General features: G+C 66.7%; 59 protein-coding genes and 1 tRNA gene (2 of these 60 cut by a window edge). 23 read left to right on the top strand and 37 right to left on the bottom strand.

What is annotated here, in order from left to right; translation table 11 throughout:
* Positions 1-124 carry the beginning of a TetR/AcrR family transcriptional regulator gene (locus tag ACSION_RS08560; protein WP_435305633.1) on the bottom strand. It extends 572 nt beyond the left edge of the window, so the window shows 124 of its 696 coding nt (coding positions 1-124); the start codon lies at positions 122-124; its stop codon lies off the left edge, out of view.
* 128 nt (positions 125-252) lie between these two features.
* Positions 253-657, bottom strand: a complete 405-nt coding sequence (locus ACSION_RS08565) for a GFA family protein (protein ID WP_435305634.1) — start codon at positions 655-657, stop codon at positions 253-255.
* A 102-nt stretch (positions 658-759) separates the two neighbouring features.
* On the opposite strand from ACSION_RS08565, the gene ACSION_RS08570 reads away from it, so the two are divergent.
* The gene (locus tag ACSION_RS08570; RefSeq protein WP_435305635.1) at positions 760-1995 is read left to right on the top strand and encodes an HD-GYP domain-containing protein; all 1236 of its coding nucleotides are present in this window, start codon (positions 760-762) and stop codon (positions 1993-1995) included.
* Positions 1996-2192: 197 nt separating this feature from the next.
* On the top strand, positions 2193-2624 hold the full coding sequence (locus ACSION_RS08575; protein ID WP_435305636.1) for a nuclear transport factor 2 family protein: 432 nt from the start codon (positions 2193-2195) through the stop codon (positions 2622-2624).
* A 15-nt stretch (positions 2625-2639) separates the two neighbouring features.
* On the opposite strand, the gene ACSION_RS08580 is transcribed toward ACSION_RS08575, so the two are convergent.
* The 6 genes from ACSION_RS08580 to ACSION_RS08605 all read right to left on the bottom strand — a co-directional run bounded on the left by ACSION_RS08580 (position 2640) and on the right by ACSION_RS08605 (position 8353).
* The gene (locus tag ACSION_RS08580; RefSeq protein WP_435305637.1) at positions 2640-3197 is read right to left on the bottom strand and encodes a hypothetical protein; all 558 of its coding nucleotides are present in this window, start codon (positions 3195-3197) and stop codon (positions 2640-2642) included.
* A gap of 123 nt (positions 3198-3320) precedes the next feature.
* The gene (locus ACSION_RS08585) at positions 3321-3854 is read right to left on the bottom strand and encodes a nuclear transport factor 2 family protein (RefSeq protein WP_435305638.1); all 534 of its coding nucleotides are present in this window, start codon (positions 3852-3854) and stop codon (positions 3321-3323) included.
* Entirely contained in the window at positions 3851-4075 is a 225-nt protein-coding gene (locus ACSION_RS08590) for a hypothetical protein (protein ID WP_435305639.1), read from the bottom strand. Before ACSION_RS08590 ends, ACSION_RS08585 begins: the two co-directional genes overlap by 4 nt.
* 155 nt (positions 4076-4230) lie before the next feature.
* Entirely contained in the window at positions 4231-6468 is a 2238-nt protein-coding gene (locus tag ACSION_RS08595; RefSeq protein WP_435305640.1) for a CocE/NonD family hydrolase, read from the bottom strand.
* A 111-nt stretch (positions 6469-6579) separates the two neighbouring features.
* Positions 6580-7509, bottom strand: a complete 930-nt coding sequence (locus tag ACSION_RS08600) for an alpha/beta fold hydrolase (RefSeq protein ID WP_435305641.1) — start codon at positions 7507-7509, stop codon at positions 6580-6582.
* A 94-nt stretch (positions 7510-7603) separates the two neighbouring features.
* Positions 7604-8353 (bottom strand): SDR family oxidoreductase, encoded by a 750-nt coding sequence (locus ACSION_RS08605; protein WP_435305642.1) that lies wholly within the window; start codon positions 8351-8353, stop codon positions 7604-7606.
* A 104-nt stretch (positions 8354-8457) separates the two neighbouring features.
* Here ACSION_RS08605 and ACSION_RS08610 point away from each other — a divergent pair, with 104 nt between their 5' ends.
* Positions 8458-9381: a LysR family transcriptional regulator gene (locus ACSION_RS08610; RefSeq protein WP_435305643.1), complete on the top strand. Its 924-nt coding sequence runs from the start codon at positions 8458-8460 to the stop codon at positions 9379-9381.
* A 33-nt stretch (positions 9382-9414) separates the two neighbouring features.
* Here ACSION_RS08610 and ACSION_RS08615 read toward each other — a convergent pair whose 3' ends face one another.
* From ACSION_RS08615 to ACSION_RS08640, 6 genes are all read right to left on the bottom strand, one after another.
* On the bottom strand, positions 9415-9678 hold the full coding sequence (locus ACSION_RS08615) for a hypothetical protein (RefSeq protein WP_435305644.1): 264 nt from the start codon (positions 9676-9678) through the stop codon (positions 9415-9417).
* A gap of 160 nt (positions 9679-9838) precedes the next feature.
* Positions 9839-10573: a methanethiol S-methyltransferase gene (mddA, locus tag ACSION_RS08620; RefSeq protein ID WP_435305645.1), complete on the bottom strand. Its 735-nt coding sequence runs from the start codon at positions 10571-10573 to the stop codon at positions 9839-9841.
* Between the two features lie 14 nt (positions 10574-10587).
* On the bottom strand, positions 10588-10860 hold the full coding sequence (locus tag ACSION_RS08625; protein ID WP_093490666.1) for a DUF4242 domain-containing protein: 273 nt from the start codon (positions 10858-10860) through the stop codon (positions 10588-10590).
* Positions 10861-10920: 60 nt separating this feature from the next.
* Positions 10921-11286 carry a DUF4242 domain-containing protein gene (locus ACSION_RS08630; protein ID WP_435305646.1) on the bottom strand — a complete coding sequence of 122 codons (366 nt, stop codon included), beginning with the start codon at positions 11284-11286 and terminating at the stop codon, positions 10921-10923.
* A 101-nt stretch (positions 11287-11387) separates the two neighbouring features.
* Complete coding sequence (locus ACSION_RS08635) at positions 11388-13976, bottom strand: ATP-binding protein (protein ID WP_435305647.1); 2589 nt, start codon at positions 13974-13976, stop codon at positions 11388-11390.
* A 144-nt stretch (positions 13977-14120) separates the two neighbouring features.
* On the bottom strand, positions 14121-14513 hold the full coding sequence (locus ACSION_RS08640) for a RidA family protein (RefSeq protein ID WP_435305648.1): 393 nt from the start codon (positions 14511-14513) through the stop codon (positions 14121-14123).
* A gap of 138 nt (positions 14514-14651) precedes the next feature.
* Here ACSION_RS08640 and ACSION_RS08645 point away from each other — a divergent pair, with 138 nt between their 5' ends.
* The 5 genes from ACSION_RS08645 to ACSION_RS08665 all read left to right on the top strand — a co-directional run bounded on the left by ACSION_RS08645 (position 14652) and on the right by ACSION_RS08665 (position 17336).
* Positions 14652-15575 carry a LysR substrate-binding domain-containing protein gene (locus tag ACSION_RS08645; protein WP_435305649.1) on the top strand — a complete coding sequence of 308 codons (924 nt, stop codon included), beginning with the start codon at positions 14652-14654 and terminating at the stop codon, positions 15573-15575.
* Between the two features lie 60 nt (positions 15576-15635).
* Positions 15636-15902: a hypothetical protein gene (locus ACSION_RS08650; protein WP_435305650.1), complete on the top strand. Its 267-nt coding sequence runs from the start codon at positions 15636-15638 to the stop codon at positions 15900-15902.
* Between the two features lie 26 nt (positions 15903-15928).
* Positions 15929-16231, top strand: a complete 303-nt coding sequence (locus ACSION_RS08655; protein WP_435305651.1) for a hypothetical protein — start codon at positions 15929-15931, stop codon at positions 16229-16231.
* Between the two features lie 91 nt (positions 16232-16322).
* A complete protein-coding gene (locus tag ACSION_RS08660; RefSeq protein WP_435305652.1) occupies positions 16323-16883 on the top strand; it encodes a dihydrofolate reductase family protein in 561 nt (186 codons plus the stop codon).
* 81 nt (positions 16884-16964) lie between these two features.
* Positions 16965-17336, top strand: coding sequence for a YciI family protein (locus tag ACSION_RS08665; RefSeq protein WP_435305653.1), 372 nt, complete (start codon positions 16965-16967; stop codon positions 17334-17336).
* Positions 17337-17342: 6 nt separating this feature from the next.
* On the opposite strand, the gene ACSION_RS08670 is transcribed toward ACSION_RS08665, so the two are convergent.
* Entirely contained in the window at positions 17343-18038 is a 696-nt protein-coding gene (locus ACSION_RS08670) for an aspartate/glutamate racemase family protein (RefSeq protein WP_435305654.1), read from the bottom strand.
* 247 nt (positions 18039-18285) lie between these two features.
* On the opposite strand from ACSION_RS08670, the gene ACSION_RS08675 reads away from it, so the two are divergent.
* The 9 genes from ACSION_RS08675 (at position 18286) to ACSION_RS08715 (ending at position 26092) form a co-directional block, all read left to right on the top strand.
* Positions 18286-19275, top strand: a complete 990-nt coding sequence (locus tag ACSION_RS08675; RefSeq protein WP_158253506.1) for a cyanophycinase — start codon at positions 18286-18288, stop codon at positions 19273-19275.
* 306 nt (positions 19276-19581) lie between these two features.
* Positions 19582-20004, top strand: a complete 423-nt coding sequence (locus tag ACSION_RS08680) for a GntR family transcriptional regulator (protein ID WP_435305655.1) — start codon at positions 19582-19584, stop codon at positions 20002-20004.
* Complete coding sequence (locus tag ACSION_RS08685; protein WP_435305656.1) at positions 20001-20885, top strand: ABC transporter ATP-binding protein; 885 nt, start codon at positions 20001-20003, stop codon at positions 20883-20885. The genes ACSION_RS08680 and ACSION_RS08685 overlap by 4 nt, the downstream gene beginning before the upstream one ends.
* On the top strand, positions 20882-21568 hold the full coding sequence (locus ACSION_RS08690) for an ABC-2 transporter permease (RefSeq protein WP_435305657.1): 687 nt from the start codon (positions 20882-20884) through the stop codon (positions 21566-21568). The genes ACSION_RS08685 and ACSION_RS08690 overlap by 4 nt, the downstream gene beginning before the upstream one ends.
* 9 nt (positions 21569-21577) lie before the next feature.
* Complete coding sequence (locus ACSION_RS08695) at positions 21578-22747, top strand: acyltransferase family protein (protein WP_435305658.1); 1170 nt, start codon at positions 21578-21580, stop codon at positions 22745-22747.
* A gap of 176 nt (positions 22748-22923) precedes the next feature.
* A complete protein-coding gene (locus ACSION_RS08700) occupies positions 22924-23193 on the top strand; it encodes a hypothetical protein (RefSeq protein WP_093490678.1) in 270 nt (89 codons plus the stop codon).
* Positions 23194-23350: 157 nt separating this feature from the next.
* Complete coding sequence (locus tag ACSION_RS08705) at positions 23351-24037, top strand: hypothetical protein (protein WP_435306684.1); 687 nt, start codon at positions 23351-23353, stop codon at positions 24035-24037.
* A 684-nt stretch (positions 24038-24721) separates the two neighbouring features.
* A complete protein-coding gene (locus ACSION_RS08710) occupies positions 24722-25219 on the top strand; it encodes a hypothetical protein (RefSeq protein ID WP_435305659.1) in 498 nt (165 codons plus the stop codon).
* A 327-nt stretch (positions 25220-25546) separates the two neighbouring features.
* On the top strand, positions 25547-26092 hold the full coding sequence (locus ACSION_RS08715; RefSeq protein ID WP_435305660.1) for a hypothetical protein: 546 nt from the start codon (positions 25547-25549) through the stop codon (positions 26090-26092).
* Here the strand turns inward: ACSION_RS08715 and ACSION_RS08720 are convergent.
* Entirely contained in the window at positions 26073-26441 is a 369-nt protein-coding gene (locus ACSION_RS08720; protein WP_435305661.1) for a hypothetical protein, read from the bottom strand. The genes ACSION_RS08715 and ACSION_RS08720 overlap by 20 nt on opposite strands.
* 512 nt (positions 26442-26953) lie before the next feature.
* Between ACSION_RS08720 and ACSION_RS08725 the strand changes: the two genes are divergently transcribed.
* Together ACSION_RS08725 and ACSION_RS08730 are read left to right on the top strand one after the other, a co-directional pair.
* Positions 26954-27400: a hypothetical protein gene (locus ACSION_RS08725; RefSeq protein ID WP_435305662.1), complete on the top strand. Its 447-nt coding sequence runs from the start codon at positions 26954-26956 to the stop codon at positions 27398-27400.
* 323 nt (positions 27401-27723) lie between these two features.
* Positions 27724-30147, top strand: coding sequence for an SIR2 family protein (locus ACSION_RS08730; RefSeq protein ID WP_435305663.1), 2424 nt, complete (start codon positions 27724-27726; stop codon positions 30145-30147).
* 163 nt (positions 30148-30310) lie between these two features.
* Here ACSION_RS08730 and ACSION_RS08735 read toward each other — a convergent pair.
* From ACSION_RS08735 to ACSION_RS08795, 13 genes are all read right to left on the bottom strand, one after another.
* Positions 30311-30396 (bottom strand) — tRNA-Leu (locus ACSION_RS08735).
* 59 nt (positions 30397-30455) lie between these two features.
* Positions 30456-31043: a cysteine dioxygenase family protein gene (locus ACSION_RS08740; protein WP_093490683.1), complete on the bottom strand. Its 588-nt coding sequence runs from the start codon at positions 31041-31043 to the stop codon at positions 30456-30458.
* Positions 31044-31141: 98 nt separating this feature from the next.
* Positions 31142-32254 carry a homoserine O-acetyltransferase MetX gene (metX, locus tag ACSION_RS08745; RefSeq protein ID WP_435305664.1) on the bottom strand — a complete coding sequence of 371 codons (1113 nt, stop codon included), beginning with the start codon at positions 32252-32254 and terminating at the stop codon, positions 31142-31144.
* A 66-nt stretch (positions 32255-32320) separates the two neighbouring features.
* The gene (locus ACSION_RS08750; protein WP_435305665.1) at positions 32321-33331 is read right to left on the bottom strand and encodes a tetratricopeptide repeat protein; all 1011 of its coding nucleotides are present in this window, start codon (positions 33329-33331) and stop codon (positions 32321-32323) included.
* Positions 33331-33789 (bottom strand): cytochrome c-type biogenesis protein, encoded by a 459-nt coding sequence (locus tag ACSION_RS08755; protein ID WP_435305666.1) that lies wholly within the window; start codon positions 33787-33789, stop codon positions 33331-33333. Before ACSION_RS08755 ends, ACSION_RS08750 begins: the two co-directional genes overlap by 1 nt.
* A complete protein-coding gene (locus ACSION_RS08760; RefSeq protein WP_435306685.1) occupies positions 33786-34286 on the bottom strand; it encodes a DsbE family thiol:disulfide interchange protein in 501 nt (166 codons plus the stop codon). Before ACSION_RS08760 ends, ACSION_RS08755 begins: the two co-directional genes overlap by 4 nt.
* Positions 34287-34378: 92 nt before the next feature.
* Positions 34379-36322: a heme lyase CcmF/NrfE family subunit gene (locus tag ACSION_RS08765; RefSeq protein WP_435305667.1), complete on the bottom strand. Its 1944-nt coding sequence runs from the start codon at positions 36320-36322 to the stop codon at positions 34379-34381.
* A 57-nt stretch (positions 36323-36379) separates the two neighbouring features.
* Positions 36380-36844: a cytochrome c maturation protein CcmE gene (gene ccmE / locus ACSION_RS08770; protein ID WP_093490689.1), complete on the bottom strand. Its 465-nt coding sequence runs from the start codon at positions 36842-36844 to the stop codon at positions 36380-36382.
* 4 nt (positions 36845-36848) lie between these two features.
* Complete coding sequence (locus ACSION_RS08775) at positions 36849-37016, bottom strand: heme exporter protein CcmD (protein ID WP_056880890.1); 168 nt, start codon at positions 37014-37016, stop codon at positions 36849-36851.
* The gene (locus ACSION_RS08780; protein ID WP_435305668.1) at positions 37013-37771 is read right to left on the bottom strand and encodes a heme ABC transporter permease; all 759 of its coding nucleotides are present in this window, start codon (positions 37769-37771) and stop codon (positions 37013-37015) included. Before ACSION_RS08780 ends, ACSION_RS08775 begins: the two co-directional genes overlap by 4 nt.
* A gap of 15 nt (positions 37772-37786) precedes the next feature.
* Positions 37787-38473 carry a heme exporter protein CcmB gene (gene ccmB / locus ACSION_RS08785; RefSeq protein ID WP_435305669.1) on the bottom strand — a complete coding sequence of 229 codons (687 nt, stop codon included), beginning with the start codon at positions 38471-38473 and terminating at the stop codon, positions 37787-37789.
* Positions 38470-39114, bottom strand: a complete 645-nt coding sequence (gene ccmA, locus ACSION_RS08790) for a heme ABC exporter ATP-binding protein CcmA (protein WP_435305670.1) — start codon at positions 39112-39114, stop codon at positions 38470-38472. Before ccmA ends, ccmB begins: the two co-directional genes overlap by 4 nt.
* A 117-nt stretch (positions 39115-39231) precedes the next feature.
* Entirely contained in the window at positions 39232-39738 is a 507-nt protein-coding gene (locus tag ACSION_RS08795) for a DUF3293 domain-containing protein (RefSeq protein WP_435305671.1), read from the bottom strand.
* 71 nt (positions 39739-39809) lie between these two features.
* Here ACSION_RS08795 and ACSION_RS08800 point away from each other — a divergent pair, with 71 nt between their 5' ends.
* The 3 genes from ACSION_RS08800 to ACSION_RS08810 are packed head-to-tail and all read left to right on the top strand — an operon-like array spanning position 39810 to position 42138.
* Positions 39810-40961: a pyridoxal phosphate-dependent aminotransferase gene (locus tag ACSION_RS08800; RefSeq protein ID WP_435305672.1), complete on the top strand. Its 1152-nt coding sequence runs from the start codon at positions 39810-39812 to the stop codon at positions 40959-40961.
* A gap of 34 nt (positions 40962-40995) precedes the next feature.
* Positions 40996-41310: a hypothetical protein gene (locus ACSION_RS08805; protein ID WP_435305673.1), complete on the top strand. Its 315-nt coding sequence runs from the start codon at positions 40996-40998 to the stop codon at positions 41308-41310.
* A 30-nt stretch (positions 41311-41340) separates the two neighbouring features.
* Positions 41341-42138: an amidohydrolase gene (locus ACSION_RS08810; RefSeq protein ID WP_093490696.1), complete on the top strand. Its 798-nt coding sequence runs from the start codon at positions 41341-41343 to the stop codon at positions 42136-42138.
* Between the two features lie 656 nt (positions 42139-42794).
* On the opposite strand, the gene ACSION_RS08815 is transcribed toward ACSION_RS08810, so the two are convergent.
* From ACSION_RS08815 to ACSION_RS08830, 4 genes are read right to left on the bottom strand one after another with little or no spacing between them, the layout of a single operon-like run.
* On the bottom strand, positions 42795-43241 hold the full coding sequence (locus ACSION_RS08815) for a PaaI family thioesterase (protein WP_435305674.1): 447 nt from the start codon (positions 43239-43241) through the stop codon (positions 42795-42797).
* Entirely contained in the window at positions 43238-43630 is a 393-nt protein-coding gene (locus ACSION_RS08820; RefSeq protein WP_435305675.1) for a hypothetical protein, read from the bottom strand. Before ACSION_RS08820 ends, ACSION_RS08815 begins: the two co-directional genes overlap by 4 nt.
* A 2-nt stretch (positions 43631-43632) precedes the next feature.
* The gene (locus tag ACSION_RS08825) at positions 43633-44838 is read right to left on the bottom strand and encodes a PQQ-dependent sugar dehydrogenase (RefSeq protein WP_435305676.1); all 1206 of its coding nucleotides are present in this window, start codon (positions 44836-44838) and stop codon (positions 43633-43635) included.
* A gap of 23 nt (positions 44839-44861) precedes the next feature.
* Positions 44862-46724: an ABC transporter ATP-binding protein gene (locus tag ACSION_RS08830; RefSeq protein ID WP_435305677.1), complete on the bottom strand. Its 1863-nt coding sequence runs from the start codon at positions 46722-46724 to the stop codon at positions 44862-44864.
* 67 nt (positions 46725-46791) lie between these two features.
* Here ACSION_RS08830 and ACSION_RS08835 point away from each other — a divergent pair, with 67 nt between their 5' ends.
* Positions 46792-48288: a S8 family peptidase gene (locus ACSION_RS08835; protein WP_435305678.1), complete on the top strand. Its 1497-nt coding sequence runs from the start codon at positions 46792-46794 to the stop codon at positions 48286-48288.
* Between the two features lie 8 nt (positions 48289-48296).
* On the opposite strand, the gene ACSION_RS08840 is transcribed toward ACSION_RS08835, so the two are convergent.
* From ACSION_RS08840 to ACSION_RS08855, 4 genes are all read right to left on the bottom strand, one after another.
* Positions 48297-49397: an efflux RND transporter periplasmic adaptor subunit gene (locus tag ACSION_RS08840; RefSeq protein ID WP_435305679.1), complete on the bottom strand. Its 1101-nt coding sequence runs from the start codon at positions 49395-49397 to the stop codon at positions 48297-48299.
* A gap of 21 nt (positions 49398-49418) precedes the next feature.
* Positions 49419-52505: an efflux RND transporter permease subunit gene (locus ACSION_RS08845; RefSeq protein WP_435305680.1), complete on the bottom strand. Its 3087-nt coding sequence runs from the start codon at positions 52503-52505 to the stop codon at positions 49419-49421.
* A 243-nt stretch (positions 52506-52748) separates the two neighbouring features.
* On the bottom strand, positions 52749-53597 hold the full coding sequence (locus ACSION_RS08850; RefSeq protein WP_435305681.1) for a LytR/AlgR family response regulator transcription factor: 849 nt from the start codon (positions 53595-53597) through the stop codon (positions 52749-52751).
* 3 nt (positions 53598-53600) lie between these two features.
* A protein-coding gene (locus ACSION_RS08855) for a sensor histidine kinase (protein ID WP_435305682.1) crosses the window boundary here: on the bottom strand, positions 53601-54362 show its 3' portion. Its footprint extends 324 nt past the window's final position; only the last 762 of its 1086 coding nucleotides appear in the window; its start codon lies off the right edge, out of view; it ends in the stop codon at positions 53601-53603.

The raw sequence follows: 54362 nt of genomic DNA on the forward strand, positions 1-54362 counted from the left end.
ATTTTTCCGCGCGGATCTCCCCGCGACGGCACAGTTCCACCTGGGGGCGTGGGCGCAGCGGCGATTCGCCGGCGGCGTGGGGGTCGCTGAAAACGTTTTCCAGAAAATCAGAGGAAATGCTCACGGAAAGTTCCTGCGTGCGACCGTTGGATGACGTTCGTCCAGCCTAGCAAAAGGGCGCGTGAGTGTGGCAATCACATGACGCCGTTCACGGCATCGGATGGGGGCTTTTCCGGCCGCAAGTGAGAGTCGCTACAGATAAGCGGTCAGCGCGGGGGCGTCCTGCCAGCGGTCGTGCGCGCCGTCCACATAGGTGATCGGCGCGGCCGCGAGTTCCTCGGGCGTCGCGTCCTCAAGGCACCCCAGATTCACCCCGTAGATCCGCTCGCCCTCCGGCACGTTGTTGCCGATACCGAAGGGCCTGACGCCGCAGGTTCGGCAGAAGTGGTGCGAATTGCGCAGGCTGTTGAATCGGTACTCGGCCAGCGCATCGGCGCCTGCCAGCAGACGGAACCGATCCGGCATGACGATCGCCGGCCAGAAACGGTTGCGCCGGCAGACCGAACAGTTGCAGCGGAAGGTGGGCTGGGTCAGGTCGATGTCCGCCTCGAAACGGACCGCGCCGCAATGGCAGCTGCCGGTGTAGGTCTTCAGCATGCGGCCTCCCGTGCCGATATCGATTCCGGGGTGTAGGGGTTCCCCCGCTGTTCCCGGTCGTCGCCAGGGAGAATACTGGACCCCAGCCCGCCGGAGCCATGCATGCTGAGGACCCTCGACGTTGCCGACCTGCGCACTGGGATGTTCGTCCAGAAGCTGGTCGGCCCGTGGATGCAGCATCCTTTCTGGCGGACTTCGTTCCTGCTGGACGAGGCGCGCCTGGCCGAATTGCAGGACAGCGGGGTCGAGCAGGTGGTCGTGGACCTGGCGCGCAGCGAGGTCGAGGACGATGCGGAGGCCGGGATGGACGCGGCCGAAGCCGCACCGGACATCGGTGGGGAACCCGCGTCGGAAGACGCCAGCGCTCCCGAGCGCCGCCGCGTCATCGTCCCCGACGGCAGTGCGAGCCTCGGCGCGGAACTGGCCCGTGCCCGCCGGATCTGCGACGACGGCCGCGAGGCGGTCGAGGCCATGTTCCGCGAAGTGCGGCTGGGGCGTGGCGTGGACGCCGGCCACGTGCTGCCGCTTCTGGATGAGATCACCGGTTCGGTCGATCGACATCCCACCGCGCTGGTCAGCGTGGCGAGGCTGAAGGACGCCGACAGCTACACCTACCTGCATTCGGTCGCCGTGGGTGCGCTGATGGCGATGCTGGCGCGCCAGTTGCAGTTGCCCGAAGACCAGGTGCGCGACGCCGCGCTCGGCGGTCTGCTGCACGACATGGGCAAGGCGCTGCTGCCGCAGGACGTGCTCAACAAGCCCGGGAAGCTGACCGACGAGGAGTTCGACATCGTCCGCCAGCACCCCGTGCATGGCGAGCGCCTGCTGCGCGACGGCGGCATCACCCAGGAAGCGATCCTCCACATCGCCCGCCACCATCACGAGAAGGTCAATGGCGCGGGGTATCCGCAGCGGCTGTCCGGCACCGAACTTCCGCTGCTGACGCGCATGAGCGCGATCTGCGATGTCTACGACGCGATCACGTCCAACCGGCCCTACAAGGCCGGTTGGGATCCGGCCGAATCCCTGCGCCGCATGGCGGGCTGGAAGGGCCACTTCGACGAAACGCTGCTGAAGGCCTTCGTGCGTAGCGTCGGCATCTATCCCATCGGGGCCTTGGTGCGGCTGTCCAGCGACCGTCTGGCGGTGGTGGTGGAACAGAACCCGGCCACCTTGCTGGCGCCGCGCGTACGCGTGTTCTACTCGGCCAAGTCGCGCACCCATCTGTTGATGACGGACATCGACCTGGCCACCGCCGGGGACCGCGAACGCATCGTCAGCGTGGAGTCCCCCGCCACGTGGGGTTTTCGCGAACTCGAGAAGCTCTGGCTGCCCTGAGGCGCTTGCGGCGCGGGGTCGCCGATCGGCAACTCCGACGGTGGCTGTCCGAGGACTAAAGAGAGCCCCCCACGGCCAACTTCCGGCACGTGGACGCGGCCTACGCATGCGCCAGCATGGCCCGCCCGTCGCGTCCTTCCCGTCTGATCGGGCAGGCCTGCAGGCCATTCCCCCGAACAGACGCGAAGGAGCCCTCGATGTCGTTGCTTTCCCTGGTCATGGCGGCAGCTGTCGCCACCACACCCGCCCCCACGGCAGATGCCGCCACCCTGGCCGCCATCGAGGCCACCTGCCTGGACTACATCGACGGCCAGCTCGAAGGCGACCCGGCGCGCGTGTCGCGCGCGCTGCATCCGGACCTGGCCAAGCGCGCCGTGGTGGGCGACACGCCGTACGAGCGCCTCGGCCTGCGCCGCATGTCGAAGGACGAACTGGTCGAGCTGACCCGGCAGGGTGTGCTGAAGACGCCGAAGGAACAGTGGAACCGCAGCTGCCGCGTGCTGGACGTCACCGCCGAGACCGCGGCCGTGCGTCTGGAGACGCCGTGGTTCGTCGACCATTTCCACATGGGCCGTTTCGATGGTCGCTGGGTCATCGTCAACGCGCTGTGGCACAGCAAGCCACGCTGACCCCGTACATCTTCGCTATCGCGGCGCCGTGTCGGCCGCCTTGTGGAACAGCGCCGCGCACAGCAGCCAGACCGCGACGTAGGCGGCGGTATAGCCCAGCAGGAACCCACGCGGTTCCTGTGCGCTCGCCGGCACCGCGATTCCTGCCGCGACGACCTGCAACACCGCCATCGCCACCAGGGTCGATGCCATGCCCCGCGGCCGCCGACGGCTGAGCAGGGCGCCGATGACGCCAGCCAAGGGAATGGCCATGAACGCCAGATTGGCCGGATGCGAAGGCTCGCCGACGATCCCGACCGCGAGGTTCGCCCACACCAGCAGGAAGGCCGCGCCCAGCGCGATCACGCTGGCCGCGAGATAGGCCGGTGCGCGTGCCGCGCTGGCCGCGAGCTCGAACGCCACGCAGCCGGCGAGCAGCATCGCGCCGAACACGGCGAAGTCCGATCCCGTCCATGCCACCTCGGACGTGAACCGCATCGCCACCCACGGCGTCAGCAGCAATGCCGCGGCGCCGCCCCACGCGAGCGGGCGCAGCCGGCGGATCCATCGGGTCGTGGTGGAAGGAAGCGGCATGCTCGCCATCGTCATGTTTCCCAAGCCTGCAGGAGCGCAGGCGTAGCGTCCATGCCGTGCATGGGCGGGCGAGGGTGCCTGTGTGAAGCGAGTGCGAAGTCGCCGATTAAGGGCGTGGCCGGTTCAGGGCGTGGCCGGTGCGGGGCGGTGACCGTAGCTCAGTACACGGGTGATCTGCCAACGGCCCTCCTGTTCGCGCCAGACCATGGTGAAGTCGGCCATGCCGCCGCAGTCGTCGCCACCGGTCGCGCAGAACGTGTGTTCGCCCTGGGCGATCGCCCCGTAGCCGCGGATCGGATAGACCTTCAGCGAGCCCGGGACCAGGCGCCGCTGGTACTTTCCGCATACGTTCTCGCGGGTGCGGCCGATCATCTCGTCGCGCGTCCAGGTGACGCCGCCGTTGTCGTGGTAGAACTCCACGCCCGCATCGAAGTACGCGGCATGGCGCGCGAGCTGTGCCGGATCGGCGCACTGGTTGAAGGCATCGAATACGGCGCCATCGAGCTCGGCCACGATCTGCGACAGATCCTGTGGCGTGCGGTCGGGCGATGGAGCTTGGGCTGCCGTGCGCCCGGCGAACGCGAACAGCCCCAGGCCCAGCAGGACCGGCACGAGCTTCTTCATCGGGTGCTGCCCCGGCAGGCGCACGGCGGTCATGCCGGCGTGGCCGAGGCGCGCGGACCCGCACCCAGCAGGCGCGCAGGCAGCATCAGCAGCGCATGCAGGAAGGCGAACAGCGCCGAGAAGGTCACGCCCACCAGGCGGAACGGCAGCGACAACAGCCAGACGACCGGCCACAGCACCAGCACCAGCAAGGCCAGCGGCCAGCACAGCACGAACAGGATGCACCAGGCGGCGAGCGCGACGAGGGTCTTCATGGAGGCTCCTAGGGGCAGGGCACCGGTCATCGGTACGTCGCCATCCTCGTGCTGCATCGGCGCTGCGGACAACCGGTTCGCGACGAAACGCCCCGGTCGGCGACGGAAGTGGACTCAGCCCGTCCGAAGCGATTGCATCGATGCACCCGTGTGCCTCATTCGCGCACGCCGAACGACAGGCAGCTGCTGCCCTGCCACTGGATCTCGAGCGGCTCGCCGGCATCGGCCAAGGTTTCTTCCGACGGGTCCTTGCCGCTACCGAGGTTGAGCTGGCGGTCGGGCTGCTTGCTCACGCCCACCGTCACCACCAGTCGGCTGCCGGCCGCCAACCTGCGGCCGATCAGGCGCGTGTCCTTCACGGCCAGGCGCTGCGCTACGCCGGGGTCGAGCAGGCGGCGCTCGCGGCGATCCGCGCCGTAGCTCGCGCGCTGCAACCACCAGGCGAGGTCGAAGAACTGGCCTTCGGCAGTGAGCTCGTACACGCCGATGGCGATGTCGACGTCGCGCTTGTTGAGGGTGAAATCGAGCATGCCATCGAACGGTCCCGCCAGTTCCGTGTCCCGCGCCAGCGCCTCGCCGGTGAAGACCAGGCCCGCGTGCGGATCCAATCGGGGATTGAGCACGTTCTGCGGCGGCGTCCAGTCGGCATCGCTGCGATCGCGGAAATCAACGCGCTGCCTGGCCACTACGCCAGGCTGCGGTTGCGGAGAGAGTGCGTAAGTACCTGCGGCCGCCCCCGACGCCAGGCAAAGCGATTGGCGCCGGGTCGCCATGGTCTCCAGCGTGTGCGCGTGGCGCCAGGCATCGGTTCCCATGGCTTGCCAGTTCACGCGGTCAGCCAACAGCGCAGGCTTCGGTGCGCCTTTGAGCACATGGTCGAACCACGCCAGCCGCAACGCCTGCAGGTTGATCCGCGCGGCGGCGTCCGGTGCATAGCCTTGCACGGTGGGCGGCACGCCGGTCTGCATCGTGATGTGTTCGTAGGGGCCGATCACCAGCGTGTGGTCGGCGTCCGGGCGGTGGCGCAGATGTTCGCGGAAGTAGTGCAATACGCCAGCCTGTGCACCATCGAAATACCCCGTCGTGGCCAGCACCGGGATGTCGATGCCGGCGAACTCGTCGCCTTGCGGGATCATCGCCTGCCAGTACGCGTCGTAGGCGGGGTGCTGCAGCCATTCGGCGAACAGCGGATTTGAACTGCCGTCGATCAGCGGCCGCTCACCGTAGGCACGACCGCTCGCATACGCGTCGCGATCGAGCTTCGCCCAGCGTGCACTGTCGCCGTAGCGCGCATCGTCCAGCCAGCGGCTGCTGGCGGTGTACAGCGGCCACGCATACATGAAATTGAGGAAGACATTGCCTTCCATCGGGATGTCGATGCCGGGTGCGGCAGACGCCGATGTCGCGATCGCCTTTAGCGCCGGCGGTCGCTGCTTCAGCGCGGACCACTGGGCGAAGCTGTTGTAGCTGCCGCCGAACATGCCCACGCGGCCGTCGCTCCAGGGCTGCGCTGCGATCCAATCGATGACGGCGGCCGCATCGACGCCGTCGTGCCGGAAGGGCGCATTGGCATCGGGACTACGGCCCTTGCCACGGCTGTAGGCCACGGCGCCCACGTAGCCATGCGCGGCCATCGTCTTGGCATCGCCCCAGGCCACGTCGTCGTTGGCGTAGACGGTGAACTGCAGCAGCGTAGGCAAGCGCGGTGCGTTCGCGGGACGCACGACCAGCGCGGCGATACCGACTCCTTCCGGCGTCCGCACCAGCACGTCGCGGTCGATCCGGTAGCGGCGCGCGTCGTCGTCCTTCAATGCCGCCGCGAACAACGGCTGGAACGCCGCGTACGCGGCATGCACCTGGTATGCACGGACCAGGTCGATGGCCTCGGGCAGCGGCAGCCGTGACCGGCCGGCCACCTTCGCCAGCGCTGCATCCAGGTCGCCTCGCACCCTGGCGAGCGAGGTGCCGAACGAGAACTCCGCTTGCAGGGCCGTCCGGTCGTCCAATGCGCCGAAACGCTCGGCGAAGGCCTGCCGCCATGCCGGGGCGTAGGCCATCCCGCGCTGCGTCTGCAGTGTCTTGGCGCGCGCATGGATCTCGTACTGCAGGAACACCGGCGGCTGCGACGGTGGATCCTTGCGCAAGCCGCGCAGTGTGTCGATGCTGTCGATCGCCTGCGTGTATCGGCCGGCGGCGAGCTGCAACCGGAATCGGGTCGCGAGGTCGCGCTGGGGATCTTCGTCGCGATAGACCGCCAGCGCCTCGCGTGCCACCGTGGTCATCGCCGCATCCACATGGCCGTCGCGCAGGCCCGCCGGGATAACGATGTCCTTCGTTTGCGCGAAGGAAGGGAAGGCGCACGCCGTCAGTAGAAGTCCCAGCAGCAGTCTCATGTCGGTCCGGGGCAGGGAGGGCCGCGGGAGCTTTGCACGTGGGACCGTAGCGGGGAAGTGCGATGCGACGAAACCGTGCCCGTCGCGACGAAACGGGCACGGGGCCTGATGCTATCGGTCCAGGAAGGCGACGAGTGCCGGAATCGTCTGCCCGGGCGCCTCTTCCATCAGCCAGTGGCCCGAGCCCTGGATGATGACGCCCTCGACGTTGTCGTCCACCATCCGGCCCTGGTCGATCAGGAACTGGCCGCCGGCCTTTTCGCCTGACAGCACCAGCATCGGCATCGTCAGTTTTGTCTGCGCGAAGCCCGCGAAATCCTTCGCGTCCTGCTCGAAGTTCCGGAAGTACTCGAAGCCGGCGCGCATGCCGCCCGGGCGTGCGTACTCTTTCGCGTAGAACTGACGGTCGGCCTCGGGAATCGAGCGGGTGCGATCGGCAGCGAAGTCGTTCCAGAAGTGCTCGAAGTAGGTGCGCTCGCGACCATCGACCAGCTTCAACGGCGTCTCGCCATAGAAATGGAAATGCCACAGGTCGCGCAGCAGCCAGACCTTGGTCCAGTCGCCGACGCCGGGGATGAAGGCATCCATCAGCACGATGCTCTCCACCTCGTCGGGATACTGCGCCGCGTAGGCATAGGCCACCATCAAGCCGATGTCGTGGCCGACGATCTTGACCTTGCGATAGCCCAGCGACGCCACCAGCGCATGGATGTCCTGCGCAAGCGTCTTCTTGTCGTAACCGCCGTCCGGTTTGGACGACGCGCCCGCGCCGCGCAAGTCGGGCGCGATGACCACATGGCGATCGGCGAGTTTCGGCATCAGCGGTCGCCACATGTGGCTGGTCTCGGCGTAACCGTGCAGCAATACCACCGGGGACGTGTCGCCTTCGCCGGCCTGCAGGTAGTGCAGGGTGACGCCGTTGACGGTCGCGGTGTGGTCGTGGATGGCCGTATTGCCTGCCGCTTGGGCGGGCAGGTGCAGGCCGAGGATCACCAGCAGCGCCGTGGTCGCGCGCTGGACGGTACGCAGCAAGCTGTTCATCACGATCTCCTTGGGGTGGGTGTCGCAAGGCCGGCGGATACCCGGTGGCAACGCGGGAACGCGTATCCGTCGGCCAGGACGGGGTGCGGGGTGCCTAGAGCTGGCTCATGCCGCCGTCGGCGATGATCTCGGTGCCGACGATGAACGCCGACTCGGGCGAGGACAGGTGCAGTACGGTCGAAGCGATCTCGTCGGGCGTGCCGAAGCGGCCCAGCGGGATCTGGTTCTGGATCTGCGCTGCCGTGGCTTCCAGCGAAGCGGCATCCAGACCCAGTTTGCCGTACAGCGGCGTCGCCACCGGGCCGGGACTCACCACGTTGACGCGGACGCCGCGCGGCAGCAGTTCGGCCGACAGGGTCTTCGCCAGTGAGATCAACGCGGCCTTACTGGCGGCGTACACCGAGCTGTTCGGCATGCCGATATGGGCGTTGATGGAGCCGTTGATGACGATCGACGCGCCCGGATTGAGCAGTGGGATGAGCGCCTGCACCTGGAAGTAGGGGCCCTTCGCGTTGGTGTCGAAGACGTGGTCCCACAGGGCTTCGTCCACGTCGGGGAACGCGGCGAACTTCGCCGTCCCGGCGTTGAGGAAGACGGCGTCCAGACGCAGGGCGGCGGCCACCAGCGCCGCGCCCAGTGCTTTCGCGTCGGCCAGGCGGCCGGCGTCGTTCACCAGCGCGAGCGTGTCGGGTCCGATCTGCGATTTCGCTTGGTCGAGCGACGCGGCGTCGCGGCCGGTGATGACGACGCGGGCGCCTTCCGATGCGAACGCCTTGGCGGCCGCCAGGCCGATGCCGCTGCTGCCACCGGTCACGAGAATGGTCTTGTTGTTGAAGCGGTTCATGGTGAAGTCCTTCGATGCCAGCCCAATGCTGTGAGCGCATATTGGCGGTGCCCTGGCGGCTTTCCGTGCCACAATCGCGATGGACTCGTTCGAAGGTATCGAACATGTTGTCAGCCGATGAATTGGCCCTGCTGGAAGCCATTCGCGAGAGTGGCAGCCTGTCCCGGGCGGCCGCCCGGCTCGGCAAGGCGCCATCCACCGTGTCCCATGCGGCAAGGCAGCTCGAAGCGCGCTTCGATGCGCTGCTGTTCGACCGTCGCCGCTATCGCCTGCAGCTGACGCCGGCAGGCCACCTGCTGGCACAGGAAGCCGCGCGCCTGATGCTGGATGTGTCGCGCCTGACCCAGCGGGTCAGGCAGATCGCGGGTGGATGGGAGGACCGCTTGTGGATCGTCACCGACGAGATCCTGGAGTTCGAGACGCTGCTGCCGGTGATCCGTGCGTTCGATGCCTTGAAGTCCGGCGTGACGCTGCGCATCACCCATGAAGTCCTCACCGGCACGTGGGACGCCTTGCGCGACGGGCGCGCCGACCTGGTGGTGGGGGCGACGAACGAACCACCGGTGATCCCCGGGCTGCGCTGGTTCGAACTGGGCGTGATGGACTGGGTGTTCGCGGTTTCCCCGCGCCATCCCTTGGCCAAGGTGCACGAACCCGTCGAACGTGCGGCCGTGCTCCAGCATCGAGCGGTCGTAGTGGCCGATACGTCGCGCAGGGTGGAGGTGCGCGGGTATGGCGTGCTGGGCGGTCAGCCGTCGCTGGCGGTCCCCAGCATGCGCGCCAAGATCCAGGCCCAATGCGAAGGTCTTGGTGTGGGCTGGCTGCCACGCGATCGTGTCGCCGGATTGCTCCAGCGTGGCGACCTGGTGGAAAAAAAGATGGTGGACCCGCGAGAACCCAACCTGCTCTATGTCGCCTGGCGCGGCGATCACCAGGGGCGTGCGCTGGAGTGGTGGCTGGCGCAATTGCAGAACAAGCGCCTGGCGTCGCGATTGGTGAAAGGCCTGGATGTGGCGACGCTCAAGTAATTGCCGACCGATGTGGGGCGCCATCACCGTCGCTCAGGCCGACGGCGCGAAGTCCGCCAGCACGCTGTCGCCGACCGCGATCAGTCGATCCAGGCGAATGCGTTCGCCGGTGCCGAGCTCGGCGTACTCGACGCCGTCCCGGGCGGAGAGGGTGACGATGCGCGTTTCGCGTTCCTGCGGCGTGCCATCGTCATCCAGGAACCGGATGATGGCCGCCGTCCTCCGTGTCGCGGTGGCCTCCAGTACGTCGTGGAACTCGCAGTTGATCGGCGTATAAGGATCGGACGAGTGGGGCATGGCGGGCTCCCAGGGACCTTGTGCAGGGCAGGGCCCCAGCCTAGCGCGACGCCACCGACGGGTCGCGCGCGAGACGAGGTACAGGCGTGCGCGATGGTGTGTCGTGATCGGAAAGCAGGGCCGCGGTTCTCTGCCACGGCCCTCCAAGGCACTTGCCAGGCTACGAACGCCTCCGCCCGGGCAGCAGCATCGGCACCTTGCGCTGGTAGTCGCGGTAGGTGTCGCCGTGCATCGCGACGAGGTCGCGTTCTTCCAGGAACTTCACCGCCACGAAGATGTAGCCCGTGACGACGGCGGTGAACAACAGGTGCCCGATGGTCATCGTCGGGGTCACCCAGAAGGCGATCAGGAAGCCCAGCATCAGCGGGTGCCGCACGATGCGGTACATCGCGCGGATGACGAAAGGCTCGTCCTTCGCCACGCGTCCCCGCGCATGCAGCCAGACCTGGCGCAGACCGAACAGTTCGAAGTGGTTGATCGTGAAGGAACTGGTCAATACCAGCAGCCAGCCGAACAACGACACACCCCACAGGACGCCACGCGCAAGGCCGGCATCCACCTGCCAGACCACCTGCGGCAGCGGGCGCCACAGCCAGAACAGCAGCGCCAGCACCGCACTGCTGACGAGGACGAACGTGCTGCGTTCGATCGCGGGCGGCACGAACCGCGTCCACCATCGCTTGAAGGCGGGTCGCGCCATGCCGCTGTGTTGCACGGCGAACAGCGCTAGCAGACCGATGTCGATGGCCAGCGCGGTCCACAACGGGGTCTGAGCCCCGTTGTCGATGTGCTTCGGCACGCCGAACCCGGCGACGAACGCGATGGCGTACAGGAACGTGGCGAGGAACGCGGTGTAGCAGGCGGCGCCGTACAGCACGGCCAGTGAGCGGTTCATGAGCGATCTCCGGCCTAGCGGTAGAAATAGGGCGCCAGCACGTTTACCTGCGTGATGCGCTCCAGCGGGAGGTTGTTGTCGCCGGCGGCGCGGCGGATCGCTTCCGGGTCCGGACCGTCGTAGACGCAAAAGGTCTTGGTCTTGTCGGCATTCACGTAGGAATGCACCCAGGTCACGCCCTCCTTGGCATTGGTGGCGACCACGCCGAGGCAGGCGCGCGCGCCCACGTCGGTCATGGGGATGTTGAGGCCGGTGGGGAAGGTGCGTTCGATCATGTAGCGGGGCATGGGAGTGTCTCCAGTGAGGGGTATCGGTTCGGCGCGACCTTGCGGTCGCGCACGTGGGGCTCAGTGCGCGTCGAGGGTGACCGGCACTTCGGTGATGGTGTCCACCGGCAGGTGGTTCGCCTTGGCGGCCTGGCGGATGGCGTCCTCGGTCGGGCCTTCGTAGATGCAGAAGGTCTTGGTCTTGTCGCCGTTGGCGAAGGACATCAGCCACTTCACGCCGAAGCGGGCGTTGGTCTGGTTGACCTTGGCCTTGGTGGCGGCGTCGAGGCCGTCCAGTGCGCCCTTGGGGAAGGAACGCTGGATGACGTAGCGGTGGTTGGCGCTGGACGCGGTGCCTGCGTCCTTGGCCATCGCGGCGCCACTCAGCGTCAGCGCGCACAGGGCGGCCACCGCCAGCGTGCGCAGGGGATGGAGGGAGATCTTCATATCGGGAGTCCGTCGTTGTCACAGCGGATTGCTGTGTGGGAAAGGCTACGGAGCCGTCTTCCTCGCCGCGTCGGCGGACTTGCCCAGATTGGGTGCCGCGATTACCTATTTCTCGGGCGGATGCCGAGCGCCAGCGCAGCGGCCATGGCCTCGGTGCGCGTGCCCACCCCGAGCTTGGCGAACACGGCCGCGATGTGGTGATCCACTGTGCGTACGGAGCGCGAGAGGCGCTCGGCGATCTGGGCATTGCGCAAGCCGCCGCAGAGCAACTCCAGGACTTCCACCTCGCGCGAGGTCAGGCCGCCAGGATTGGACTGGGTCGAGGCCCGCTGCCCGCGCGGCACGCCACGGACGCCGGCTTCGCGCAGCTCGCGGCGCAGGCGCATCACCATCGGGCCCGCGCCCAGGGCCTCGAACTGGGCCAGAGCGTCGCGTCGCGCGTCGTCGTCTCCGTCGGCGAGCGCGCGCGCGCGCTCATACGGGCAGCCAAGTGCGCGCCAGGCGTCTGCCGCTTCCTGCCAGCGCCCTTCGAGCTGCAAGGAGAAGGGCGATGTGCGCACGGGTGAAGCGCCGTCGGAACTCGGCACGTCGAGGTAAAGCGAGAGTTCGTCCACCATCCACTGGTGGAAGCGCGATCCCAGGTCGGCCGAAGCCAGCGCCGTGATCGCTTCGCCTGGAGACAGCGCCTCGCCCGCCAGCCAGGCGGCTTCGAGCCGCGCGGCGACGATCGGGGCGATACGCAGGAAGGATTGCGTAGGCAGCGCCAGCGTGAGCGCTTCCTCAAGCAACGGGGCCGCGTCCGGATCCCCGCGCCTTGCGCGCACATGGCCCAGCACGGTGAGCGCCATGATCCGGCTGATCGGCGCAAGGTGGGGCATGCGCAAGAGTCTCGTCGCTTGTTCGCTGGCGTCGTCCCAGTGACCGGATGCGAGCCACGCGCATGCCTGCATCGCCGCCAGGTAGCCGGCCCAGGCGTCGAGGTCGCGCGCTTCGCAGTAGGCCAGTCCCTCCACCAGCCACTGCCGGGCCTCCGGCAGCCGCCTGCAGACGACGGCGTCGTAGGCCAGGTTCACGTAAGCACGCGCCGCATGTTCTTCGAAACCGTGGGCCAATGCCGTGCGCAGGCTCTGCTCCATCGCCAGGGCGCCGGCATCGTCGCCGCCTTCCCGTTGCGCGGTGCCGATGTTGTTCAGCGCATGGGCTTCGATTTCCTTGTCGCCCAGTTCGACCGACAGATCCAGCGCGCGCGTTCCCCACGCGATGGCGTCCGCACGTTGTCCTTGCAGCATGTGGAGCTGCGCGAGGTTGCTGTACGCCATGGCGAGTTCGCTTCCCGCCGGCAGATCTTCCAGCAACCGGATGGCGTCTTCCGCATGCGCCCGTGACGCGGCGGTCTGGCCGTTGTACCAGCTCAGGCGCGAGAGCCAGCGCGTCGCGTCTCCCTGACGGAGGCGCTCGCCCAGGCTCGCCCAGAGATCACGCGCCGCGGTTCTCGCCGCGAGCGCATCCGTCAGTTGGTCGGTCAGGTAGCACTCGTAGGAGAGGCGTTCCAACAGCGCCGCGCGGATCGGGTCCGGCTGCGCGTCGGCGAACGACAGGGCCGTCCGCAGGTGCGCAGCCGCTTCGCGGTGCGCACCGCTGCGTCGCGCCTCTTCGGCGGCCGCCGGCGCCAGACGAAGCACCGCGTCGCCGTCATGGGCACGGGCGGCGTGATGCACGCGCCACGCCAGTGGCGCGCGTGCCTGGTGGGGGCCGTCGAGCACGGCAAGCACGCGTGCATGCAGCTGTTGCGCACGCGGGCCGGACAGCGATCGTTCCACCGCCACGCGCGCAAGTTCGTGCCGGTAGGCGAACGTCTCCCGCTGTGCGAGCAGCAGGCCGGCGTCCAGGCATTCCTCGATCGCCGCGACCGACGGTGCCAGCACCGCGTCCATCAACCAGCCCTGGAGGTGGCGGGGCACGATCGCGGTCAGCTGCGCGACGTCCCGCGCATCCGAACCCAGCCGGGCGAAGCGCGCCAGCACGAGATCTTCGACGCCATGCGGCACGGCTTCGCTGCCACGCCGCAGCATCTCGCTGACGAAGAACGGGTTGCCCTGGGTGACCTCGTACAGCCCTTCGTGCGCATGCAGCGCGCCGTGCGCCATCGTTTCCACCGCTTGTGCGGTCAGGCGGGGCACCTGCAGGCGGGTCACGTTGGCCCGGGGAAGATCGCCCATCAGCCGGCGTAGCGGATGATTCGCGGCGACCTCGTCGTCGCGATAGGTCACCACCAGCAGGCAGGGTACGTGCGCGAGCCGCCTGCCCAGGAACCGGAGCAGGTCGAGCGTGGCCTCGTCGGCCCAGTGCGCGTCTTCGACGACGAGCATCGTCGGCGACGCCTGCAGTTCGGTCAGGACCGCGCCGAACAGCGGCAACCGTCCCAGCGTGTCGATGTCGGTGCCGAAGCCGACGGCGTTGGCGCGGGCGATGTCGTGCAGTGGTGCAAGTGGATGCGGCGTCTGCAGTGCATCGCAGGCGCCCCACCACAGGTTCATCGTGCCGCGTCGCTCGCACAGCGCGGAGACCAGGCTCGTCTTGCCGATGCCCGCCTCGCCGCCGACCAGCACGACATTGCCGGTGCCGCCACGGGCCGCCTCAAGCAGGCCTTGCATGAGATCGAGCTGCGATTCGCGTTCGAGCAGGTTCATCGCGCGGGGCCGGGACCTTCGGTGCCAGGGGAGGATGTGGCCTGGCGCGTTGGAATCCGGTCAAGGCGGCGCGGGCTCTTCCACCAACGCGCAGCAAGCGTCTATCAGGACAGGAGGCGTGCGGATGCGTCCTCCCGCATCGCCTCAACCCGGAATCCGCGCGATCACCTTGATCTCGAAGTCGAAGCCCGCGAGCCAGTTCACCCCGATCGCCGTCCAGTTGGGATAGGGCGGCACGGGGAAAACCTCGCCCTTGACCTGCATGATCGTCTCGAACTGGCGCTCCGGGTCGGTGTGGAAGGTGGTCACGTCGACGATGTCGTCGAGCGCGCAGCCGCCGGCCTTCAGGGTCGCTTCCAGATTGGCGAATGCCAGGCGGACCTGGGCTTCGAAGTCCGGTTCGGGCGAACCATCGCTACGGCTGCCGACCTGGCCGGAGACGAACAGCAGGTCCCCCGAGCGGATCGCGGCGGAATAGGTGTGCAGGGCGTAAAGCTCGTGCCGACCGGCGGGAAAGACGGCGTCGCGGGATGCCATGGGAGTGCTCCTGTGGATGGGCCATGCGGCCCGGGTCATGGCGGAGACTCTAGGCAGCGCGGAGCGGGGGATAAACACGCCGATCCAGGGATCACTGTTTGTAGAATCCAAACAATCCCGGCTGCCCTTGGAAAGCGCATGGACCGTATCGACGCGATGCAGGCCTTCGTCCGTGTGGTCGAAACCGGCAGTTTCACCAAGGCTGCCGACACACTGCAGGCCAGCAAGACCCGCATCACCCAGCTGGTGCAGCAATTGGAGACGCACCTGCGGGTGAAGCTGCTCCACCGCACCACGCGCAAGGTCAACGTGACCGCCGACGGTGCGGCCTACTACGAGCGGGTCGTGCGGCTGCTGGCGGATCTGGACGATGCCGAAACCAGCCTGTCGGCGGCGTCCGCGTCACCGCGTGGCCGACTGCGCGTGGATGTGCCGGCGCCGCTGGCGAGCCACGTGTTGGTGCCTGCGCTGCCCGATTTCCATGCGCGCTATCCCGACATCCAACTCGACCTGGGCGTCAGCGATCGCAAGGTGGACCTGATCGACGAGAACGTGGACTGCGTGGTGCGCGGCGGGGCGCTCACGGATACATCGCTGCGCGCACGCCATATCGCCGACCTGGCGTTGGGCGTGTATGCCGCACCGGCCTATCTGGCGCGCGCGGGCGTGCCGGCGCACCCGCAGGTGCTGGAAGAGGCCGGGCACCGCATCGTCGGCTATCGCAGCGCACGTACCGGCAGCCCCTTGATGTCGCCGATGCGGCGTGGTGATGAAGAAGTGCGCGTACAGGGAAGGCATGTACTGTCGTTGGACGACGGCAATGCCTATCTGGCCGCGGGCCTCGCCGGCCTCGGCGTGCTGTGGCTACCCACCTACATGGCGCGTGAGTCGCTGGCGCGCGGCGAATTGGTCGCCCTGTTCGAAGAGTGGGAACTGGCGTCGATGCCGATGTACGTCGCATTTCCACCCAGCCGGCACGTAAGCCAGAAGCTTCGCGTGTTCATCGACTGGATCGTGGAACTGATGGCGCAGCATGCGCCGGCCATCCGGCCGCCAGACTAGCGCTTTGTATGGCGGCGTAATGGGATACCCTCGGATCTCCCAGCGGCCTCGGGGCCACGCATGACAGACCAACAAGAGTCGCTCGAAGACGCACTGGAGAACCGGGTCAGCCTGCATGACGCCTATCGGATCATGGAGCACTTTGTGGGCGCCTACCTCGCGCGCGGTGACACGACCGTATCCGACTTCCTGCACGCCTATGCGGGTTCGAACGGGCGCGCATGGACCACCGATCCGGCGGCTATCCACGACTTCGCCGAATCGGCGCGCATCGTGCTCGCACGATCCAACCAGAGCCCCGATATCCCTCGGGCGAGGGGCGGATGAGGACCCAGGGAGAAAAGATCCTGCTGGTGACGGGCATCCTGATGGCGGCCACGGCGGCGGCCATCCCTGTTCTGATTGTTCCGCACTTCCGGCAGATGTTCGCGTCTCTCGATGTCGAACTGCCCTTCATCACCCGGCTGTTCGTGTACTACAACGCCGTCTTCTGGCTTCTTCCTCTCCTTTCGCTGTGCGCGGGGTTCTATTGGCCGACGCCGCATCGCCGGGCCTGGGTGTCCTGCCTGATCGGCGGCATCAGTCTGGCCGTGATGATTCCCTTGCTGGTGGCCGCCGTATACCTGCCCATCTTCCAGATCGAAGCGCCGATCTAGGCGGTCCCGGCCCTGTCGATTCCCGTCTTCGGCATTCGTCGTCAAGGCATCCGTCCACGCAATCCGGCTCAAGCCGCGAGGTACTCGCCCCATGGGACTGCTGACCTTCAGCCTCAACCTCACCCTGGACGGTTGTGTCGACCACCGGGAGGGCATCGCCGACGAGGAGACGCATGCCTTTTTCACCCGCTTGATGGATGAGCACGGCGCGATGCTCTGGGGGCGGGTCACTTACGAAATGATGGAAGGCTATTGGCCGAGGGTGGCGTGCGGAGAAGTGGAAGCACCGCCCGCGACCCGTGAGTGGGCGGCCAAGCTGGAGGCGAAGCCGAAGTACGTGGTGTCGTCGACGCGCGAGGACTTCCCCTGGGCGCACAGCCATCGCATCGCCGGCGACCTGCGCGCGGGCGTGCAGCAGTTGAAGGATGCGACGCCGGCCGGCGTGCTGCTCGGTAGTGGCACGCTAGCCGCCGAGTTGGACCGGCTGGACCTGATCGACGAGTACCGCTTCCTCGTCCACGCCAGGATCGCCGGCCGCGGCCCGACGCTGTACCAGAGCGGGCTCCCCGGCACGCGACGGCTTGCACTGGTTTCCGCGACCCCGCTGCGCTGCGGTGCGGTCGCGATGCACTACCGGCGCTCAGACGACTGACGTTGGTGGCCACGCGCGGCGGCGTGTCGAATTCCGGCCTCCCGCTTCGTCGCCAAGACATCACTGCACGAAGGAATGCCCATGAAGTACCTCGGCCTCGCCTATTTCACTCCCGAGAAATTCGCCGCGATGCATCCGGACGACATCGAGGCACTGGTAAGCCAGTGTCCCGCCCTGGACGAGAAGATGCGCGCGACCGGCAAAGTGCGGGTTTCCGCCTCGCTGGGCGATCTGGAAGGCTGGCGGACGCTGCGCCCGGCCAACGGCAAGACCCAGGTCAGCGACGGGCCTTACACCGAGTCGAAGGAAGTGGTCGGCGGCCTCTTCATCATCGAGGCGGACAGCCACGACGAAGCGCTGCGCATCGCCTCGATGCACCCGGCCGCCACCCTGGGAGAAGAGGGCGGGTGGGCCGTCGAGCTGATCCCGATGGATTTCTACCTCGCCGGATAGGCGACGTCACTCCGCCAGCGCGGCGTCCACGGCGGCATTCGCATGCAGGGCCGTCGTGTCGAACAAGGGCACGCGGGCATCCTGCGCGCCCACCAGCAGGCCGATCTCGGTGCAGCCGAGGATGATGGCGTCGGCGCCGCTCGCCACCAGAGCGTCCATGATGCGGCGATAGGCCTCGCGCGAGCTGTCGCGCACCACGCCGCGGCATAGCTCGTCGTAGATCACGTCGTGGACGAGGCCGCGGTCGTCCGCGTCAGGCACGATGACCTGCAGGCCGTGCACTTCGCGCAGGCGTTCGCGGTAGAAGTCCTGTTCCATCGTGAAGCGCGTGCCGAGCAGGCCGACGGTGCGATGCCCGGCGGCCGTGATGGCGGCGCCGGTAGCGTCGGCGATATGCAGCAGTGGAATCGACACGGCCGCCTCCATCTGCGGCGCCACCTTGTGCATGGTGTTGGTACACAGCACCAGCAGGTCGGCACCGGCGGCCTGCACGCGACGCGCGGCATCGGCCAGCAGTTCGCCCGCGGCGTGCCAATCGCCCTCGCGCTGCAGTCGCTCGATCTCGTGGAAGTCGACGCTGTACAGCACCACCTGCGCCGAATGCAGGCCGCCCAGCCGCGCCTTGATGCCTTCGTTGACCAGACGGTAGTAGGGCACCGTCGATTCCCAGCTCATCCCGCCGATCAGGCCGATCGTCTTCATGCGTGTTCCGCCACCTGTGTACCGGAAACCGATTATGCGGGCTGGCACGCGGGCGAGGGTTGAGAGGTTTGGGGGGTGTGGCCCGGTTCCGTTGCAGGCGCCGTGACGCTATCGGCTTCGCGCGTCATGCCGCGATGAAGCCACCCCGTGCCCTGCGCGGATGACGTACACGCAGGGAGAGGGGGGCATGGGGGATCGGCACGACTGGATCGTCAGCGTTGTTGTCACCCCAACCCTGAGGTGTTCCATGCGTCGTCTGCTCGTGTTCCTCTTCGCTTCGGTCCTGGCCTCGTCCGCGATCGCCGCCAAGGCCCCGCCTTACACTTATGTCCGCGTCGGCAGTGCAAGCGATGTCTCACCCACGACGACGGCCGGCACCGTCCTGATGGGCGGCGGCACCGATGTCGACGCCGCTTTCCAATGGTTGTGCAACCGGGGTGGAAACGGGGATTTCCTGATCATCCGCGCCACCGGTGCCGATGCCTACAACCCGTACGTGCAAGGTCTGTGTCCGAACGTCAATTCGGTCGCCACCCTGATCATCCCGAGCACGGCGGCGGCGAACCATGCGGACGTCGCGGCGATCATCGCCAAGGCGGAAGTGGTATGGATCGCCGGCGGCGATCAGTCCAACTACATCAATTTCTGGAAAGGCACGCCGGTGCAGTCCACGCTCAATGCGCGCATCGCGCAAGGCGTACCGGTGGGTGGTACCAGTGCGGGTCTCAATGTACTGACCCAGTTCGTCTACAGCGCGAACGCCAGCCAGGGCGCGACCAGCAGCCAGGCGTTGGCCGATCCGTTCAACCGCTACCTGACCTTCGAACGCGACTTCGCTGCGGTGGCGCCGTTGCAGGGCGTCATCGGCGATCCCCACTTCGCCGCGCGCGACCGCATGGGTCGCAACCTCGCGTTCCTGTGCCGCGTGGCGGCCAGCGGCTGGCGTGCGGCGCCACGTGGCATCGCCGTCGACGAAGCGACCGCGTTGCTGGTGGCCAATGGTGGCTACGCAAGCGTGGTAGGCGAGGGCAAGGTGTATTTCCTGCAAGCGCCAGGCTTGCCGCAGGTGTGCGCGGCCAAACAACCGCTGACCTATCGCAACATCGGCGTGGCGCGCATCGCCGCCGGCGATGGCTTCGATCTCGTCACCTGGGCGCCGGTGGGCGGAACGACTTACACGGTCACGGCCGAAGTCGGCGTACTGAGTTCGACCCAGGCCGGCGGATCGGCTTACTGACAGACGATCGAAGCAGGGGTCGGAGTGGCTGTCCTTGATGCGTGGTCAACGCAGGACAGCGCTCTGACCCCCTCTACTTACTGAGCCGACTGCCAGGTCGGTGGCGCAGCGGGATCCAGGCGCCGGGGTCTTCCCGGCCTGGATTTCTCGCCCGTTGACGACTGTTAATCGCTGTGTATACTGACTATGCACAGACTGTGGTGCGTCAGGCCAACCGGCTATCAGGGCGGCTCAGGCGCTCAGGCCGCGGGTCGGTGCGAACACAAGCCTCTGCAACGCGGCTGAATCCCACCACCCAAGGGCTGCATGGATACCGATCTGCTGCTGTCGCCCCATTCGATCACGCCGATGTACGCGCAGATCATGGAGCAGGTGATCGCCAAGGTGATGGCGGGGGCGTGGAAGGCTGGTGCGCCTCTCCCCTCCATCCGCGAGCTGGCGGCGGGTAGCCGGGTCAGCGTGATCACGGTCAAGCGCGCGTACCTGGAGCTTGAACGCGCCGGCGTGATCGTCACGCGCCAGGGCAAGGGCTCGTTCGTTGCCGAGACCCTGGACGCGACACAGACGCTGGCCGCGCAGGAATTCCAATCCCAACTGGCCGGCTTGCTGGAGGCGGCCAGGAAGCTGGGGCTCGACGGGCGACAGGTCCTCGATCGCGTCGAGCAAGCGCTGTCCAGCGAGCCTGCCATGCCGAAGCCCACGAATCCCGACCGAAGGACACCCGAATGACACCCGCCATCGCGCTCGAAGGCGTGCGCAAGCAGTACGACGCATTCGCCCTGCACGATATCGATCTCGAACTTCCCGAGGGCCAGGTCATGGGCCTCGTGGGCGTCAATGGCGCCGGAAAATCCACCCTGCTGCGCATGCTGATGGGACTGGTCCGTGCCGATGGCGGCAGGGTCGAGGTGCTCGGCCAGTCGATGCCGCAGGCTCAGGTCGCGGTGAAGCGCGATATCGGCTACGCCTCCGACGACATGCGTCTGTATCGCGGGCAGACGCTGCGCTGGCACATGGATTTCGTCCGCAGCATCTATCCCGATTGGGACGAGGCCTACGCGCAGGACCTGCTGACGCGTTTCGACCTGCGGCCGCAGCAGGCGCTGGGCGGCTTTTCGCACGGGCAGCGGGTCAAGGCGCTGCTGTTGCTGATCTTCGCGCGCCATCCGCGCTTGCTGTTGCTGGACGAGCCGACCACCGGCCTGGACCCGGTCGCGCGCGGCGAGGTGCTGGACGCGCTGGCCGACGTGCTGCGCGATGAGGCGCGTTCGATCCTGTTCTCCTCGCACAACACCGCCGACATCGAGCAGATCGCCGATTCCATCACCTTCCTGCATGGCGGGCGGGTCGTTGCCTCGCGCGACAAGGAATCCTTCCTCGATGGCTGGCGACGGATCCTGTGCCGCGGCGAAGGGACGGATGCGATCCGCCGGCTGCCGGGCGTGGCCTCGGTCCGCGACAGCGCGCCGCTGGTCGAAGTGAAGACCGGCGCGTTCGATGCCGGCACGGTGCCCGCGCTGCAGTCGCTCGGGTTCGCCATCGAATCGGTCGAGCCGATGGCGCTGGAAGACATCTTCGTCACCACCGTCCGCGGAGGGAACAACGCATGAACTGGCTCGCATCCGATGGCGCGATGGTCCGCAAGCTGATCGTCAAGGACTGGCAGGTCTACCAGAAGCAACTCGCCGGCTTTCTCGGCGGCATGCTGCTGGCGCTGGGTCTGGTGGGCATGGGCACGCCGCTGCTGGCGTCGGCCGGTGCGCTGTTGCTGCTGGTGCTGCTGCTCGTGGTCGGGTCCTATGCCATCCAGTCCTCGGTGATGGCCGAGCGCAAGGAGCAGACGCAGCCCTTCATCATGAGCCTGCCGGTCACGCCGATGGACGTGTTCTGGGGCAAATTGCTAGCCAACCTGACGATCTTCCTGGTGCCGTTCCTGCTGGTCTGCGGCGGCCTGCTGGCGCTGGTGCTTGGCACGCCGCGCGCCGACGGCACGGTGCCGTGGCTGGTGGTGGTGGGGTTGTTCATGCTGGCCAATTTCTGCGTGTCGCTGTGCGTGGTGATCGCGGTGGATTCCGAAGGCTGGAACGTCTTCGCGATGCTGGCGCTGATGACGCTGATCGGTCCGTTCCTCTACTGGGTCAGCACCCTGCACGGCATCCGCGAACACCTGCAGGGCGACGCCATCGTCTGGAGTCCGCAGGTGCTGGCCCTGATCGGGGGCGAACTCGCCGTGATCGCGATCGCCATCCTTGCGGCCGGCTGGGTGCACGCGCGCAAGCGCTCCTTCCTCTAGGGCAACGATGTGGAAGGCGGCGATCGCGTTCACTCCCTGGACAACCTCCGCGCCCTGGCCATGCTGGCCGGCGTGGTCTTCCACGCGGCGCTCGCGTACAGCCCGGTGATGCGGCCGATCTGGCCCGCTGCGGATGCGGGCGGGTCGACGGTCGTCGATGCGGTGGCGTGGTTCATGCACGTGTTCCGCATGCCGCTGTTCTTCGCGCTCGCGGGGTACTTCGCGGCTCTGTTGGTGGCGCGTCGCGGCATGGCGGGCCTGTTCCGCAACCGTTGCGCGCGCGTGCTGTTGCCGCTGGTGGTGTTCGCCTGGCCAGTCCTCGCCAGCATGCGTTGGCTGACGGAACGGGCGGCGGAAACCGCACTCCAGCCATCGCCGGCCCTGGCGTGGATCCGCACCTACCTCGACCAGCATGGCGCCATGCCCTCGCTGCCGAGTTGGGGGCACCTGTGGTTCCTGTTCTACCTGATGCTGTTCACGCTGCTGGTGTGGATCACGTCGACCCTTGGCATGGGGCGGATCGGGCGCAGGCTCGCCGCAATGCCCGTGGCGGCATGGATCGTGGGGTTCCCGGTGCTGTCGGCACCCGCACTGGCGCTGGTCGGCGTGCCGTGGCCCGCACCGGAGTTCTTCGTGCCGGCGCTCTGGGCCCTGGTGTTCTTCGGGTTGTACTTCGCGTTCGGTTACCAGCTCTTCCACCACGACAGCCTGCTTGATCGCCTGCGGCCGCTGGCTCCCTTCCTGTTGGCGGGTGCGGTGGTTGCGTACGCCGCGTTGTTCCTGTGGACGCAGGGCTTCCTCGACGTGCCACCGTCCGCCGTACTGCGCGGCGTGCAAGCCTGGCTGGAAGCCTGCGCCGGTTTCTGGATGACGCTCTGGTGCCTGCTCGCTGCGCGGCGATGGCTGGGTTCGCGCAGCGCCACGATGCGCTGGTTCTCCGACAGCGCCTACTGGGTTTACCTCGTCCACCTGCCGGTCTTGCTCGCCGTCCAGTACCGGTTGTTGGATATGCCGCTGCACTGGATTGTTAAGTTCATGTCTTCAATCGTCATCACGCTGCTGGTGTCGTTCGTCAGCTACCAACTGCTGGTCCGGCACACGGTGATCGGCAGGTTGTTGAATGGAAAGGGGCGACCGTCCGTCAGTCGCGTTGCGATCAGCGGCACGGATACGGTGTGATCGCCGATCACGTCCAGCGATTCCAAGTGGTTGAATCGATGGATTCGCATGGGAATACGCAAATATTCCCGCAATTTCACGCTGCCTCCACGTACGCCAATCTTGGCTGAAGGTACGTTGCAGCACCGGCCGGAAACACGTCTATATTCCCAGCTCCCAGACGAAGGAGGATTGGAATGTTTACCAACAAGCGATTCATGACGACGGCGCGTGTGCTCGGTGTGGCGATGGTGGCAGGCGTGGCGCTCAGCGGCTGCGCCACCTATGACGACGAGTTCGCAGGCATCAACTCGCGCCTCGATCAGCTCGACACGAAGGTGCAGGGTGCGGCGCAGAGCGCCGATGCGGCGAATCAGTCGGCGCAGCAGGCCAACCAGCGCCTGGACCAGATCGAAGGCCGCGTGCGCCAGCTGGAATCGGCCCCGCGTCGCGTGCCGCGCGGCTGATCGCGCTTGCACGGTTCGTGAGGAATCGTGAGACCCAGACCCCGGCGGCCGCTTCTGGCCGCCGGGCTCTCTTCTGATAGTGGTTTTTGTTGTGAGGAACTGCGCCATTCGTACCTGCCTACATCCTGCGATCCGTGCCGCTTCCGGTGCGCTGCTGCTGACGCTGGCGTTTGCGAGCGCGGCGGCACCCAAGGCCGAGCGTGACGCCCAGCAAGAAGCGGCCGCTGCCGCCGACCAGCTTCCCGAAGGCCAGGACGTGTCCGACACGGTGATCGCGCTCGCGGGCTGGATCGTCGCGACCAACGACAGCCAGGGCTATCCCTTCGCAATCATCGACAAGGCGGCTGCGCAGATTTTGGTATTCGGTGGCGACGGCCGGCCTCGCGGCGCAGCCCCTGGACTCTTCGGATCGGCGGTCGGCGACCACACGGCGCCCGGCGTGGCCGGTCTTGCGCTGCGCGAGATCCCCGGCCGCGATCGCACGACCCCCGCAGGTCGCTTCGTGGGCGGGTTCGGTCCGTCCATCGACGCGGGACGCGTGCTGTGGGTGGACTACGAGTCCGCCGTCTCGATCCATCCGACCGCCACCGGCGTGCCGGCCGAGAAGCGCGTGGAACGCCTCGCATCGCCCACGCCCGACGACAATCGCATCACGCACGGCTGCATCAACGTGGCACCGGCGTTCTACGAGCAGATCATGCAGCCGACGTTCGAGAAGGGTGGGGTGTTCTACATCCTCCCGGACAAGGACTCGATCGAGGAAACCTTCCCGGAGTTCGCGCAGAGTCGCGCGGACTCGGCGGCAAACGCCGGCAAGAAGCGCGGACGTTCAGCCCGCAAGTGACGCGCGCGTCGGCGTAGTCCGCGTTCTCACGGCACACCCGCGGCGTTATACGGATTCATGGAGGGAGGCGCAGCGCGCCTCCCTTTTCATGTGCGCGACGAGCGGCGTCGCATGCATCGCTCACTCACGCGCCGTCGCAGCCGATAGGGGCGCGTGCCGGGGCCGCCTTCTTTTCCATCCCCGCGGATGTCGCTGCAGGTGGCGAGCGGTGTGCCAGGGTACGGCCGGGATGATCGGCAGGGTGGCGTTCGATGTCCCTGCATCCTGCGCGCCATACGCGCCGACATGGCGTGCCATAGGGCAGGGCGTGGCCTGTGATACCCCGGTGCATCACGCGCGATGCCGCGCCCTATGCACGGACACGCGTTTCGATATCAACGGACAGTCGCCGGGTCATGGCGCGCGATATCGGCGCATGTCGACGCAGACCTCCGCGGTATGACGGCACCTGCCCTTCGACAGGTCGCGCCATGCCTCTTGGTATCGCCGGGGATACCGGTTGGTATGCCCGGTCATGCAGGCACCGGTGTCGCACGATGATGCCGTGTATGGCGCGACAGATGATGCGTGTATCGCGCGGGTCGCACGGCACAAATGTTAGAGGATTCTCCGCGCGCAGCGGCCTACAGTGGAGGTGCTCGCCGGAGGGCGGGCGTTCCCATGACAAGGAGACAAGGACGCATCATGAGTCAGAACATCGTAGACATCACATTCGAAGACGAGGCGCTGGCCGATATCGACGTCGCGCTGGACACACTGAATGCCCGTTTGGGCGGTCTGGTGGCGCTGGACAAGGTCCAGCGGCGCAGGCTGCACAAGATGGGCGACAGGTCGGAGGCGTTCTGCCGGCTGGCCGTCGACGTGCTGACCAGCAATCCGCAGATCCTGCCGCCGACGTTCGACCTGCCGGCATTGCAGCGCGATGTGGCGGCGCTGGATGCATTGCGGGCGCGCACGGTGCTGGTGATGCGGTTGTACCAACGAATGCTGGACACCGAGACGGCGCTGGGCAGCGACATCATGTCGAACAGCGTGGAGGGGTATCAGCTGCTCAAGCTCGCCGGCAAGAGCGCGGGCCTGGACTCGTTGCGCAAGCAGCTCTCGACGCGCTTCAAGACCAAGCGGGCGAGGGGAGAGTCGGAAGAGGAGGCGCCGGTAGTAGGGAGTGGGGCGCCCGCGTAGGTGCCGAAGTTCTTCGAGTAAGTGCATGACAAAAGGGGGCCGTGGAGCCCCCTTTTGTTGTCTGTGGCGGGCGCTGAGATCGTTGAGGTGAGCTGCGAGTCCCGACGCGAGGAGGTCAGAGGCGTGCGGTGTTGGTCTCTACGTCGTGCGGCCTAGCCTATGGTCTTGGTCCGCGCGCTCGTGAGGGCAGCGGGTCCGGAGGCGCATGGACGGGGTGCCGGTTCGTGTTTAATCCAACGAGTTCAATCGCTTAGCGGTTTTCTGTGGCGGGTGGCGGAGGGCAAATCCTGGTGTCCCTGTCCCATGGATTCCCCATGGCCTAGGGCAGTGCGCGCCGACGTTGTAGCGAAAGCAGGGGTTTGTAACTGGGGCATCGCCATGAAAAGGATATTAGGTGTCGCTTTGGCCGCCGTTGTTGTTACAGGTTGTGCAGGGATCAAGATCCAGCCGATAGAAAAAAGTCGTGTAGGGGCGGGCAGCTGGGGAACAAAAGGTTCACCGGAAGGATACGTGGTTTATCACCCTCAACTCGTTCTTGAGATAGTTGAGAAACGCGATTGTGGCGACGACAAGGAATGCAAGAACCCGGCGTACAGCTGCGTCGCCAGCAAGCCATTCTATGTTCCAGACTTCAGCCGCCCTTATCAGATTACGTCGAGGGCGGGCTTGGGGAAGGCGGGATTGGACGTGTCGATCGTCGATGGCTGGCAGCTTTCCGGCATCAAAGACAATTCTGACAACACCGCATTTCTTGCAGGTTTATCAACCATCCTTAAGCCCCAAGGTCTTGATGGAACTACTGACAGATGCGCCGCAAAGGGTCTGTACACCCTTGATGCGGGAGGGGCGTGGGTCAAGCTTCAGGACTACTGAGCGTCAATATGGCGGGGCCGCAATGCCCCGCCAGCGTTTCATCATCCATACGACGGGCCTCTTCGATCCAATCCAGGGCTTCGCGGTGGCCTTCCTCGCTTTCCAGGGCGCGATCCATCAGGGGGCGCCCCGTCAGCGTGAGGTACTCGTCGAGGTCCGCAGGGGTGAGTCCGGCGGCCTCGGCGGCTTGGTGGAACAGGTGCCAACGCATCGTGCGCTTCTCGCGTTCGTAGCGCGACCAGAAGTCTGGAAGGACCTCCGCACCCGCACGTACGTGCTTGACTGGCTCTCCCGGGTTGCTGTCCTTGGGGGCAAGGCGCTTGGCGGCGGCGAGGAGCAGGTGTTCCATGTCCTCGCGCTCTACGGTCCCACTCGCCGCACGCCGTTGACGTGCACACCGATCCAGGGCGGCGGACAGTTCGCGGAGCGAGGCCTGGAGGTACGGATTCGGGTGGTCTTTGATCATCGTCCGACAGTGCACGGGCCGCGAACTGCGCCCATCCATCAAGGTAGACGTGTGGCGGGGCCATTTCCCTATGGTGATGGGCGCGATATCGCCCATCGCGACGAACCCATGTTCCCGAACTGAGCCCGCGGCCGCTGCCCCGGCACGCAGTGGCGGATCGGGAACGACTGGGGGCCGGGATGCCTTACCCAGTGGGCAGACGTCAGCGAGCGTGCGCGTTCTGCGCGCTGCGGGGTCAAGTTACGTCGTCTTGTTAGGCAGGCCCAGCCACCCTAAGATCGAGCCGCACCAGGGGGATGGCCAGCGAAACGGTGCACTACGGTGCGCTGCGGGCAGGGTGTATAGCCGGACCAAGATCGGGCCATCAGGTAGTTGGGCACTACTACGGGGAAATCATGCGCTATCTGCTGCTTGCAACGGGACTTGCACTCTCAAGCGTCACGCCACCTGTGCTCTCCAAGGGAAATCAAACGAAGCCGCCACTCAACCAGGCCGAGCTTAGGCAATGCGTGTCTCTGGACGATGATATGGAACGCCAGAGGAAGGCTTACAACGTCCAGGTGAGGGAGAGTAACGATCTCGTCAAACAACAAGGGCAGATCCGCGGTGAACTCGATCAGATGAAAATGGCCATCGAGGCCGGCGAAAGTTTTCGCATGGATGCTTACAACGCAAAGATCGAAGAGCACAACGAAATCGGCGAGCGACACGACGAGTACAAATTGCGGATGGCTGAAATATCAGAGACGCAGCGTCTGGCGGCAGAGCAATACAATCGCACGTGTGCAGGAAGGACATTCCTCAACGCCGACCTGCTCAAGATCAAACGGCCAAAGAAGTAGCACCCAACAGTTCGTTCAAGCGGAACCCGCTTCGCGGGTCGGTTTGACGCAGGGATAGCGGATGGTTTGCAGCGATAGGTTGGGGGGGCTTACGAGGCCCAATGCCGGGATGTCGTAAGTTGCGCGATGTTGAGCTCTAGTTCGCTCGGTCCAGCCCTTGGTCTTTTGACCCCCGCTATTGGTTGGCTTGTTAGCTGGGCTCCATCGACCTAGTATCGAAACTCCTCATCTGATAGGCAGTCATACGGTGTGCTGTGGAGGATTCGTTTATCCGGATCCAGGGGTCCGGTCAATAAGTGGTTAGGCCTCATGGAGAATTATCGATGCTTCCAGAAGAGTTGGTAGAGTCATTTAAGGCGAGCCTGTTTAGAGGTCACTACAACCTGCTGCTCGGTAGTGGTGCGTCGCTGGACAGCACAAACTCGAAGGGCGAGCCGCTTCTTTCAGCTAGCAATCTGACAAAGAAGCTCTGTGAAGTGAAAGGCGTATCCGCAACAACTTCTCTGTCACGTGTTTCTCTCCTGCTTTCACCAGACGAGATCACGACTCACCTCACTGAGCCCTATTTGAACTGTAGTCCTGGCGCTACGGCCTTCGCAGTTGCGCGTCATGTTTGGCGTTCCATATACACCTTCAATATTGATGATGTGCTTGAGAATGCGTACGGGTCGGCACAAGCAAGGCAGACCGCTGTGCCGCACAATTTTGACGAACAGTACGAGACGTCATCGAACCTCGGTACTGTTGGGGTTGTACATCTACATGGATTTGTCAGGAAGCCGGAAAGCGGATATGTGTTTTCCACTGCTGACTACGGGCGCGTCACAAGGGAGCTCAATCCATGGATGCACGTGCTCTCTGAGATACTTGAAACCGAGCCATTTGTCCTTGCTGGCACGAGTCTCAATGAACCTGACCTAGAGTACTACCTTCAAGGTAGAACGCCTTCTTCGCAAAGAAGCAATCGCGGGCCATCGCTGCTAATCGAACCATTTCCGGATGCTGTTACAAGAAAACTCTGCGACCTTCACGGCCTGACGCTTGTCAAGACAACGCTGCACGATTTTTTAATCTGGGTAGAGGAAGTGTTCGGGCCCTCCCCATCCCCCTCCGCATTGATAGTTCCGTCTCTGTCGCAAGTTTTTTCTCAATCCTTGCATCCTTCCGCGCAAGTGGAATTCTTCAGCTCTTTTGAGTTGGTGAAACAAGCTAGTGCAAATCCGGATGGAGAGATCTCGCCCTTCTTTTACGGTTCGGCACCAAGGTGGTCCGATTTCGAGTCAAACTTGGACCTCCCTGTTGATCTGGAAATTGAGCTAACGGCATCTTTAAAGAACTACTTAAACGACTTTCGGCCGAAGAAAGATTTCTTCCTTGTTCTGGGATCATCTGGGTCTGGAAAAACGACGCTAGTACGTCGATCAGCCTATTCGTTGGCAATGGATGGGCTGCTCATTTTCAATCTTTCCGGAAAAGCATCAATAGATCTTGAGAACACTAGGCAAGCATTGTCGGCTCTTACCAAGCCTGCCCTACTGCTCATAGATAGTTTTGCAGACCATGCTACGAGCATCTTGTCGGTAGTATTGGATCTGCCAAATAAAGTTCCGCTCGCGATTCTCGTGGCGGATAGAGACTACCGAGCGGATCACATTAGACGAGTGTTCGGAAGTATCAAACCGATCGAATTTCATGTGCCAAATTGGAATGCAATTCAGTATGCTGACCTTATTGAGAAGTATCGCCAATCCGGTCTAGTGGGCTCGAAAGATGCTCTTCGAAACCCCAGTAAGTTTGGAAGTATGCTCACTAACGATTCGGTTGCGGTGGCCGGCTGCAGGATATTGAATGACTTCAAGCCTCTTGAGCAGATAATTCGCTCAGTGTTGGATGATGCTAGCGCTGACGAGCAAAAGAGTTACGGGATTGCTGCGCTTTCGGAATATTGCTACTCAGGTGGAGTTTCCTATTCTGTTCTGAAGCGTGCCCATCGCAATGATGGCCTCAATGCTCAGCTACTTAGCGCGGTTGCCCTCCCTCTTGCATACTCATCGGACGGCGACTACGTATTGCCACTTAACCCGATACTTGGCGAAAGAATTCTGCAAGTACTTTCAAAAAGCAGACCGCAACTGCTGTCCACTATGTTTCAGCACTTGGCGCTCGCATTGGCTCCTTACGTGAATCGCCGCGCTATCGTGAGGCGGACTCCTGAGGCTAGGCTTTCTGGTCGCCTGTTTAGCGCGGAAGGTGTTGTAAAGCCTTTGCTTGGCGATCACTCTGAGAGCTTCTTTGTCGCGGTGAAGGATCGTTGGGAATGGAACTCGAGATACTGGGAGCAGAGAGCGCTGCTCTTGCAAGAAACCGATCTCCCGCAAGCAATTCAGTTCGCGCGTCATGCGGTTGCTATTGAAGACCACCCGTTCCCCAAAACAACGCTAGCTTCGCTTCTCACACGCGAGCTTGAGGGTGAAGGGGTGCCAACTGCTGAAAAGCTGGAGATGATTACAGGTCTTCTAGACGATGCTCTGAAAGGCGAGCAGCGTAGAGGTTGGCGACCTACCCCCCATCCTTACGCTGTTCTGTTCAGGGCAATTGAGATTAGTTTGCGCAAGGGCGTATCCCCATCTCACAGGAGTCGTGAGCGTGCACTCGGACATGCCGAGAAGTGCCGCCAGTTCTTTCCGCGAGACGATGCTCTTCTCGTGTCTGTGGATAGGGCGCTGGGACTGATGGCTGCGGCATAAAACTTCGATCAAGCTGAAGAAACTTCGTGGCGTCTTACGCGTACGCAGCTTTTAACGGGTACCTGGCCTAGCTGTCGTTGAATGTCGCCTACGGCTCGAGTCCACCCTGCGGAGTGCTCAGGCCCCACAAACGAAAAAACCCTGGAGGTCCAGGGTTTGATCTTGGTGCCGGAGGTGGGACTCGAACCCACACGCTTTTAAGGGCGGCGGATTTTGAGTCCGCTGCGTCTACCATTCCGCCACTCCGGCGCGGACGCGAAGTATAGCCGAGCAAGGCCTCCCGCTGACAGAGCGGGAGCGTGCAGGGCTCAATTGACCTGGTCGGTGCCCAACAGGCGCTCGCCGCGGCGCTGCCAGCCGCTGGTGCCTGCGTCTTCTTCCGGCGTGTAGATGCCGCAGCGGACCATCGTGCGCTGGTAGACATGCAGACTGACCGCCACCGCCTTGTCGCTGGGGTTGCGGATGGTGTGGTACTCGTGCGGCGGGATCAGGCTGCCGGCCGAACCCGTGCCGGCCTCGATCGTGCCGGCCGGGATGAAGCGGTAGCGCACCTCGTCGTGCTCGGCCAACTCGTACTGGGTGATTTCCAGCCGGCCGCGCCACACGCCTTCCACGCACCACATGCCCGAATGATCGTGGATCTTCGTGCCCTGGCCGGGGCCCCAGGTCATCGCGATGACGCTGTAACCGTGCTCCGGGCTGGTGTACAGCTCGCGGCGCGCGTAGTGGTCGGAGATCGGTTCCAGCACGCAGGCCGGCAGGCGCACGTCCTCGTCGCAGATCAGTTCGCACAGCGACTTGCGCAGCGCATCGGTGATGGCGCGGTCGTCACCCAGGGCAACGGCGGCATCCAGCGAGGCGACCAGTTTGTCGGCGCCGGGGAAATCGAGGGTCATGGCATGGCCCGGGTCAGGAAGTGGGGCCATTTTAGCCGCCCGGGCCGGGGAGGGCGTCGTGCGGTGCGGAAATGGTCTGCTTTTCCTGAAGCGGGGGGTCAGATCCCCGCCAGGAAGTCCCGCACCGCCGGCCCGAACCGGTCGTAGTCCACCAGGAAGGCGTCGTGGCCCTGGGGCGATTCCAGTGGCAGGAACTCCGCCTGCGCACCGCCGGCGGCCAGCCCGTCGGCGATCTGCTGCTGCTGTTGCAGCGGGAACAGGATGTCCGTGGTGGCGCCGATGGCCAGCGCCCGCTGCACCCGCAGCTTGGCCAGGCCCTTTTCCACGCCTCCGTCGGCGTACTCCGCCAGGTCGAACCAGTCCATCGACCGGCTCAGGTAGAGATAGCAGTTGGGATCGAAGCGGCGCACGAACCGGCGCGCATGGCCCTCCAGATAGCTCTCCACCTGGAACTCCAGGCCGAACGGCTCCTCGTCCGGACGGTCCGACTCCAGCCGCACGCGGCCGAAGCGGCCATCCCACTCCAGCGCCGAGCGGTAGGTGATCACGCCCAGCTTGCGCGCCATGCGCATGCCGGACTCCGGATAGGTGTCGTCGTCGTACTGGCCGTGGTTCCAGTGCGGATCCAGGCGGATCGCCTCGCGCTGCAGCGAGCGGATCGCGATGGAGAACGGCAGCGCCTGCGCACTGCCGGAAATGTTGATGTGCGTGCGCGCGGCGCCTGGATGCAGCAGCAGGTAGGCCAGCGCCGTCATGCCGCCCATCGAATTGCCGATGATGCAGGCCAACTGCTCGATGCCCAGCCCGCGCACCACGTCGAAGGCGGCATTCGCGCCGTCTTCCACCGACAGCTCGGGGAAGTCGAGACGGTACAGCGCGCCGGTATCCGGATTGATCGAGGCCGGCCCGGTGGAACCCTTGCAGCTGCCGAGCGAGTTCACACAAACCACGAACCACCGATCCGTGTCGATCGGCTTGCCCGGGCCCAGCATCGGCTCCCACCAACCTTCCTCCGGATTGCCGGGATTGCGGGCGGCATGCGCGTCGGGCGACAACCCGGTGACGATCAGCACCGCGTTGTCGCGGCGTTCGTTCAACGAACCCCAGGTTTCGTACGCCACCCGCGCCCCGTGCAGCTCGCCGCCACGCTTCATGCGGAACGGCGAGGGCAGGGGATGGAAACGGGTGCCGGGGGGGATGAATTCGGTCATCCGGGCAGTGTAGGCAATGCCGCCCGGCGATGCCATTTCACCGCTGCATCGCGGTGTTGCGTGCGCTTACGGCACCACGCGGTCGATCGTCAGCGTGTAGGCGGTGCCGGGCTTCACGTCGGCGGTGATGGCGGTGGCTTCCAGGTCGCCGGCGGTCGCGGTGGCGGCGCCGCCCTTGGAGATGCGCGCCACCAGTTGCACCTGCGGCAGCTGCGAGAGCTTCAGCGTCGGCATCGGGCTGTCGCCGTCGCTCAGCGCGACCGTCATCGGGAATACGGCCACCGGCAGGCGCTTGGCCGCGACCGGCATCGGCGGGCCGCCGACCTGGCGGGCGAACACGAACAGCGTATCGCCTGGCGCCAGTTTGTCCTTCAGGGCAGGTGCGAGGTCGACCGTCACCGTCAGCAGTGCAGGCGATGCGTCGACCGCAGGCGCCGCATCGGCGAGCGGCGGCAGGCCGGCTTCGGCGCGCGCTTCGTTGATCTGCGTGCGCAGCGTGGCGGCGGTGTTGGGATCCACCTGGGCCAGCAGCGGCTCCCAGGTCTTCGCGGCCTCGGCGGGCTTGCCTTCCTGGCGCTGGGCCAGGCCGACGAACCACGCGGCGCGCTGGTGCCCCGGATTGATCTGGCGCGCGCGGTCCAGCAGCGCCATCGCCTGCGCATCGAGCTTGCGGTCGGCGTTGTTGAACAGGCGGGCCTGCGCGGCTTCCACCAGCAGGTCGGCGTCGTCGGGCATCAACTGCACCGCGCGCTCGAACGCCTTCTGCGCATCGCCATAACGCTGCAGCGCCGCGTAGGACTTGCCGAGCAGGCGCCAGCCCTCGGGTTCGTTGGGCTTCTTCTTCAGTTCGGCTTCGAGCTGGCCGATGGCTTCCTCCAGCGTGGCGGGGCCGGGCGCGGTGGCCTGCGGTTCCAGCGCGGCGGGCGTGCCGACCACGCGGTACAGCGCGAAGGTGGCGATGCCGAGCGCGACCACGCCACCGATCACCAGGGGCTTGGCGGTGCGCCACAACGGCCACAGCACGGCCAGCAGCACGGCGATGGACAGCACGATGGCGAGGATCACGAAGGTGGTCATCACCACTCCTGGTCGGTGTCGTCGGTGGTCGGGGCCGGCTGCTTCGCGCGGCGCGCGACGATGCGCCCCACCCACACGCCGCCGGCGAGCAGCATCAACAGCGGACCGAACCAGAGGATGTAGGTGCCGGGGGCGACGTCGGGCTTGTACAGCACGAACTCGCCGTAGCGGTCGACCAGGAACTGCTTCACCTGCGCGTCGTCCTTGCCCTGGCGCATCAGGTCCAGCACTTCGCGGCGCAGGTCGTGGGCGATCTGCGCGTTGGAATCGGCCAGCGACTGGTTCTGGCACATCACGCAGCGCAGTTCGGCGGTGAGCGCGTGGAAGCGGGCTTCCTCGGCATCGTCGCGGAACTGCAGCGGCGTGGGGTCGCTGGCCTGGGCGAAGGCGGGCGCGGCGACGGCGACCAGCATGGCCAGCAGCAGTGCACGCAGCAGGAGGACGGGAGAGATGTTCATCGGCCGGCTTCGATCTTCTCCAGCGCGGGAATCAGCTGGTGGTCGATGATGGCCTGGTCGATGGCGCCGACGTGCTTCCAGCGGATCACGCCGTTGCCGTCGACGAGGAAGGTTTCCGGCGCGCCGTAGATGCCCCAATCGATCGCGGCGCGCCCTTCCACGTCGGCGATGACCATCATGTACGGGTTGCCGAATTGCTCGAGCCAGCGCAGCGCATCGGGGCGCTCGTCCTTGAGGTTGTAGCCGATGAAGCGCACGCGTTTGGTCAATGCGAACCGTGTGAGGATCGGATGTTCGACACGGCACTCCGGGCACCAGCTGCCCCATACGTTCATCACGTAGGGCTGGCCGGCGAGGTCGGCGTTGGTGACGCGCTTGGTGGGCTCGTGCAGCAGCGGCAGCGCGAACGCGGGCGCCGGCTTGCCGATCAGCGGCGAGGGCAACGCATCGCGGCCGGCACGGTCGGATTGCTTCACACCGTAGTACAGCAGGCCCATCAGGCCGACGAAGAACAAGCCGATGATGACCAGCGCGAAGGTCAGCGCGCCGCGCGAGCGCGGCGGCGACGGCGGGAGTTCGGAAGCGTTGTTCATGCGGGGCGCGCCTCGGATGTCTTGTGGTTCCGGAACCGGCGATCGGCGGCGGTGACGAAGCCGCCCAGCGCCATCAGGGCGGCGCCCAGCCAGATCCAGCGGACGAAGGGTTTGATGTGGACGCGCAGCGACCAGGCGCCGTCGCCGAGCGGCTCGCCGATGGCGACGTAGACATCGCCGAGCACGCCCGGGCGGATGCCGGCTTCGGTCATCACCTGGCCGCCGCTGGCGTACGCGCGCTTCTCGGGGTGCAGCAGCGTCACCGGCGTGCCGTTGCGCAGGACCTGCACGTGGCCGCGGTCGGACAGGTAGTTGGGGCCCTGGGTTTCATCGACGCCCTGGAAGTGGAAGCCCCAGCGGCCGACCTCGACGGTCTGGCCCGGCTTCACCGCCAGTTCGCGCTGCACGTTGAGCGCCTCCACCAGCAACGCACCGACGAGGAACACCGCGATGCCGGTGTGCGCGAGCGTCATGCCGAGCATTTCCGGGGTGAAGCGGCCATTGGCGCGCAGGCGCGACCAGATGAAGCGCACGGTGCCCAGGCCGACCCATGCCGCGCCGAGGATGCCGGCGGCCGCCTTGAGCTTGCCCTGCGGGGCGACGAAGTACGCGACCACGGCCAGCACGATGGCCAACAGCGCCCACGGCAGCAGCATCGCACCAAGGCGGGAAGCCTTGTCGCGCTGCCACTTGGTGAGCGGGCCGAACGGCACCAGCGCCACCAGCGGCGCCATCAGCACGATGAACAACAGGCTGAAGTAGGGCGGGCCGACCGAGATCTTGCCCAGGTCCAGCGCATCGGCGATCAGCGGGTACAGCGTGCCCAGCAGGATCATCGCGCAGGCGGCGGTCAGCAGCAGGTTGTTGGCCAGCAGCAGCGTCTCGCGCGAGTTGGCGGCGAAGTACGACTTCGCCGAAGCATCGTCATCGGCCAGCTGCGGCGCGCGCCACGCGTACAGCAGCAGCGAGCTGCCGATCACGATGCCGAGGAAGATCAGGATGAAGACGCCGCGACTCGGGTCTGCGGCGAACGCATGCACGCTGGTGATCACGCCCGAACGCACCAGGAACGTGCCCAGCAGCGACAGCGAGAACGCGGCGATGGCGAGCAGCAGCGTCCAGCCGCGGAAGGTGCCGCGCTTCTCGGTGGCCGCCTGCGAATGGATCAGCGCCGCGCCGACCAGCCACGGCATGAAGCTGGCGTTCTCGACCGGATCCCAGAACCACCAGCCGCCCCAGCCCAGCTCGTAGTACGCCCACCAGCTGCCCAGCGCGATGCCGAGGGTGAGGAAGCCCCAGGCGACGTTCGTCCACGGACGCGTCCAGCGCAGCCAGCGCGCATCCACGCGGCCATCGAGCAACGCGGCGATCGCGAACGCGAACGGCACCACGAAGCCCACGTAGCCCACGTACAGCAGCGGCGGATGAATGATCATCCCCGGGTCCTGCAGCAGCGGGTTGAGGTCGCGGCCTTCGCCCGGCGACGGCAGCAGGCGGATGAAGGGGTTGGAGGTAAAGATCAGGAAGGCGAGGAAGCCGACCGCGACCACGCCCATCACGCCAAGCACGCGCGCCATCACCACGTCCGGCAGTCCGCGCGAGAACAGCGCCACTGCGCCCGTCCAGATCGCCAGCACCAGCGCCCACAGCAGCAGCGAACCTTCGTGCGACCCCCACACGGCGGTGTAGCGGTAGACCATCGGCAGCAGCGAGTTGGAGTTGTCGGCGACGTACTTCACCGAAAAATCCTGCTGCACGAACGCGACGGTCAGCGCGATGAAGGCCAGCATCACCAGCCACAACTGCGCATAGGCGGCCGGGCGCGCGATGTCCATCCAGGCGGCCTTGCCGCGGTGCGCGCCGGCCAGTGGCAGCAGCGCCTGCAGCACGGCGGTGAGCAGCGCGAGGATCAGCGCGATTTGTCCGAGTTCAGGCAGCATGGTGAGTCCCGTGCTTCCCGCCGGATGCGGGAAGGAAATGGGCGACGGAGGCCCGGATCAATTCGCCGGCCCCGTCGGTGCGGCCTGCACGTCGTGCTTCTGGTGCGCCTTGCCCATCTTGTCGGCGACTTCCTTGGGCATGTAGGTCTCGTCGTGCTTGGCCAGCACGTCTTCGGCGACGAACACGCCGTCCTGCATCGTGCCGGTGGCGACCACGGCCTGGCCCTCGCGGAACAGGTCCGGGAGGATCTTCTCGTAGCGCACGGTGAGCTGCGCATCGCCGTCGGTGACGCGGAACTGCGACACCAGCGAACCGGTCTCGCGCTTGAACGAACCTTTCTCGACCATGCCGCCGAGGCGGAAGCGGGCGCGCTCGCTGGCATCGCCGCGCAGCACTTCGGCCGGGGTGTAGAGGTAGGCCACGTTGCGCTGCAGGGCCATCGCGATCAGCGCGGTGGCGGCACCGGCGACCAGCAGGGCCAGCAGCACGAACAACAGGCGGCGGCGACGGACGGGATTCATGCGGTCAGCGTTCCAGGTCGGCGGGGGCGGCGTTGCGACGGGTCTCGCGCGATGCGCGCAGGCGGGCGGCGCGCAGTTCGCGGCGCACCTGCAGGCGCGGCGCGAGGAAATCCCACGCCAGCACGAGGGCGAACACGGCGTAGGCGCCGATGACGTATTCGAGGTAGGTCACGGCGTGGCTCCCTTGGTGGCGGCGAGCTTGGCGACCCAGTCCTTGCCGGCTTCGCGACGCAGGTTGTCCGCGCGGGCGCGCGCCAGCAGCGAGCCGGCGAACCAGAACTTGGTCGCCACCACCATCAGCACCAGCGGCAGCACCATGCTGCTGTCCATGCTGGACTCGCCGAACACGCGGATGGTCTGGCCCTGGTGCAGCGAGTTCCACCACACCACGGAGTAGCGGATCACCGGCAGGATCGCCACGCCGACGATGGCCAGCAGGCCGGCGGCGCGCGCGGCGTTGCGGCGGTCATCGATGGCGCCGTACAGGCCCATCACGCCGAGGTAGAGGAACAGCAGGATGAGTTCGGTGGTCAGGCGCGGGTCCCAGTCCCACCACGTGCCCCACATCGGCTTGCCCCAGATGCTGCCGGTGGCCAGGGTGATGATGGTGAACGCCGCGCCGGTGGGCGCGCACGCCATCGCGAGGATCTCGCACAGCTTGATCCGCCAGATCAGCGCGATGGCCGCGTAGAACGCCATCAGGCCGAACACGAACATGCTCATCCACGCGCTCGGCACGTGGATGTAGAGGATGCGGAAGCTGTCGCCCTGCTGGTAGTCGGCCGGGGCCACGAACAGCGCCTGCCACAGGCCCACGCCCAGCAGCACGATGGCGGCGAGGTAGCACCACGGCGTCCAGCGCGCCGCGAAGCGGTCGAAGTAGGGCGGCGAGCCGAGTTGGTGGAACCAGCGGACGAGTGGATTCATGCGCAGCGTCGGTCTTCAGGTCAGGGCGATGCGGATCGCCGCGGCGGCGGCCAGCGGGGCGAGCAGCAACGACAGCAGCAGGCCGGCGGCCAGCCAGAGGAGGGCGCCGGAGGCATCCAGGCCTTGCGCGTTGGCGGCCACGGCGCCCGCGCCGAACACCAGCACCGGCACGTACAGCGGCAGCGCCAGCAGGGCCACAAGGATACCAGAGCGTCTCATGCCGACCGTCAGGGCGGCGACCACCGCACCCAGCAGGCTCAGCAGCGGCGTGCCCAGCGCGAGCGTGGCGAGCAGCATCGGCAGGTCGCTGCGCGGCAGGTGCAGCATCTCGCCCAGCAGTGGCGCGGCGAGCACCAGCGGCAGGGCGGTGGTGGCCCAGTGGGTCAACACGCGCACCAGCACCAGCCAGGCCAGCGGCACGGGGGCGAGGATCCATTGTTCGAGCGAACCGTCCTCGGCATCGCCGCGGAACAGCGTGTCCAGCGACAGCAGCCCGGCCAGCAGCACCGCGACCCACAGCACGGCGGGCGCGACCTTCGACAGCGCCTGCGGCGAGGTGCCGAGGCCGAGGGCGAACAGTACGACGACCAACAGCGCGAACAGCGCCGGCTGCAGCGCATCGCCACGGCGGCGCCACAGCAACTGCACGTCGCGCACGATCAGCGCACGGGCGGTCTGGAAGAGCGAAGGCGCCGCGTTCATGCAGGGCGCTCCAGCAGCAGCATGCGGGTCTGCACCGGCGGGGCGGCATACGCGCCATGCGTGGTGACCAGCGCGGCACCGCCATCGCGCAGGTGCGCGGAGATCATCCGGTTGACCAAGGTGATGCCGTCCAGGTCGAGGTTGGCGTAGGGCTCGTCCAGCAGCCACAGTGGCGAGGGCGACAGCCACAGGCGGGCCAGCGAGAGACGCTTCTTCTGGCCGGCGGAGAGCTGCCGCGCCAGGGCGTCCTCGTAGCCGGCCAGCCCGACCATGGCCAGCGCATTACCCGGCATCTGGCGTGCGCGCCGCCCGTGCAGGCCGCAGAGGAAGTTGAGGTTCTCCAGCGCGCTCAGATCGCCTTTCAGCGCCGGCAGGTGGCCCAGATAGGCCATGGCGTGGGCGCGGCGTGCGGGGCCAGCGGGATGGCCATCGATGTCGATATGGCCCGCATCCGCGCGGAGCAGGCCGGCCAGCACGCGCAGCAGGGTGGTCTTGCCGACGCCGTTGCCGCCTTGCACCAGCAGGGCCTCGCCCGCATCCACGGCGAAATCCAGCGGCCCGAACACCGGTTCGTCGTTGCGCGAGAACGCCAGGCCCTGGGCGGACAGCAACGGCGGATGGGAAGGAGCGGCGTCGGTCATCGGATCGGGCGTTCCCGGGCGGGAGGCTGGGGTGTCCTGGGGCTCAGCCGCCCATTCTAAACGGTGTCACCCGTCAGGCCGCCTGCGACATACGGTCGCGCCCCGCGAGGCCCCGTCCTAGCCCACCCAATCCGTGTGCGGGTCGCCATCGGCGCTGGCCGGGCGCGGCCACATCATCCGCAGGCGGACCGGCTCGCCCGCGCTCCAGCAGAGGGTGCCGCCCTGGCCGAATTCCCGTGCCAGCGCGTCGGCCTGGGCCAGCGTGGCATCCAGCACCAGGCAGCCGTACTCGACCATCCCACCGCGGTTGTCGCAGCCCAGCGCCGGGTGCAGCACCAGCCCCAGCGCCTGCACGCGCGCTTCCAGCCGAGCCTGCGCGGCGTCGTTGTCCGCGCGCAACGCCTCGCCGGGCGGTGGATTCCACGCGGTGATGAACAGATAGCGGTCCGCCATGACCTGGCGTTCGACCTCGGGGGCGGACAGGCCCGTGCAGAACAGCCATTCCTTGCGGCCGATGGTGACGAAGTAGTGCGCCGCGGCCCAGGCGATCGCCAGCCGCGCGCGCTCGGCGTCGGAGACTTCCCCGTTCGCGGCGCCGTCGGCAGGAACGCTGTGTTCGGCCATGGCCGCATCATCGCGCGTAACGTCGAGCGCGTACACTCCGTGCTCCCCCTCCGCCGAGTACCTGAACCGGGATGTTCCAGCCGCAGACCAAGCTGCCCAAGGTGGGCACCACCATCTTCACCGTGATGTCGCAGCTCGCCGCCGAGCACGGCGCGGTCAACCTGGGGCAGGGCTTCCCGGATTTCGCGGTGCCGCAGCGGCTGGTGGACGAACTGGACGCCGCCATGCGCGCCGGCCACAACCAGTACGCGCCGATGACGGGCGTGGCGCCGCTGCGCCAGGCCATCGCCGAGAAGGTGCTGCGCTGCTACGGCCGCGAGGTGAACCCCGACACCGAGATCACCGTGACCAGCGGTGCGACCGAAGCGCTGTTCAATGCCATCCACGCGGTGGTGCGCCCGGGCGAAGAAGTCATCGTGCTGGACCCGGCCTACGACAGCTACGAACCGGCGATCGACCTGGCCGGTGCGCGCGCCGTGCACGTGCCGCTGGACCCGCAGACCTTCGCGGTGGACTGGGACCGCGTGCGCGCCGCGATCACCCCGCGCACCCGCCTGCTGATCGTCAACAGCCCGCACAACCCGTCCGGCGCGATGTTCGACGAAACGGACATCCGCGCGCTGGCCGCGCTGCTGGAAGGCACCGGCATCTACCTGATTTCCGACGAGGTCTACGAGCACATCGTGTTCGATGGCCGCCGCCATGAATCGATCCTGCGGTATCCCGAGCTGGCCGCGCGCGCCTTCGTCGTCTCCAGCTTCGGCAAGACCTACCACTGCACCGGCTGGAAGATCGGCTACGCCATCGCGCCGCCGGCGTTGAGCGCGGAGTTCCGCAAGGTCCACCAGTACAACGTGTTCTGCACGTTCGCGCCGGCGCAGCACGCCTTCGCCGCGATGATCCGGCAGGAACCGGAGCACTACGAGCAACTGGGCGCTTTCTACCAGGAGAAGCGCGACCGCTTCCGCGAGCAGCTGCTCGGCACGAAGTTCGTGCCGCTGACGGTGCCGGGCGGCTATTTCCAATTGGTCGATTATTCGGCGGTCAGCGACCTGCCGGATGCCGAGTTCGTGAAGTGGTTGACCGTCGAGCATGGCGTCACCGCGATCCCGCTGTCCCCGTTCTACGAAACGCCGCCGGCCGGCCAGCGCCTGGCGCGCCTGTGCTTCGCCAAGAACGAGGCGACGCTGGATGCGGCGATCGCGCGGTTGAAGAACTTGTAGGCCTCTCCCTGCGGAGGCTCAAGGAGGAGGCTCTATGGACGTGTTCTGGACATTGGTTCGATGGGTCGGCATCGCGCTCGGGATGCTGGTCGCCGTCCATGGCGTGATCGGACTGGCCGCCACCCTATGGTGGCCGCGGCTGCTCAAGCGGCGACTGTTCAACGAGCGCGTGATCGGGCGAGGACCCTGGGCGCGGGAACGTCTACTGTTCTTTTTCGCGTGGGGCATCTCGTGGGGCACCTATCTGGTGCTCAGTCTGGGGGAGCTGGCGTCGCATGGAATGCGGATGACGTTGATCGTCGTCAGCACCGTGCTGGTCTACTTCGCCTTCATCCGAAAGTACACTTGAGCGCATTCATTCAACGATGGCGGTAGTCGCATGCAGGATCTCCGGATTTCCCTCGTCCAGGGCGAGACCCGCTGGCACGATCCGGCGGGCAACCGCGACTACTACGGGGCGTTGATCGCGCCGCTCGCGGGGCAGACCGATCTGGTCGTCCTGCCGGAGACGTTCACCAGCGGCTTCAGCAACGAGGCCATCGACCAGGCCGAAGGCATGGACGGTGCCACGGTGGCGTGGATCCGCGAGCAGGCGGCGACGCTCAATGCGGCGATCACCGGCAGTGTGCAATTGCGCACGGCGGAGGGCGTATTCAACCGTCTGCTGTTCGCCACGCCGGATGGCGACTTGCAGCACTACGACAAGCGCCATCTGTTCCGCTACGCCAACGAGCACATGCGGTATGCCGCGGGCAGCGAGCGGTTGACGCTCGAATGGAAGGGCTGGCGGATCAATCCACTGGTCTGCTACGACCTGCGCTTCCCGGTGTTCGCGCGCAACCGGTACGACGTGGAGCGGCCGGGACAGCTGGATTTCGATCTGCAGTTGTTCGTCGCGAACTGGCCGGCACCGCGGGCGTATGCGTGGAAGACGTTGTTGCGGGCGCGGGCGATCGAGAACCTGTGCTACGTGGCGGCGGTCAATCGTGCGGGCACGGATGGCAATGGGCACGCGTACAGCGGCGACAGTGCGGTGATCGATTTCCTGGGGCAGCCGGTGGTGGAGTTGCCGGCGGGCGAGGGGGTGGCGACGTCGACGATCTCGGCGGCGGCGCTGGCGGCGCATCGGGAGAAGTTCCCGGCGATGCTGGATGCGGATCGGTTCGAGTTGCGCTGAGCTGCTACGGCAGGTTTTCAGGGCCTGCGGCGTCGCGTTGGTCGGCAAGTACACATGGTGCCGCTGGCCGCGGCGGCCTTACTTTCTTTGCTTGTGCAAAGAAAGTAAGCAAAGAAAGCACACCCCGGCGGTCCGCCCACCGCTGCGCGGCGGGTGCGCAGTCACGACGGGAATTTTCGGCCGGGGCATCCTGCCCTGGCCGAAAACGGCGCACGTCCTGTGCGCCGCCCCTTCGGGGTTTGACCCGCCGTGCCTGCCGGACCTCAGGGGCCCCGAGAGCCGCGACTGAAGGATCGACGCGCGCTTTGCCTTTGCTCCGGTTTTCTAGCCCCCATGAGGCACGGCGAGTGAGCCGGGTAAAACCCGCAGGGCGCCGCCCCGGATGGGCGGCGTTTTCGTATGGCACATGGATGTGCCTTACGAAAATTCCCGGATCGCTCGCGAACCCGGAGCGAAGCGCAGGGCGTGCCGCCTGGGGTGTGTTTCTTTGATTCTTTCTTTGCACAAGCAAAGAAAGAATGCCTCCGCGGCGAGCGGCGCCATGACCAGTCTCCATGGGTTCAACCGCAAGAGGCGTGAACGCGATGCGTTCAAGCATTTCTGTGCACATCACGCTCATGACAGCTGCGACGCCGCCGCCGACGGATGCCGCGTGATCAACCTGCCTTCTGCGGCAGGATCTGGCACACCGCCTGGCACATCGCCAACACCCGGCCCGCGTCGTCGCGGACCTCCCCGGCGAGGAACAACTGATTGCGCGTGCGTTCGACCAACCGCGCATGGCAGGTGATGTGCGGCATCTCCTGCGTCACCGGGCGCAGGTACTGCGTATTGAGCGACGTTGTCACGCTGGGTGGGGCGATCAGGTACGAGAACGGGCCCAGCGTGTTGTCCAACGCCGCGACGATGAAACCGCCCTGCATGTGCCCGATCGGGTTCTGGTAGCGCGGCAGCACCGGGAAACGCATCGCCAGCGACTGGCCCTCCACGTACTCCACCGGCTCGCCCTGCATGTCGACCAGGCAGGGCGGCGGAATCTGCAACGGCATGCCCGCTGGCAACCGCGCACGCAGCAAGGCGTTGATGTCGGCGGCATCGGTCATGGCGTGAAACTCAGTTCGAAAGACGTGTAGAACGGAGCGCGGGGCGGTGCGGTCAACGTCTTGCGGTTGATCTGCTTCTGCACGCAGATCGCCAGCGGCGTTGCGCCATCGCGCCAGGTGCGGCGGACGGCGCCGCCGGCATCCAGCTCGGCCACGATCACGAACGGCGCCGTGTCGGCATTGGGCGTTGCGCATTCGGCGATCGCATCGCCGAGTACGCCCGATTGCGCATCGCGCATCGCCTGCGACGTGGCCGCCGGCAATGAGGCCTCATCGGCGTCGGCGCGCTGCTTGGCTTGCGTGTAGTCGGTGGGCGACTGCGCGTGCGCGGCGGTGGCCGCCGCCATGGCAAGGACGAACAGTGCCGTCGTGCGAATCAGAGGGCGCATGATCACGGCGCCTTCGGCGGTTCGATCCGCAGCAGCTTGCCGTCTTCTTCGTCGGTGACCACGTAGACGTTGCCATCGGGGCCGACGCGCACATCGCGCACGCGCTCGCCGATCTCGTTGAGCAGGCGCTCCTCGCCCAGCACCGTGTCGCCCTGCAGGGTCAGGCGGATCAGGTTGCGCTCGGCCAGCGAACCGAGGAACACGCTGTCGTTCCACGGACTGTCCGGCTGGCCCGTATAGAACGCCATGCCGGACACGCCCGGCGACTTCTCCCACAGGTGGAAAGGCTGTTCCATGCCGTCCTTCGCCTTGCCTTCCGCCTCGGGAATCGGCTGGCCGGAGTAATTGATGCCGTAGGTGATGATCGGCCAGCCGTAATTCTTGCCGGCCTCGGGCAGGTTGATCTCGTCGCCGCCTCGCGGGCCGTGCTCGCTCTGCCAGAGCTTGCCGGTGCGCGGGTCCAGCGCCATGCCTTGCATGTTGCGGTGGCCGTAGCTGAAGATTTCCGGGCGTGCGCCGGTCTTGCCGACGAAGGGATTGTCCTGCGGCACGCTGCCATCCAGGTTCAGGCGCACGAGCTTGCCCTGCAGCTTGTCCAGTTCCTGCGACATCGCGCGCTTGTTGCGCTCGCCCTGGCTGATGAAGAGATGGCCCTGGCCGTCGAACACGAGGCGCGAGCCGAAATGATTCGGGCCGTCGACCTTCGGCTCCTGGCGATAGATCACCTTGACGTCGGTGAGCGCATCGCCGGCCAGCGTGCCGTAGGCGACCGCCGTGCCGGCGGTGCCGTTGTCGCCGGGTTCGGCGTAACTCAGATAGATGCGCTGTGTGCTGGCGAAATCCGGGGCCAGCACGACGTCGAGCAGGCCGCCCTGGCCGGTGGCGAATACCTTCGGCACGCCCGTGATCGGGGCGGATACCGCGCCGTCGGTACCGACGCGACGCAGCGCGCCGCTGCGCTCGGTGACCAGCATGCCGCCGTCCGGCAGGAAAGCCAGCGACCACGGATGGGCCAACCCGCTTGCCACCTGGGTGACGCGGATCTGGCCCTTGGCGCTGGTCAGCGTCTGCGCGGGCTGGCTGGCGGGCGCGGCTTGTGCCGCCGCCGGTGCCTGGCCTTCGGCGTCGCTCTTGGCGGAGGAGTTGCACGCGGCCAGCGGCAGCGCGAGGAGCAGGGCGGTGGCGAGTCGGTGGGGAACGTGGCGCAACGTCGTGTCTCCTGTGGGGAAGGTCAGCGGTAGCCGGCGGCCTGCAGTTCGAACAGTTCCGCATAGCGGCCGCCCTGGGCCATGAGGTGCTCATGCGTGCCGCTGGCTTCCAGCCGGCCTTCATTGAGCACCAGGATGCGATCGGCCATGCGGACGCTGGAAAAACGGTGCGAGATCAGCACGGCGGTCCGATTGTCCGACAATTCCTTGAAGCGTTGGAAGACCTCGAACTCCGATCGCGCATCGAGGGCCGCCGTCGGTTCATCCAGGATCATCACTTGCGCATCGCGCATGTAGGCCCGCGCGATGGCGATCTTCTGCCACTGGCCGCCGGAAAGATCCACGCTGTCCTTGAAGCGGCGGCCCACCAGCTGGTCGTAACCGCGCGGCAGGCCCTCGATCACCTCGTCGGCCATCGCGCGCGCGGCGGCGGCGCGCACGCGCGCCTGGTCGTGCATGGCCTCGATGCGGCCGACGCCGATGTTCTCGCCCGCGGTCAGGTGGTAGCGCACGAAATCCTGGAAGATCACGCCGGTGTTGGCGCGCAGGTCGTCGAGGTCGTACTCGCGCAGGTCCCGTCCATCGAGCAGGATGCGGCCCTCATCCGGGTCGTAGAGGCGCGCGAGCAGCTTCACCAGCGTGGTCTTGCCGGCGCCGTTCTCGCCCACCAGCGCCAGCACCTCGCCGGCGTGCAGTTCGAAATCCAGGTGCCGCACGGCCCAGCGCTCGGCATCGGGATAGCGGAAGCCGACGTTCTCGAACACGAAGCCGCGGGTGATCGGCCGAGGCACCGGGACGGGATCCGCGGGCGAGGCGATCTCGGGTTCGATCTCGAAGAACGAGAACAGATCGTCCAGATAGAGCGCCTGTCCGGCCACCTGCGAGAAGCCGATCAGCAGGCCTTCGAGCAGCTGGCGCAGGCGCAGGAAGCTGCCGGCGAGGAAGGTCAGGTCGCCGATGCTGAAATCGCCGCGCACCGTGCGCCACGCGATGTAGCCGTAGGCCACGTAATAGCCCAGCGTGCCGAGGCCCGCCAGCAGGGCACCCCAGAGCGCGCGGCGGCGCGCCAGCGCGCGGTTGGCGGCGAAGAACTTCTCGGCGAGCGCGCGGTAGCGGTCGATCAGGAACCGGTGGAGGTTGAAGATCTTCACCTCCTTCGCCGTTTCCACGCTGGCGCCCATCTGGCGCAGGTATTCCAGCTGGCGACGCTCGGGCGTCCACTGGAAGTTGAGCGAATAGCCCAGCGCGTTGAAGTGCGCCTCACCCACGAAGGCCGGCACCAGCGCCAGCGCCAGCAATGCGATCAGCCATGGCGCGTACACCAGCAGGCCGGCGGCGAAACTCGCGACGGTGATGGCGTCCTGCACCTGGCCGAACAGCTGGCTCATCAGGTTCATCCGCCCCATGGTCTGCCGGCGCGCGCGGTCCAGCTTGTCCTGCAGGTCGGGGTCCTCGAAGTCCTCCAGGTCGAGCTGCGCCGCGTGCTCCATCAGGCGGATGCTGGTGGCATTGGTGAACAGTTCCGACAGCAGCGCATCGGCGTAGCTCACCAGTCGGCCCAACAGGTCCGAGACGATGGCGAGCGCAAATTCCAGCGCGAGCAATCCCAGCAGCGTGTCGAGCTGGCCGCTGCGCCATGCGTCGCCCAGCGTATCGAACCCCAGGCCCAGCCCGACCAGGCGGATCGCTTCGTCGATGATCAGCTTGCCGATGTACAGCGTGGCCACCGGCATCAACGCGCGCACGACGCGCAGACCGAGGCTGGCGAGGGTCAGCGTGCGGCTGGTCTGCCAGATCTGGCGCAGGAAAGGCGCCAGGTTGCGCATCGCATCGAAGCGTTCGCGCAGGTTGGGTCCGGTGGCTCGGGCGTTGCGCGATGGCGGCATCAGGGGGGCGCTGGCCGGCGGCGATGCCGCGATGCGGGTAATCTAGCCCAACTCACAGGGGGTCGAGATGAAGAAGCTCGTCGTGATGGCGTGCCTGCTGTTGGCAGGCGCGCAGGCGGTTGCCACGGAAAAGGTGTCGTTCCAGGCCAAGCAGGTGGCGCAACAGCAGGGGCGTGCGCGCGTCGTGGTGCTGATGGATGACGTCGGGGCGGGTGCGGCGGGGACGCCGCGCAACCTGACCATCGCGAAGGAACAGCGCTTGCGCCGCCAGGGCGATGCGGTGCTCGGCACGTTGCCGGCCGCCGGATACCGGCTGCATCGGCGCTTCGCGCGCGTGCCCGCGCTGGTGATCGAGGCCGACGCCGATGTCCTGCGCCGACTCGAACGCAATGTGTGGGTGCGCAAGGTGGACGTGGACCGGGGAGGCACTGGCGGCGCCGTCGCGGCGGACGAAAGTTCCGTGCTCAACCGGGTGGACCTGCTGCAGGGCGTGGGACTCGATGGCACCGGCATCAAGGTCGCGGTCGTCGATACCGGCGTGGATACCGATCACCCGGATCTGGCGCCGCGCGTGGTGGCCCAGCAATGCTTCTGCTCGCGGCTTTCCGGCAGCGGTGGTTGTTGTCCGAACGGGCAGGCCACGCAGTCGGGTGCAGGCGCTGCGGAAGACGATCATGGCCACGGCACCAACGTCAGCGGCATCATGGTCGGCGCCGGCAATGTGGCGCCGCGGGGCGCGCTGCCGGCCGCGCAGTTGGTCGCCATCAAGGTGATGGATGGCGGCAACGGCTTCTGCTGCACGTCGGACGTGGTCGCCGCGCTGGACTGGATCGCGACCCAACATCCCGACACCACCGTGGTCAACCTCAGCCTGGGCACCTGGGACTTGTTCGCAGGCGCCTGCGATGCGTCGGCGTCCTACCTCAGCGCGTTGAAGAGCGCCGTCGATACCTTGAATGCGCAAGGCACCGTGGTGGTGGCGTCCAGCGGCAACCAGGGCGATCTGCAACGGATGGCCGCGCCGGCCTGCTTGAGCAATGTGCTCGGTGTGGCGGCGACCTGGGACATGACGGCGGGATCGACCACCTTCCTCGGTTGCACGGAGGCTTCGCGATCACCGCGGCAGCCGACTTGCTTCAGCAATCGCAGCACGACGACGGCGTTGTTCGCCGCGGGTGCATTCGTCCAGTCGGCCGGTTTGAACGGTGGCCTCTCGTCCTATGGCGGCACCTCGCAGGCCGCACCGATGGTGGCCGCCTGCGCGGCGGCTCTGCACCAGGCGGCGCCATTGGCCACGCCGTATCAACGCATGGCGGTCATGCAGCTTTCGCCGTTGCGACTGAACGACGCCGCTTCGGGAGGGCAGTATCCGTTCCTGGATTGCCTGGATGCGGCGAAAATCCTTGATCCCGCGCGATTCCTCGTCCGCATGAACGGCTCGCAGCCGCTCATTCCTTCGCGTCCCGCGCCTACGTCGCCTGCTGCCGCGATTCCGGTACTGCGCGCACCGGGCGAAGGGCGTGCGCCCGCGCGCCCCGGCCGTGCCCGCGTACTCGAGCGCTGACGCTCGCGTCAGCGCATCGCCAGCGCAACCGCCAGCGGCTGCACGGACACCGCCTGGCCGGGCTCGACGCGTTCACCGCCGCGCACGATCAGGCGGTCGCCAGCGCGCACGTCGCCGCTGACTTCGACCAGGTCGTCCACGGCCGCGCCGGTCTTCACTGCCAGGCGTTCTGCCTTGCCGGCAGCGTCCACGCGCAGGACGAAGTCGCCTTCGCGGCGCAGGATGACCGCATCGCGCGGGACGGCGACCACGCTGCGGGTTTCCGCACTGGGCAGACCGACGTCCACCGCGGTACCCACCGGGACCTTCAGGTCCCGCACGGCGATCCGCAATTCGAGCTGGCGCGAGGCTTCATCGCCGACCGGGACCAGTGCACTCACCGGATAGTCGCGTTCGGCGCCGCTGCTGCGCACGCGCACCAGGGTGCCGCGTTCCAGGTGGCGGGCCAGGTCGACCGGGGCGCGCACGCGTACTTCCGGCGCTGCGGTGTCCACCAGTCGTGCCACGGATGCACCGGTCACCAGGTACTCGCCGCGCTGGGTATGCCGCTCGGCGACGATGCCGTCGAACGGCGCACGCACCACCATCTGCGAGCGCTGGTAGCGGAGCTGCGCGAGCTGGGCCTGCACGCGTGCACGGTCCTGCGCCAGCACGTCGCGGTCGGCGCGCAGTTGTTCGTATTGCGCGCGCGCGATGTTCTGTTGCGCGGCGAGCTGGGCGTACCGCTGCTCCTGCCGCGCGGCGAGATCGAGCTGGGCCTGGATGCGGGCGAGGTCGGCTTCGCTCTCGCGCTCGCGCAGGCGCAGTGCGGTGTCGTCCAGCACCGCCAGCGCCTGACCGGCGCGCACGCGCTGTCCGACCTCGGCGACCTGCAGCACACGACCTTCCAACTCGCTCGCCACCCGTGCGTCCTGCCGGCTGATGATGCTGCCGGGCGACCAGTGGCGCGGCGCGAAATCAGTGCGAACCGCCGGCGCGACACTGACGATGGCGGGCGGCGCATCCGCCGCGGCAGGAGGGGCGCTGGCATCGGCGTCCAGCCGGAGCAGGGGGAGGGCGAGGACGCCGGCCAGCGCGAGGGCGATGAGGGATTTGTGCAAGGTACGCATGTCGTTCTCCGGAGCAGGGGATCAGGAAACGGGATGGGGGAGCGGCAGGTCTTCGGCGATGGCACGTGGCGCGGTGCGGCCGGCCAGGCGCAGCAGCGCAGGCACGAGCACCACGGTGAACAGCAGGCTGAGCGCGACGCCACCGACCGACACCGCGGCCAGTCCGCGATAGATGACCGCGCCGGGCCCGGGATTGATCGCCATCGGCAGCGCGCCGAGCACGCCGGTTAGGGCGGCGATCAGGATCGGGCGCAGGCGTTGTTCGAGCGCTTGCTTGAGCGCGTCGTCCAGTGATGCGCCGTCGGCCTGCGCTTCACGCGTCTGGGCGACCAGCAGGATGGCGTTGTTGATCACCATGCCCAGCAGCATGATGAAACCGATCATCGACAGCAGGTCCAACGTCTGGCCGGCGACCAGGTCGAGGACGCGCAGGCCGGCGACGCCACCCAGCACGGCCATCGGCAGCGTGGCCATGACGAAGGCGCTGTCGCGCAGCGAGCGGAACATCGCGGCCATCAGCATGAAGAGCACGACCAGCGCCATCGCGAAGTTGATGCCCATGCTGCGCACCACCTCGCCGAGGCGGTCAGCGCTGCCGGAGATGCGGATGGCCGCATCCGGCGGCAGGCTGTCGCGCAGGGTCGGCACGATCTCCTCGTTGACGATGTCCAGCGCTTCTTCCAGCGACATCGCCGCGGGAGGATCGACGGTAAGCGTGACCGTGCGACGGCGATCGATGCGGCGCAGCTGGTTCGGCGCGAGCACCGTGTCCACCTGCGCCAGGTCGGCCAGGCTCAGCACACCGCCCTGCGGCGTGGCCAGCGGGGCATCGCCCAGGCGCGCGATGTCGTCCTCGCCGTTGCTGCGCAGGATGATCGCCAGGCGGCGGTCGCCATCGAAATGCTCGCCCAGCCATTGGCCGTCGCCCAGCGTGCGTACCACCGTGCCCAGCTCCGGGCGCCGCCAGCCGACTTCGGCCAGGCGCCGGTCGTCGGGATTGACGCGCAGCTCCGGGGTGCCGCCGTCGGCATTCGGCCAGGCCTGCACGTTGGCGCCGGCGAAACGCTCGGACAATGCTTTTCTTCCCGCCTCCGCCGCATGCGCCAGCGCATCGCCGTCGCTGTGCTGCAGGTGGATGGCGATGGCGCGCGCCGAGCCACCGAAACTGCCGAACAACTCGCCTTCGCTGGCGAAAGCGCGCGTATCGGGGAAGCCGACCACGATCTCGTCGCGCACGATGCGCTCGAGTTCGCCGATGTCGTCCGGATCGACCACGCGCGCACCCAGCGTGCCGCCGCCCGGCCACAGGTTGAGGTACCAGTTGCTGAGCTGCGGCCCCTTCTCGCCCTCCATGTACGGGCGCATGCGCTCCAGCAATGCGGGGGCGATCTCGCGGTTCACGCGTTCGGGGCTCATCCCCGGCGGGAAGTTGAAGAACGCGTCCACCGCGGCGCGCTTCACCGGCGGCAGGTAGTCGATCTGCGGCATCAGCACTACCGCCAGCAGGGCGGGTGCGAGCACCAGGCCGCCGACCCAGGCGAGCTGGCGCGGCCGGCCTTCGGTGGTCTTCAAGGCCCAGTCGCTGAGCCGCGACCAGAAGCGATGCTGGTTTTCCTCGCCAGGCCGCGTGCGCAGCCAACTGCCGGCCGCGGCGGGCAGCACCGTGACGGCGATCAGCAGCGATATGCCCACCGCGATGGAAATGGTCAGCGCCAGGTCGGCGAAGAGCTGGCCTTCGACGTCGTCCATGAAGATGACCGGCAGGAACACCGCGACCGTCGTCAGCGTGGACGCGACCAACGCGCCGCCGACCTGACGCGTGCCTTCCAGCGCCGCATGCGTGGCCGACAGGCCTTGCTCGCGCAGGCGCACGATGTTCTCCGCAACCACGACGGCGGCGTCCATCACCATGCCCACGGCGAAGGCCAGGCCGGCCAGCGAGATGACGTTGAGGCTGCGCCCGGTCAGCTGCAGCACGATGAAGGTGGCGAGCAGTGAAATGGGAATCGCACACGCGATCAGTGCGGTGGCGCGCACATCGCGCAGGAACCACCACAGGCAGCCCACGGCGAGCAGCACGCCTGCGGTCAGGCTGCCCGACAGCAGGCCGAGCGCACGGTTGATGAAGACCGACGCGTCGAAGCTCTGGGCGATGTCCAGGCCCAGGGGCTTGAGTTCCTGCTCGCGCACGTCGGCGACGACCTGCTTCACGTCGTCCAGTGTGTCGAGCACGTTGGCGCCGCTCTCGCGCAGGATGCGCAAACCGATCGCTGGATTGCCGTTCTGGTAGGCGAAGAAGCGTTGCTCGGGGCGCTTGACCTCCACCGTGGCGACATCGGCGAGCCGTACCGGCCGGCCATCGCGCCAGGCGAGGATCAGGTTGCCCAGCGCCTCGGGCGAATAGCGTCCGGCGAAGCGCAACACGTATTCACGGCGACCGGCTTCCACTACGCCGCCGGAGACATCGGTGGCGCGCGCGGCGACGGCAGCCACATCGGGAATCTGGATGCCGAGCGCCGCGGCCCGCGACAGGTCCAGGGTGATGGTCAGCTCTTCTTCCGCACCGCCATTGATCTCCACGCCGGCAACGCCATCGACGGACGTCAGACGCGGCACGATCCGGTCCTCGATGAGCTGGCGATAGTCGAGGATGTCGCCGCGCGTGCCGGGCAACTTCTGCACGAAGAAGTAGGTCAGCGAGTTGTTGGCGTTGTCCGCGCCGGCCTGCACCACGGGGGGCGTCGCATCGCGCGGCAGCGGCTGCAGGCGATTCATCCGCGCGAGCACTTCCACCAGCATCGCGTCCATGTCGCTACCGACCGCGAAGGTCAGGTTGATGAAGCTGTTGCCGGCGTTGACGTTGGAGGTCATCTCCTCCAGCCCGGGCAGGCCCTGCATCACCGTTTCGATCGGCTCGACGATCTCGGATTCCATCTCCTGCGGCGAAGCCGCGCGCCAACCGGTCTGGATCGACATCTGCGGGCGCTCGATGTCCGGGAACAACTGCAGCGGCAGCTTGCCCAGGCTCAGCAGGCCGAATGCGCAGACCATCGCCACCACCACGGCGACGGCGGCGGGATTGCGCAGTGAGGCGTCAGTGAGTTTCATCGTACGTTCCGCGTGGTGGTCGGCGGTGCGCACGATGCGCGCAGTGACGAGCGGCGTTATGGCCCGGAAGTCATGCGGTAAGCCGCATTGCGGCGAGTGGTGGATGCGCGACGACGAACCGAGTCTTGAGAATTCGCGTTACGCGCGATGAGCGGTGCTGTTGTGGGAGCGACGTAAGTCGCGATGGCCGTCTCAACGTCCGTCATCGCGACTTACGTCGCTCCCACAAGAAGCCGGCGACGCCTACAGCAATACCGCCAGCTTGTCGCGATGGCTGCGCGACAGCTTCAGTTCCTGGCCACAGTCCAGGCGCAGGAAGCTTTCGCCGTTGGTGTGCGGGCGCATTTCCACCACGCGACGCGCGTTGACGATGGTGGAGCGGTGGATGCGGGGGAAGCGCTGCGGATCCAGCTGTTTCTCCAGTTCGCGCATCGTCGCGCGCAGGATCAACGTGGTGCCGTTCGCTTCGTCGCCGTCCACATGGATGCACATGTAATCGCCGGCGGCATCGATCCAGCGGATGCTGTGCAGGTCCACGCGCACGGTGCGGCCGCCATCGCGCACGGCGAGCTTCTCCTCGCGGCGCAGCAGGTCGAGTGCATCCGGCTTCAGGGCCTCGTCCAGGTCCAGCGGCGGACGGCCACTGAGTTCGCCCAGCAGGCCGAGCAGGTGGGCGCAGTGGCCGCTGGCTTCGCGCTGGGCGCGTGCCTGGCGCACGCGGGCCAGCGCCTGGGCCAGCCGCGAATCTTCCACCGGTTTCAGCAGGTAGTCGGTGGCCGACGCCTCGAACGCGCGGATCGCGTAATGATCGTAGGCGGTCACGAATACCACCAGCGGCATCTCGCTGGCGGGGATCGCCCGTAGTGTCTGGAAGCCATCCAGGCCGGGCATCTGCACATCGAGGAACATCAGGTCCGGGCGGTGCTCGCGCAGGCCGGCGATGGCCGATGCGCCGTCGCCGTACTGGCCGACGATCTCGATGTCGGGATGCGCGGCCAGGCGGATTTCAAGGCCGCGACGCGCGAGCGGTTCGTCGTCGACGATCAGGGCGCGCAGGCGGGGAGCAGGTTCCGATCGGGAGGAAGCATCCATGCGTCAGTCCCCGAGAGTCTGCGAGGTTTCGAAGGCCAGGCGCAGCGACACTTCCAGGCCACGTTCGCGATTGCGCACCGAGAAACCGCCGGTGTCGCCGTACAGCACGTGCAGGCGTTCGCGCGTATTGCGCAGGCCCACGCCCTTGCCCGGCGGCAGTTCGCTGCCCTCCAGGCTGCTGCAACCCGGCCCGTCGTCGATCACGCGCAGTACCAACTGCTCGCCATCGCGCTGGGCCTCGATGCGGAGCAGGCCGCCGGCGACCTGCTTGGCGACGGCGTACTTGATGGCGTTCTCGACCAGCGGCTGCAGCAGCAGGCTGGGGAGCAACGCGCGCCAGCAGTCCTCGTCGATGTCGGTCTCGATGCGCAGGCGCTCGGCGAAGCGGATCTTCTCGATGTCCAGGTAGAGCGTCAGCGCGTCCAGTTCCTGCCGGAGCGTCACCCGCTGCATCGGATCGTTGTCCAGCGAATGGCGCAGGAACGATGACAGCCCTTGCACCATGCGATTGGCGGTGGCGTTGTCGCGATCGAGGATCAGGGTGGAGATCGCGTTGAGCGTGTTGAACAGGAAGTGCGGATTGAGCTGGTAGCGCAGCATCTTCAACTGCGCCTGGTGGGCCATGCTGCGTGCCGCGAGCGCGCGCTGGGTTTCGCCCTGCAGCTGGCGGTAGTACTTGATGCCCATGTAGGCGCCCACCCAGGCCAGCACCACGTAGATGTAGCCCAGCGAGTACGCGAGGAATTCCAGGCGGGTGGAGGGCCG

Source organism: Pseudoxanthomonas sp. LjRoot125 (assembly GCF_964252705.1).
GTDB lineage: Bacteria > Pseudomonadota > Gammaproteobacteria > Xanthomonadales > Xanthomonadaceae > Pseudoxanthomonas_A.

Bases quoted from the DNA above. Each gene is read 5' to 3' on its own strand.
- ACSION_RS08740 (WP_093490683.1), bottom strand. From the start codon at position 31,043: ATGACCCTCGATTTCCCCGGCGCCGACAAACTGGTCGCCTCGCTGGAT.
- ACSION_RS08710 (WP_435305659.1), top strand. From the start codon at position 24,722: ATGAGTCAGAACATCGTAGACATCACATTCGAAGACGAGGCGCTGGCC.
- ACSION_RS08760 (WP_435306685.1), bottom strand. From the start codon at position 34,286: ATGGGCCTGCTGTACTACGGTGTGAAGCAATCCGACCGTGCCGGCCGC.
- ACSION_RS08690 (WP_435305657.1), top strand. From the start codon at position 20,882: ATGAACTGGCTCGCATCCGATGGCGCGATGGTCCGCAAGCTGATCGTC.
- ccmA (WP_435305670.1), bottom strand. From the start codon at position 39,114: ATGACCGACGCCGCTCCTTCCCATCCGCCGTTGCTGTCCGCCCAGGGC.
- ACSION_RS08670 (WP_435305654.1), bottom strand. From the start codon at position 18,038: ATGAAGACGATCGGCCTGATCGGCGGGATGAGCTGGGAATCGACGGTG.
- ACSION_RS08805 (WP_435305673.1), top strand. From the start codon at position 40,996: ATGGACGTGTTCTGGACATTGGTTCGATGGGTCGGCATCGCGCTCGGG.
- ACSION_RS08590 (WP_435305639.1), bottom strand. From the start codon at position 4,075: ATGAAGACCCTCGTCGCGCTCGCCGCCTGGTGCATCCTGTTCGTGCTG.
- ACSION_RS08815 (WP_435305674.1), bottom strand. From the start codon at position 43,241: ATGACCGATGCCGCCGACATCAACGCCTTGCTGCGTGCGCGGTTGCCA.
- ACSION_RS08730 (WP_435305663.1), top strand. From the start codon at position 27,724: ATGCTTCCAGAAGAGTTGGTAGAGTCATTTAAGGCGAGCCTGTTTAGA.
- ACSION_RS08840 (WP_435305679.1), bottom strand. From the start codon at position 49,397: ATGCGTACCTTGCACAAATCCCTCATCGCCCTCGCGCTGGCCGGCGTC.
- ACSION_RS08700 (WP_093490678.1), top strand. From the start codon at position 22,924: ATGTTTACCAACAAGCGATTCATGACGACGGCGCGTGTGCTCGGTGTG.
- ACSION_RS08645 (WP_435305649.1), top strand. From the start codon at position 14,652: ATGGACCGTATCGACGCGATGCAGGCCTTCGTCCGTGTGGTCGAAACC.
- ACSION_RS08850 (WP_435305681.1), bottom strand. From the start codon at position 53,597: ATGGATGCTTCCTCCCGATCGGAACCTGCTCCCCGCCTGCGCGCCCTG.
- ACSION_RS08800 (WP_435305672.1), top strand. From the start codon at position 39,810: ATGTTCCAGCCGCAGACCAAGCTGCCCAAGGTGGGCACCACCATCTTC.
- ACSION_RS08750 (WP_435305665.1), bottom strand. From the start codon at position 33,331: ATGACCACCTTCGTGATCCTCGCCATCGTGCTGTCCATCGCCGTGCTG.
- ACSION_RS08845 (WP_435305680.1), bottom strand. From the start codon at position 52,505: ATGAAACTCACTGACGCCTCACTGCGCAATCCCGCCGCCGTCGCCGTG.
- ACSION_RS08605 (WP_435305642.1), bottom strand. From the start codon at position 8,353: ATGAACCGCTTCAACAACAAGACCATTCTCGTGACCGGTGGCAGCAGC.
- ACSION_RS08570 (WP_435305635.1), top strand. From the start codon at position 760: ATGCTGAGGACCCTCGACGTTGCCGACCTGCGCACTGGGATGTTCGTC.
- ACSION_RS08720 (WP_435305661.1), bottom strand. From the start codon at position 26,441: ATGGAACACCTGCTCCTCGCCGCCGCCAAGCGCCTTGCCCCCAAGGAC.
- ACSION_RS08810 (WP_093490696.1), top strand. From the start codon at position 41,341: ATGCAGGATCTCCGGATTTCCCTCGTCCAGGGCGAGACCCGCTGGCAC.
- ACSION_RS08580 (WP_435305637.1), bottom strand. From the start codon at position 3,197: ATGCCGCTTCCTTCCACCACGACCCGATGGATCCGCCGGCTGCGCCCG.
- ACSION_RS08650 (WP_435305650.1), top strand. From the start codon at position 15,636: ATGACAGACCAACAAGAGTCGCTCGAAGACGCACTGGAGAACCGGGTC.
- ACSION_RS08685 (WP_435305656.1), top strand. From the start codon at position 20,001: ATGACACCCGCCATCGCGCTCGAAGGCGTGCGCAAGCAGTACGACGCA.
- ACSION_RS08680 (WP_435305655.1), top strand. From the start codon at position 19,582: ATGGATACCGATCTGCTGCTGTCGCCCCATTCGATCACGCCGATGTAC.
- ACSION_RS08795 (WP_435305671.1), bottom strand. From the start codon at position 39,738: ATGGCCGAACACAGCGTTCCTGCCGACGGCGCCGCGAACGGGGAAGTC.
- ACSION_RS08595 (WP_435305640.1), bottom strand. From the start codon at position 6,468: ATGAGACTGCTGCTGGGACTTCTACTGACGGCGTGCGCCTTCCCTTCC.
- ACSION_RS08765 (WP_435305667.1), bottom strand. From the start codon at position 36,322: ATGCTGCCTGAACTCGGACAAATCGCGCTGATCCTCGCGCTGCTCACC.
- ccmE (WP_093490689.1), bottom strand. From the start codon at position 36,844: ATGAATCCCGTCCGTCGCCGCCGCCTGTTGTTCGTGCTGCTGGCCCTG.
- ACSION_RS08660 (WP_435305652.1), top strand. From the start codon at position 16,323: ATGGGACTGCTGACCTTCAGCCTCAACCTCACCCTGGACGGTTGTGTC.
- ACSION_RS08610 (WP_435305643.1), top strand. From the start codon at position 8,458: ATGTTGTCAGCCGATGAATTGGCCCTGCTGGAAGCCATTCGCGAGAGT.
- ACSION_RS08630 (WP_435305646.1), bottom strand. From the start codon at position 11,286: ATGAAGATCTCCCTCCATCCCCTGCGCACGCTGGCGGTGGCCGCCCTG.
- ACSION_RS08635 (WP_435305647.1), bottom strand. From the start codon at position 13,976: ATGAACCTGCTCGAACGCGAATCGCAGCTCGATCTCATGCAAGGCCTG.
- ACSION_RS08755 (WP_435305666.1), bottom strand. From the start codon at position 33,789: ATGAACATCTCTCCCGTCCTCCTGCTGCGTGCACTGCTGCTGGCCATG.
- ACSION_RS08725 (WP_435305662.1), top strand. From the start codon at position 26,954: ATGCGCTATCTGCTGCTTGCAACGGGACTTGCACTCTCAAGCGTCACG.
- ACSION_RS08830 (WP_435305677.1), bottom strand. From the start codon at position 46,724: ATGCCGCCATCGCGCAACGCCCGAGCCACCGGACCCAACCTGCGCGAA.
- ACSION_RS08585 (WP_435305638.1), bottom strand. From the start codon at position 3,854: ATGACCGCCGTGCGCCTGCCGGGGCAGCACCCGATGAAGAAGCTCGTG.
- ACSION_RS08780 (WP_435305668.1), bottom strand. From the start codon at position 37,771: ATGAATCCACTCGTCCGCTGGTTCCACCAACTCGGCTCGCCGCCCTAC.
- ACSION_RS08820 (WP_435305675.1), bottom strand. From the start codon at position 43,630: ATGCGCCCTCTGATTCGCACGACGGCACTGTTCGTCCTTGCCATGGCG.
- ACSION_RS08600 (WP_435305641.1), bottom strand. From the start codon at position 7,509: ATGAACAGCTTGCTGCGTACCGTCCAGCGCGCGACCACGGCGCTGCTG.
- mddA (WP_435305645.1), bottom strand. From the start codon at position 10,573: ATGAACCGCTCACTGGCCGTGCTGTACGGCGCCGCCTGCTACACCGCG.
- metX (WP_435305664.1), bottom strand. From the start codon at position 32,254: ATGACCGAATTCATCCCCCCCGGCACCCGTTTCCATCCCCTGCCCTCG.
- ACSION_RS08675 (WP_158253506.1), top strand. From the start codon at position 18,286: ATGCGTCGTCTGCTCGTGTTCCTCTTCGCTTCGGTCCTGGCCTCGTCC.
- ACSION_RS08835 (WP_435305678.1), top strand. From the start codon at position 46,792: ATGAAGAAGCTCGTCGTGATGGCGTGCCTGCTGTTGGCAGGCGCGCAG.
- ACSION_RS08565 (WP_435305634.1), bottom strand. From the start codon at position 657: ATGCTGAAGACCTACACCGGCAGCTGCCATTGCGGCGCGGTCCGTTTC.
- ACSION_RS08665 (WP_435305653.1), top strand. From the start codon at position 16,965: ATGAAGTACCTCGGCCTCGCCTATTTCACTCCCGAGAAATTCGCCGCG.
- ACSION_RS08640 (WP_435305648.1), bottom strand. From the start codon at position 14,513: ATGGCATCCCGCGACGCCGTCTTTCCCGCCGGTCGGCACGAGCTTTAC.
- ACSION_RS08625 (WP_093490666.1), bottom strand. From the start codon at position 10,860: ATGCCCCGCTACATGATCGAACGCACCTTCCCCACCGGCCTCAACATC.
- ACSION_RS08615 (WP_435305644.1), bottom strand. From the start codon at position 9,678: ATGCCCCACTCGTCCGATCCTTATACGCCGATCAACTGCGAGTTCCAC.
- ccmB (WP_435305669.1), bottom strand. From the start codon at position 38,473: ATGAACGCGGCGCCTTCGCTCTTCCAGACCGCCCGTGCGCTGATCGTG.
- ACSION_RS08575 (WP_435305636.1), top strand. From the start codon at position 2,193: ATGTCGTTGCTTTCCCTGGTCATGGCGGCAGCTGTCGCCACCACACCC.